General features: G+C 62.3%; 48 protein-coding genes. 21 read left to right on the top strand and 27 right to left on the bottom strand.

Translation table 11 applies throughout. From position 1 onward, the window contains the following. Window positions 1-473: 473 nt before the first annotated feature. From MPN20_RS09655 to MPN20_RS09645, 3 genes are read right to left on the bottom strand one after another with little or no spacing between them, the layout of a single operon-like run. Window positions 474-2,837: a glycosyltransferase family 4 protein gene (locus MPN20_RS09655; protein WP_242781549.1), complete on the bottom strand. Its 2,364-nt coding sequence runs from the start codon at window positions 2,835-2,837 to the stop codon at window positions 474-476. Between the two features lie 56 nt (window positions 2,838-2,893). Beyond that, window positions 2,894-5,044 (bottom strand): glycosyl transferase, encoded by a 2,151-nt coding sequence (locus MPN20_RS09650; RefSeq protein WP_242781547.1) that lies wholly within the window; start codon window positions 5,042-5,044, stop codon window positions 2,894-2,896. Then, window positions 5,041-6,036 carry a hypothetical protein gene (locus MPN20_RS09645; protein WP_242781546.1) on the bottom strand — a complete coding sequence of 332 codons (996 nt, stop codon included), beginning with the start codon at window positions 6,034-6,036 and terminating at the stop codon, window positions 5,041-5,043. The genes MPN20_RS09650 and MPN20_RS09645 overlap by 4 nt, the downstream gene beginning before the upstream one ends. A gap of 236 nt (window positions 6,037-6,272) precedes the next feature. On the opposite strand from MPN20_RS09645, the gene MPN20_RS09640 reads away from it, so the two are divergent. Further along, complete coding sequence (locus MPN20_RS09640; protein WP_242781545.1) at window positions 6,273-8,255, top strand: acetoacetate--CoA ligase; 1,983 nt, start codon at window positions 6,273-6,275, stop codon at window positions 8,253-8,255. A 283-nt stretch (window positions 8,256-8,538) separates the two neighbouring features. On the opposite strand, the gene MPN20_RS09635 is transcribed toward MPN20_RS09640, so the two are convergent. The 4 genes from MPN20_RS09635 to MPN20_RS09620 all read right to left on the bottom strand — a co-directional run bounded on the left by MPN20_RS09635 (window position 8,539) and on the right by MPN20_RS09620 (window position 12,421). After that, a complete protein-coding gene (locus tag MPN20_RS09635) occupies window positions 8,539-9,327 on the bottom strand; it encodes an ATP-binding cassette domain-containing protein (RefSeq protein WP_242781544.1) in 789 nt (262 codons plus the stop codon). Then, a complete protein-coding gene (locus MPN20_RS09630; protein WP_242781542.1) occupies window positions 9,320-10,177 on the bottom strand; it encodes an ABC transporter permease in 858 nt (285 codons plus the stop codon). Before MPN20_RS09630 ends, MPN20_RS09635 begins: the two co-directional genes overlap by 8 nt. Window positions 10,178-10,246: 69 nt before the next feature. Continuing rightward, on the bottom strand, window positions 10,247-11,542 hold the full coding sequence (locus MPN20_RS09625) for an FAD-dependent oxidoreductase (RefSeq protein WP_242781540.1): 1,296 nt from the start codon (window positions 11,540-11,542) through the stop codon (window positions 10,247-10,249). A gap of 90 nt (window positions 11,543-11,632) precedes the next feature. Continuing rightward, window positions 11,633-12,421 carry a pyridoxamine 5'-phosphate oxidase family protein gene (locus MPN20_RS09620; RefSeq protein ID WP_347566817.1) on the bottom strand — a complete coding sequence of 263 codons (789 nt, stop codon included), beginning with the start codon at window positions 12,419-12,421 and terminating at the stop codon, window positions 11,633-11,635. A 263-nt stretch (window positions 12,422-12,684) separates the two neighbouring features. On the opposite strand from MPN20_RS09620, the gene MPN20_RS09615 reads away from it, so the two are divergent. From MPN20_RS09615 to MPN20_RS09595, 5 genes are all read left to right on the top strand, one after another. Continuing rightward, window positions 12,685-13,011: a rhodanese-like domain-containing protein gene (locus tag MPN20_RS09615; protein ID WP_242781538.1), complete on the top strand. Its 327-nt coding sequence runs from the start codon at window positions 12,685-12,687 to the stop codon at window positions 13,009-13,011. A 207-nt stretch (window positions 13,012-13,218) separates the two neighbouring features. Next, window positions 13,219-13,509 (top strand): hypothetical protein, encoded by a 291-nt coding sequence (locus MPN20_RS09610; RefSeq protein WP_242781536.1) that lies wholly within the window; start codon window positions 13,219-13,221, stop codon window positions 13,507-13,509. Window positions 13,510-13,862: 353 nt separating this feature from the next. After that, window positions 13,863-14,756 (top strand): iron-containing redox enzyme family protein, encoded by an 894-nt coding sequence (locus MPN20_RS09605; protein ID WP_347566816.1) that lies wholly within the window; start codon window positions 13,863-13,865, stop codon window positions 14,754-14,756. Then, window positions 14,708-15,013 (top strand): CDGSH iron-sulfur domain-containing protein, encoded by a 306-nt coding sequence (locus MPN20_RS09600; RefSeq protein WP_347566815.1) that lies wholly within the window; start codon window positions 14,708-14,710, stop codon window positions 15,011-15,013. The genes MPN20_RS09605 and MPN20_RS09600 overlap by 49 nt, the downstream gene beginning before the upstream one ends. 193 nt (window positions 15,014-15,206) lie before the next feature. Further along, complete coding sequence (locus MPN20_RS09595; RefSeq protein ID WP_242781533.1) at window positions 15,207-16,295, top strand: YbdK family carboxylate-amine ligase; 1,089 nt, start codon at window positions 15,207-15,209, stop codon at window positions 16,293-16,295. Window positions 16,296-16,355: 60 nt separating this feature from the next. Here MPN20_RS09595 and MPN20_RS09590 read toward each other — a convergent pair whose 3' ends face one another. Further along, window positions 16,356-16,685 carry a biopolymer transporter Tol gene (locus MPN20_RS09590; protein ID WP_242781532.1) on the bottom strand — a complete coding sequence of 110 codons (330 nt, stop codon included), beginning with the start codon at window positions 16,683-16,685 and terminating at the stop codon, window positions 16,356-16,358. 184 nt (window positions 16,686-16,869) lie between these two features. On the opposite strand from MPN20_RS09590, the gene MPN20_RS09585 reads away from it, so the two are divergent. From MPN20_RS09585 to MPN20_RS09575, 3 genes are all read left to right on the top strand, one after another. Then, window positions 16,870-17,043, top strand: coding sequence for a hypothetical protein (locus MPN20_RS09585; protein ID WP_242781531.1), 174 nt, complete (start codon window positions 16,870-16,872; stop codon window positions 17,041-17,043). Window positions 17,044-17,191: 148 nt separating this feature from the next. Further along, window positions 17,192-18,832 carry a phosphoglucomutase (alpha-D-glucose-1,6-bisphosphate-dependent) gene (pgm, locus tag MPN20_RS09580; protein WP_242781530.1) on the top strand — a complete coding sequence of 547 codons (1,641 nt, stop codon included), beginning with the start codon at window positions 17,192-17,194 and terminating at the stop codon, window positions 18,830-18,832. 368 nt (window positions 18,833-19,200) lie between these two features. After that, window positions 19,201-19,653 (top strand): hypothetical protein, encoded by a 453-nt coding sequence (locus MPN20_RS09575; protein ID WP_242781528.1) that lies wholly within the window; start codon window positions 19,201-19,203, stop codon window positions 19,651-19,653. 102 nt (window positions 19,654-19,755) lie between these two features. Here MPN20_RS09575 and MPN20_RS09570 read toward each other — a convergent pair whose 3' ends face one another. Next, window positions 19,756-20,802, bottom strand: a complete 1,047-nt coding sequence (locus tag MPN20_RS09570; RefSeq protein ID WP_242781527.1) for an LCP family protein — start codon at window positions 20,800-20,802, stop codon at window positions 19,756-19,758. A 181-nt stretch (window positions 20,803-20,983) separates the two neighbouring features. Between MPN20_RS09570 and MPN20_RS09565 the strand changes: the two genes are divergently transcribed. From MPN20_RS09565 to MPN20_RS09555, 3 genes are all read left to right on the top strand, one after another. Further along, entirely contained in the window at window positions 20,984-22,222 is a 1,239-nt protein-coding gene (locus MPN20_RS09565; protein WP_242781526.1) for an MFS transporter, read from the top strand. Between the two features lie 149 nt (window positions 22,223-22,371). Further along, a complete protein-coding gene (locus MPN20_RS09560; protein WP_242781525.1) occupies window positions 22,372-22,569 on the top strand; it encodes a ferredoxin in 198 nt (65 codons plus the stop codon). Further along, the gene (locus MPN20_RS09555; protein ID WP_242781524.1) at window positions 22,566-23,834 is read left to right on the top strand and encodes an FAD/NAD(P)-binding oxidoreductase; all 1,269 of its coding nucleotides are present in this window, start codon (window positions 22,566-22,568) and stop codon (window positions 23,832-23,834) included. Before MPN20_RS09560 ends, MPN20_RS09555 begins: the two co-directional genes overlap by 4 nt. Here MPN20_RS09555 and MPN20_RS09550 read toward each other — a convergent pair. The 10 genes from MPN20_RS09550 to kdpA form a co-directional block, all read right to left on the bottom strand. Next, complete coding sequence (locus MPN20_RS09550; RefSeq protein ID WP_242781523.1) at window positions 23,831-24,946, bottom strand: epoxide hydrolase family protein; 1,116 nt, start codon at window positions 24,944-24,946, stop codon at window positions 23,831-23,833. The two genes, MPN20_RS09555 and MPN20_RS09550, sit on opposite strands and share 4 nt — an antisense overlap. A 123-nt stretch (window positions 24,947-25,069) precedes the next feature. Continuing rightward, window positions 25,070-26,779 carry a D-lactate dehydrogenase gene (gene dld / locus MPN20_RS09545; protein ID WP_242781521.1) on the bottom strand — a complete coding sequence of 570 codons (1,710 nt, stop codon included), beginning with the start codon at window positions 26,777-26,779 and terminating at the stop codon, window positions 25,070-25,072. 75 nt (window positions 26,780-26,854) lie between these two features. After that, on the bottom strand, window positions 26,855-28,186 hold the full coding sequence (locus MPN20_RS09540; RefSeq protein ID WP_242781520.1) for a replication-associated recombination protein A: 1,332 nt from the start codon (window positions 28,184-28,186) through the stop codon (window positions 26,855-26,857). 56 nt (window positions 28,187-28,242) lie between these two features. Beyond that, window positions 28,243-29,508: an MFS transporter gene (locus tag MPN20_RS09535; protein WP_242781519.1), complete on the bottom strand. Its 1,266-nt coding sequence runs from the start codon at window positions 29,506-29,508 to the stop codon at window positions 28,243-28,245. Further along, window positions 29,508-30,182 carry a GntR family transcriptional regulator gene (locus MPN20_RS09530; protein WP_242781518.1) on the bottom strand — a complete coding sequence of 225 codons (675 nt, stop codon included), beginning with the start codon at window positions 30,180-30,182 and terminating at the stop codon, window positions 29,508-29,510. Before MPN20_RS09530 ends, MPN20_RS09535 begins: the two co-directional genes overlap by 1 nt. 70 nt (window positions 30,183-30,252) lie before the next feature. Further along, window positions 30,253-30,948 (bottom strand): response regulator, encoded by a 696-nt coding sequence (locus tag MPN20_RS09525; RefSeq protein ID WP_242781517.1) that lies wholly within the window; start codon window positions 30,946-30,948, stop codon window positions 30,253-30,255. After that, entirely contained in the window at window positions 30,945-33,569 is a 2,625-nt protein-coding gene (locus tag MPN20_RS09520) for a DUF4118 domain-containing protein (protein ID WP_242781516.1), read from the bottom strand. The genes MPN20_RS09525 and MPN20_RS09520 overlap by 4 nt, the downstream gene beginning before the upstream one ends. Next, window positions 33,569-34,165: a potassium-transporting ATPase subunit C gene (locus tag MPN20_RS09515; protein WP_242781515.1), complete on the bottom strand. Its 597-nt coding sequence runs from the start codon at window positions 34,163-34,165 to the stop codon at window positions 33,569-33,571. The genes MPN20_RS09520 and MPN20_RS09515 overlap by 1 nt, the downstream gene beginning before the upstream one ends. 15 nt (window positions 34,166-34,180) lie before the next feature. Then, entirely contained in the window at window positions 34,181-36,307 is a 2,127-nt protein-coding gene (locus MPN20_RS09510; RefSeq protein ID WP_242781514.1) for an HAD-IC family P-type ATPase, read from the bottom strand. Between the two features lies 1 nt (window position 36,308). Next, the gene (gene kdpA / locus MPN20_RS09505; RefSeq protein WP_242781513.1) at window positions 36,309-37,997 is read right to left on the bottom strand and encodes a potassium-transporting ATPase subunit KdpA; all 1,689 of its coding nucleotides are present in this window, start codon (window positions 37,995-37,997) and stop codon (window positions 36,309-36,311) included. Window positions 37,998-38,286: 289 nt separating this feature from the next. On the opposite strand from kdpA, the gene MPN20_RS09500 reads away from it, so the two are divergent. Together MPN20_RS09500 and MPN20_RS09495 are read left to right on the top strand one after the other, a co-directional pair. Next, the gene (locus MPN20_RS09500; protein WP_242781512.1) at window positions 38,287-38,496 is read left to right on the top strand and encodes a helix-turn-helix transcriptional regulator; all 210 of its coding nucleotides are present in this window, start codon (window positions 38,287-38,289) and stop codon (window positions 38,494-38,496) included. Beyond that, window positions 38,493-39,056 (top strand): hypothetical protein, encoded by a 564-nt coding sequence (locus MPN20_RS09495; RefSeq protein WP_242781511.1) that lies wholly within the window; start codon window positions 38,493-38,495, stop codon window positions 39,054-39,056. Before MPN20_RS09500 ends, MPN20_RS09495 begins: the two co-directional genes overlap by 4 nt. Window positions 39,057-39,126: 70 nt before the next feature. On the opposite strand, the gene MPN20_RS09490 is transcribed toward MPN20_RS09495, so the two are convergent. Beyond that, window positions 39,127-40,884, bottom strand: coding sequence for an FAD-dependent oxidoreductase (locus MPN20_RS09490; RefSeq protein ID WP_242781510.1), 1,758 nt, complete (start codon window positions 40,882-40,884; stop codon window positions 39,127-39,129). 77 nt (window positions 40,885-40,961) lie between these two features. Here MPN20_RS09490 and MPN20_RS09485 point away from each other — a divergent pair, with 77 nt between their 5' ends. From MPN20_RS09485 to MPN20_RS09475, 3 genes are read left to right on the top strand one after another with little or no spacing between them, the layout of a single operon-like run. Continuing rightward, on the top strand, window positions 40,962-41,948 hold the full coding sequence (locus MPN20_RS09485) for a LysR family transcriptional regulator (RefSeq protein WP_242781508.1): 987 nt from the start codon (window positions 40,962-40,964) through the stop codon (window positions 41,946-41,948). Between the two features lie 43 nt (window positions 41,949-41,991). Then, a complete protein-coding gene (locus tag MPN20_RS09480; RefSeq protein WP_242781507.1) occupies window positions 41,992-42,903 on the top strand; it encodes a type IV toxin-antitoxin system AbiEi family antitoxin domain-containing protein in 912 nt (303 codons plus the stop codon). Further along, complete coding sequence (locus tag MPN20_RS09475; protein WP_242781505.1) at window positions 42,896-43,804, top strand: nucleotidyl transferase AbiEii/AbiGii toxin family protein; 909 nt, start codon at window positions 42,896-42,898, stop codon at window positions 43,802-43,804. The genes MPN20_RS09480 and MPN20_RS09475 overlap by 8 nt, the downstream gene beginning before the upstream one ends. Before the next feature lie 131 nt (window positions 43,805-43,935). On the opposite strand, the gene MPN20_RS09470 is transcribed toward MPN20_RS09475, so the two are convergent. Next, window positions 43,936-44,919 (bottom strand): LLM class flavin-dependent oxidoreductase, encoded by a 984-nt coding sequence (locus MPN20_RS09470; RefSeq protein WP_242781503.1) that lies wholly within the window; start codon window positions 44,917-44,919, stop codon window positions 43,936-43,938. Between the two features lie 156 nt (window positions 44,920-45,075). On the opposite strand from MPN20_RS09470, the gene MPN20_RS09465 reads away from it, so the two are divergent. Both MPN20_RS09465 and MPN20_RS09460 read left to right on the top strand, forming a co-directional pair. After that, window positions 45,076-45,501: a MarR family transcriptional regulator gene (locus MPN20_RS09465; protein WP_242781501.1), complete on the top strand. Its 426-nt coding sequence runs from the start codon at window positions 45,076-45,078 to the stop codon at window positions 45,499-45,501. Beyond that, window positions 45,494-46,885 carry an MFS transporter gene (locus tag MPN20_RS09460; RefSeq protein WP_242781494.1) on the top strand — a complete coding sequence of 464 codons (1,392 nt, stop codon included), beginning with the start codon at window positions 45,494-45,496 and terminating at the stop codon, window positions 46,883-46,885. Before MPN20_RS09465 ends, MPN20_RS09460 begins: the two co-directional genes overlap by 8 nt. A 171-nt stretch (window positions 46,886-47,056) precedes the next feature. Here MPN20_RS09460 and MPN20_RS09455 read toward each other — a convergent pair whose 3' ends face one another. Together MPN20_RS09455 and MPN20_RS09450 are read right to left on the bottom strand one after the other, a co-directional pair. Next, window positions 47,057-47,710 (bottom strand): copper resistance CopC family protein, encoded by a 654-nt coding sequence (locus MPN20_RS09455; protein WP_242781493.1) that lies wholly within the window; start codon window positions 47,708-47,710, stop codon window positions 47,057-47,059. Between the two features lie 32 nt (window positions 47,711-47,742). Further along, on the bottom strand, window positions 47,743-48,303 hold the full coding sequence (locus MPN20_RS09450; RefSeq protein ID WP_242781490.1) for a low molecular weight protein-tyrosine-phosphatase: 561 nt from the start codon (window positions 48,301-48,303) through the stop codon (window positions 47,743-47,745). A gap of 47 nt (window positions 48,304-48,350) precedes the next feature. Between MPN20_RS09450 and MPN20_RS09445 the strand changes: the two genes are divergently transcribed. Then, a complete protein-coding gene (locus MPN20_RS09445) occupies window positions 48,351-50,294 on the top strand; it encodes a M13-type metalloendopeptidase (RefSeq protein WP_242781488.1) in 1,944 nt (647 codons plus the stop codon). A gap of 307 nt (window positions 50,295-50,601) precedes the next feature. Here the strand turns inward: MPN20_RS09445 and MPN20_RS09440 are convergent, their stop codons facing one another. Further along, window positions 50,602-52,143 (bottom strand): DUF1684 domain-containing protein, encoded by a 1,542-nt coding sequence (locus MPN20_RS09440; protein ID WP_242781486.1) that lies wholly within the window; start codon window positions 52,141-52,143, stop codon window positions 50,602-50,604. Window positions 52,144-52,282: 139 nt separating this feature from the next. Here MPN20_RS09440 and MPN20_RS09435 point away from each other — a divergent pair, with 139 nt between their 5' ends. After that, complete coding sequence (locus MPN20_RS09435) at window positions 52,283-53,584, top strand: M18 family aminopeptidase (RefSeq protein ID WP_242781484.1); 1,302 nt, start codon at window positions 52,283-52,285, stop codon at window positions 53,582-53,584. A gap of 216 nt (window positions 53,585-53,800) precedes the next feature. Here MPN20_RS09435 and MPN20_RS09430 read toward each other — a convergent pair whose 3' ends face one another. From MPN20_RS09430 to MPN20_RS09420, 3 genes are all read right to left on the bottom strand, one after another. Further along, window positions 53,801-53,947, bottom strand: a complete 147-nt coding sequence (locus MPN20_RS09430) for a TAXI family TRAP transporter solute-binding subunit (RefSeq protein ID WP_278189793.1) — start codon at window positions 53,945-53,947, stop codon at window positions 53,801-53,803. Between the two features lie 115 nt (window positions 53,948-54,062). Next, entirely contained in the window at window positions 54,063-54,608 is a 546-nt protein-coding gene (locus tag MPN20_RS09425) for a hypothetical protein (RefSeq protein ID WP_242781480.1), read from the bottom strand. Then, a partial coding sequence (locus MPN20_RS09420; protein WP_242781478.1) for a hypothetical protein occupies window positions 54,609-55,050 on the bottom strand: 442 nt, incomplete at its 5' end.

Genomic DNA, 55,050 nt, shown 5'->3' with positions numbered 1-55,050 from the left:
ACTAGGATTCCGCAACCTCACCCATTACATCGCCAGATGCCTACTCGAATCCGGCGGATTCAGGACAGTCCTACACTCTTATTTACGATGAGCCGGGAAAGCCCGGGGAGCTTAATTCGTCTATGGCAACGTTCGTACCGCCGTGCTGTTGGGATCTGTCACTGGCCACCAGCGGGAAGGACAAGTTGGCACAGGCCCAACTAGGTTGTTCTCGACGCACAATCCGCGCGCCCTGCGATGTAGATGGCTCCAAGGTACCTAGCGATCCACATGTTTGTACGCAAAGGGTCCGTCTTACGTCGTTGAGGAGGTCTACGGAGCAGATTTGCCATGTTTGAGAAGAGCTGCTTGGCCGCTTGAGTCGAATGGCTGACAAACAACTTGCTAGTAGTGTCTCCTATCGGTGGATCAAGTCCATTGAGGCGACCCCGCCAAATCACCTTGCGCCAGCTCATTCACTAGTGGCGAATATTTCATTTGAGGATCAGCGCCGCTAATCGTGTCGCGACAGCCGTTGCTGACAAGAATTCGCGCGCGAACTGGTAACTGTGACTCTTCCAGACGTTCAGTTCATCCGGGACATAGACCAGTTTTGAAATACGCGCATGAATTTCGTTTGGCGTTGTATGAATAAGGGGAGTTTCTACTGGAAGTGTCGAGTTTATCTCTAACTCACTACCGTCGCGGACCGCCATGCCTCTTCCGACGACCACGGCGCTACCTGCGCCCAGCGCCAGCAAACCATGTCGAGTCGGCATTTCAGTCGACAATGAGTCAATGAAGATATCCAACCGTTGCGCCAACATATCCTTCTCTGACCGTGGAATCCTAACCACAGTCGCAGACGTCGATAGCTCTGCTTGAAGCTGTTCAATTGATGCCCGCTCATCAACCGATCTCTGGATATTTTCGATCCATCCAATCCGAATTGGTCCCGAGTTCCCCTCTGGACTTCCTCCCAACTCAACTGGAGACGCGATATAACTAGACTGGTTCCCCAATGACCAATTTGTGACCAGGCAATCTGTCACGATCCTTCTATCTTGAGCCCTGGATTTCTCTCGAAAATCTAAAAACTCTCTCCTGTACCGATTAGCCTCAGATTCTGAAACCTCGTTTAGCCAATGATGTGGGTAGCGAGATTTCAGGTTATCAACGTCGTACAGACTCCTGCCAGGCAACATTCTTATCGCAGGCTTTCCTGACATGGAAAGAATCCCTGTTGTTAGAGCAGGATTCCAACCTTCAACTAGGCTGACCGAGTCTTCGTATAACACGCCGAGCAACTGAGCCGCTTCAAGTCTCCAAAATTCTAGGAAACGTTGGCCATCTTCAGTGAGCATGAATCGCCCGTCGGTGAGATCTCCACGTATTCCTCTCAAGCATGCTAATTCAGATCTAACCTCTATTTCTGGCAGCAGATTTAATGCTGGACCCCAGGCTTCATTCAGCCCGTCGTCGACTTGCAAGATTGGTAGGTATGAATCATAAGTCGTATGCGGTTGTGCCACACGGTCGCTGGGTCGTAGCGTATTCCAGGCAGACTCCAAGTTCGAAGCGTCCGCTTCCCACGAGTTATCGAGAATGACCTCTTCGGTAATCTGCGCTTTGAACTCGGAAGCACGGGAGAGCACATGCTGTATAACTTGCGCCATTGCGTGGGCATCACCGCTGGGGTAGACAGCACCGAAGCCTAGTCGTCGTACTCGCTCGGCTTGAGCACGCATGTCGCTAACTACAACCGGCAGATGAGCGTGCAGATATTCAGAAACTTTGGTCGGTGCGGCCTCCTCGTGGGCCGGGCTCGGCAATAGCGCGCTGATGCCCAGGTTCGCCGTCGAGATGAATCTACTGACGTGAGACGCCGGAACGTAGTCCAAGAAGTGAAGTCGGTCTGCTGTCCCCAGCTTCTTCGCCTGGTCGCGAAGCGCGTTCCGCCGTTCTGCGCCGTTCTTGCAGATGATCGCTACGTGAAGTCCCGGCACCATCGGTTGCGCATCCAACAAGGTTCCCAGACCCCGCTGAGGAGTGATTCCGCCCGCGTAGACAGCAATCGGGACACCAGGTGCCAACCCCAGTTCGCTGCGGACGTCTGAGCGCAGATCATTCTGCTCGGCTTGCTTCAGACTGGGTAGGTTCCTCACTACCGCCGGCGTGGTGTCCAGGCGATGGCGCTGTTGGATGAGATCAGCGATCTTGTCAGTAACAGTCACAACGGCATCTGCTTGCTGGATACATTCGCGTTCAACGGCAATCCATGCCTGCTGATGCTCGACGGGCGGCGGCAGATGTTGAGTCGGCACAAACTCGTGAGCGTCGTAAAGCCACTTCACGGGCCGGACTCCTGGAGTACGTTCGGCCCAACTGGAATACTTGGCGGCCCCGGGCAGAGGGTGTCTGTCATGAACATGAATGAGATCGGGTTCCAGGGCCCGGAACGCATCGAAGAACGTCGCCTCGTAGTCGACTAGATGTGGCCAGAGCGTCCTCCACGACCGGCCGAATTTCGCGCTTGCTTTCACCCCTGCGTCTCGGCTGCGAACTCCAATCCGATGAGCGATATATGCCGGCCGTTTCAGCCGTTGTGGGAGACGATTGATCTGTCGGCGGCGCTTTTCAAGGAACGCTTCACGCCGCGTAATTGAATCGGCAACGCGAAGGTGATGCTCATTGCCGACCGGGGGCCGAATGACAGGAACGTCACCATCGATGAATGACACCTGCTGAACAGTGCGGCGGCGAATTCCGACCACAGTGACCTTGTATCCGAGATCCCTGGCAGTGATTGCTGCCTTTTCGACTCGTGAGTCCCCGACCACCAAGTTCCCCACCGCCATGACAAGGTGGGGTCTGCGATCTTGGTACGCCTCGTCAGTACCGCTTGCCGTCGACATTAGCCTTCTCCCAGAATTTCGAACCACTGCTGCAGAACTCGGTCTCGGTCCCATCGCAGCGATTGCTCGCGTGCGCGGGAGGATGCAGCCGAAAATTCAAACGATCTATTAAGGCCGAGAATCTTCTCAGCAGCTTCGTGTGTATCGCCGACGATCCAGTCCTTGCCGAAGATCTCCTCGGCACCTTCTCTTTGCCAAACAATCGGCACAGCCCCACTCGCCATTCCTTCGACTGGCGCAAGGTGAAAACTCTCGTTGTGGCTCGGTGAGAGAACGAATCCGACTCCTCTCAGCCACGAAGCAATGTCCGGAGAGAAAGCCTCGAATGCGATATGACTTTTCAGAAGCTCGCTATTACGGATTCTTGTGTAGAAATCGAGGTACAGTTGCCGCTGAAGTGGGTTCTGCCATTCGTGGGCGTAGTCCCAAGGTGGCCTGCTCTTGAAACGCAACATATACCGATCGTCGTGTTCCAACAACGTTTCCAATAGGTCAAGCGCTCGGTCCGGTCGTTTTCCGAAACCGACGATGCCGACCATTCCCAGTTGGAATTCGCTACCTGCCAACTTCGGACGGTTGAGATCGTCGGCATCGACCATGTTAGGTATGATTGAAGTTTTGCCCTCGTCGAGTTGCAGTTGATCGATCGCCATTCTTCGGTAGCGGTCCGACACGAACACCCATTGATCGACGGCGTCAACTAGCAGATCGTCGAGCCAGGCTCCTCGAAGTTCGAATCCATGGAGGCGGGCAATAAGTTTCGTGCTGGGGCTCTTATTCGCCGCGTGCCATACCAATGAAGGTCCCGCCCACTCGCAGAAGACAACATCGGCGTCAGATTTGATCTCGATGCTCGATGCTTCGTCGTGATTGTGCAAGCTAGTCCATCCGTCGAACGCCAGCTCGAAGTCCGGCTGCTGTTTCAATCCGTCGACCAGCTCACCCAGGAACTTGAAATCGTGAGAACTGATCACAATCTTCGTTGGAGCGCACCCCGAAGGTGTCTTTCGCGCGCTGCGGACTAGTTGACGATCTAGACGAGTTGCGGCCGCATCCATCGAGAATTCGAAAGCTGTGGACCGCGCTGAAGCAACTGCGTCTGCAAGCTTGGGCATAGCCTCCACGATGCAGTCGGCAACATCATCCACAGAATCCTCACTGCTAACCAGAAGCGGGTATTCCTCACCCCACAACGACAGATGGTCTGCAGAAAGGTTGAGCAGCGGCAATGTCGAACTGGCTGCGTACTCCAGTGCTTTTGTGGAGACTTCGAGACTTGAGTCAAGGACAGAGCTTCTCCACCCGATACCGATGTGTGCCCGGCTGAGCTGTTTCAGGACTTCATTCCGAGCGAGCCCGCCCAACCACGTCACACGGCTGTTCTCATCCTCTTCGGCCGCAATCAGTGCCGTGCGCATGTCGTCTACCCACGCCGGGGCATCAACGTCATGCTGGAACTTATCCCCTACAACAACAAGTTCCGCATCTACCCCGCGATCGCGGAGAGCGTCAGGAAGTGCAAGCATCTCTCGTGTGTGCCACTGCTTGGCCAATTTTCCGGCATAGATCAGGCGCAGCGGCGTTCCGGATCCGATAGTCGAGAAATCGGACTCATAGGCTTCGTCCGGGACCATCGGGGGAAGCAGGAGTGTCCTGCCCGACGCGGAAGGTGCAACCGCTTCGAGATACGACCGTGCCGCCTCAGTCTGAGCAAACATTCGACGGCTTCTGCTGGCGACCTGTTCAAGGCGCTCGGACTGATATTTTGACAGTTCGTCGACGGGAAACGGCAGATCAGTGATGTAAGACCACAGGTTCGGCGACAGATCTTCGTGCTTGCTGAATGCGACGCAGGCGTTGAAACCACGCACGATGATTAGGTCGAAATCGTGCTGCTCCTGAAGTTGTGAGGCGCGTGCTGCTGCACCATTCGGGTCGAGCGGCGAATTCTCTTCTTCCGGAATGTCGAGGCCGATGTCAGGATAGCGGCCGAGGAGCCGATCCAGTACTCGGCTTTCAGAGAAACGAACTTTGGAGAGCAGCTGCACTTGATGCCCGCCAGCTGACAGGACTTCAGCGAGAGACGCCAACCACGTTGAGGATCCATCGATCAGCCGTAGATCAAGGTCAGCGTAGATCAGGATCTTCATCGTTGTGGGGTCACCTCATCGTTGGATTTCTGCTGTTCGAAGTCGCCCATCGCGGCGATCACTTCGGAATGGATGTCGCTTCCCCAATGTGCCGGTTCCATTCTGTTGTTATTCAGCCGAACGTGAGCCAGTTTGTCTACAGATGCCGTGAAATGAGTGGGTACGGTATCGCCATGCACAATGACTACGGTGCCGCGCTTGCGTGCAACTTTCACCGCCGTGTGCAGTTCTTGATAGAGGCGGGTACCGCTTGCATCCAGCACTCCGCGCCACGGTGATTCCGACAAAGTGTCCAGGTCGATGATGAGAAATGCTGTTGAGGATCCGACCGCAGTCACTGCCGTGCCGGGATACACCAAACTGACCTTGCCGACTGATTCGAGCTTGGCGACAAGAGCGTCTCCTCCCACCAAGGCGATTTCACGTTCTAGTGCGGCGTCAGGGGCCTGAAACAAGTACCCGAGGTTTCTTTCGCTCGGCACTTTCATCTCCTGCTGCGCCGCGTTTCGTCCAGGCACGTGCATCTTCGGGCGTGTTTGAACGGGGCTGACCGGAATCGTGCCCGGCCCGAACACGGAGGGGAGGCTCGACGCAGTACCGTCCCCCGACTGCGCCTGTGGCAAGAATGCGGAATGCCGGTCGTCATCGACCAAAGTCTTGAGGTGGTGAAGCGCTTCACGCATACCGCCTGAAGTCTTCGCGACCGAGCCGCGAATGTCGTGTACAGGTTCAGTCCTGTACTCCACCCGGCTGACGCGATCGTCGACTCTGCTGATTTCACGCAGCAACGCGCGATGTTGCCTCCGGGACGACAGCAGACTGAATCCGAGGAGTCCGGCAAGGCTCGCCACCGCAACTGCGATCCCGAACGACTGAAGTCCCAGAGCAGGAACCGCGATCAAGACTATCGCCGCTACAATCCCGATCGTTCCCAAAACTGCGACGAGCGTCCCAAATTTCATAGCACTTCCCGGTGGTAAATATTCGACCATTCTCACTTCATCATGGCTCTCAACATGATAGTCGAATTGATTTATCCCTGATCTCTTGGAGAAGGGTCACGAGGATTCAGGCAGGAGCCATCTAAACCAGTCAGTTCGGCCATCCGATCTGCCGCTCGACGACGGCGTAAAGTGGATTCAAAGTCTCCACTGCAGAACGAGTGTGCCTCGTTTCGGCTGGTGGAGACCGCTATCGTTGCCGTGCACCGAAGTGCTGAGGAGAAGAATTGACCGCTGAACCGATCTGGCTTCCCGACCCTGACCAGACCCCACGTCCGCAGATTGCCGACTTCATCGACTTCGCCAATCAGCGCACCGGACAGACTTTGGCTGGTTACGACGATCTGTGGAAATGGTCGGTGAGCGACCTCGACGGATTCTGGGGTGCGGTCTGGGACTTCTTCGGCGTCATCGCCGATGACCCCTACACCGAGGTCCTCGCCGACCGCTCCATGCCCGGCGCCACCTGGTTCCCCGGCACCCGCCTCAACTACGCCGAACACGCTCTGCGAGCCGGCCTCGACGACACACTCGCCGACGAACCGGCGATCATCACCATCAGAGAATCCGGTGAGCGCACCGAGACCACCTGGCGCGAACTGCGCCGCCAGGTCGGGTCCGTCGCCGCGTGGCTGCGTGAGCAAGGAGTCGAACAAGGCGACCGCGTCGTCGGCTACCTGCCGAACACCCACCACACCCTCATCGCGTTCCTCGCGACCGCTTCCGTCGGAGCCATCTGGTCCGCCTGCGCCCAGGACTACGCGGCCGAAGGTGCCGGGACGAAACTCGGCCAGCTCGAACCGAAGGTGCTCTTCGCCGCCGACGGATACCTGTGGAACGGGCAGGCTTTCGACCGCCGCGACCAGGTCGCGCATCTGGCCAACCGGATGCCGAGCCTGCGGGCCGTGGTCGGGGTGGGCAACCTCGGCGAGGAATTCATCGATGAACACGGGCAGATCACGAACCTCGCCACCTGGGACGATGTCGCTTCCGGGGATGTCGAACCCGAGTTCGCGCGCGTCGATTTCGATACCCCGCTGTGGGTGCTGTATTCCTCGGGCACGACGGGGATTCCCAAGGGGATCGTGCACAGCCACGGCGGGGTCGTCATCGATCATCTGCGTCTGCTGGGTCTCCACCTCGACATTCGCCCCGGTGACCGGTTCTTCTGGTACACGAATACGAACTGGATGATGTGGAACCTCGTCGCCTCGGCGCTGGTGGGCGGTGCGACCACGGTGTGCTTCGACGGCAGCCCCCTCTATCCGGGGCCGGGCCGGCTGTGGGAGATCGCCGCGGACACAAAGGCGAACGTGCTCGGTGTCAGTCCTGGGATCTTCCTGGCCGGGATGAAGGCCGGGATCGAACCCGGCAAGGAGTTCGACCTGACCGCGCTGCGGACGATCGGTGCCACCGGTGCCCCGGTGCCTGCCAACTGCTTCCCATGGGTGCGCGATGCTATCGGCGAGCGCGTGCAGCTGGCCTCGACGAGCGGCGGCACGGACGTCGTCAGCGGCTTCGCCGGATCCGCGCCGAACTGCCCAGTCTGGGCCGGGGAACTCTCACGGCCGGTGCTCGGTGTGGCGTTGGAGTCCTGGGATGACTCGGGGCAGCCTTTGGTCGGCGAGGTCGGGGAGATGGTCATCACCGCCCCGATGCCGTCGATGCCGGTGAAGTTCTGGAACGATCCCGACGGTGAGCGCTACCGCGACACGTACTTCTCGATGTTCCCTGGAGTCTGGCGCCACGGCGACTGGATCACCATCACCGACCACGGCAGCGTCATCATCTCCGGCCGCTCGGACGCCACCCTCAACCGGCAAGGGGTGCGCCTGGGCAGCGCCGACATCTACGACGTCGTCGACGGCATCCCCGAGGTGGCCGAGTCCCTGGTCATCGGTGCCGAGCAGCCCGACGGCGGGTACTGGATGCCGCTGTTCGTTGTGTTGGCGTCTGGGGTTTCGCTTGATTCTTCCTTGCAGGAGCGGATTGCTACGGAACTTCGGTCGAAGGCCTCGCCGCGGCATGTGCCCGATGACATCATCGCGGTGCCCGCGATCCCGCACACCCGCACGGGCAAGAAGCTCGAAGTCCCGGTGAAACGGCTGATTCAGGGGCATGTGCTGGATCGTGTGGCAAATCCGGATGCTGTGGATTCGTTCGAGGCGCTGACGTACTTCGCCCAATTCGCGAAGTACGACGGGAGCTGAACGACTGCCGGTGGTCCAAACGACTTCGCAGATTGCCGGCGGCCGCCTCGGCGAGGGTCAGCGCTGCCTGTACGCCTTCCGACCGACTAAGACACCGACGATAGGCATCGGACCCACGCGGTCGGCCTACCATCCGGCGAGCCTACCATCCGGCGAGCCTAGCAAGCGGCGTGTGGAGCTGACAGCACTCATTCAGCTGCTGTGTACGACGATGGCCGCCCGGATTGCACCGGGCGGCCATCGTCGTACAGGGCAGAATCAGCGTGAGCTGATCAGCTGTCGTCTATTTGCTGTTGAATTCTTCGTATTCCTTGACGACATCCTCGGTGGGGCCGTCGGCCGTGAGAACACCCTTTTCGATCCAGATCGTGCGGTTGCACGTGTCCTTAATCGACTTCATCGAGTGGGAGACGTGGAAGACCGTGCCGGCATTCTCTCGGATCTCCCTGATACGGCCTTCACTGCGTTGGCGGAACCTCTTATCACCCACCGCCAGCGCCTCATCGACGATGAGGATCTCATGCTGAACGGATGTGGCAATGCCGAACTTCAGACGCTGCGACATTCCCGATGAGTACGTCCGCATCGGCATGTCGATGAAGTCCCGCAGACCGGTGAAGTCGACGATGTCGTCGAATTTCTCTTCGATCTCCGGCCGGTTCATTCCCAGGGCCAGACTTCCCAGGATGATGTTCCGAGCCCCAGAGAGATCAGGGATGAGTGCGGCACCGACACCGAGGAGGTTGGGCCGCGCGCTGGCATAGACGCTTCCTGAAGTGGTTGGAGTCAACCCTGTGATCGCTCGCATCAACGTCGATTTGCCCGAACCGTTGGTGCCGATGATCCCGATCGACTCATTCTCATGGGCGACGAAGCTGATTCCCTTGAGCGCGTGAACTTCTTGGATTCCGCGCTGGCGTTTGAGGGCTCCGCCTGCACCGCCGAGTTTGAGCTTCTTACCAGTGGCCAGGGTCTTGTACTTCACGTGCACGTCATCGCAGATGACAACGGGCGGGTTGTCCTTCGTCACCTCCGGCAGGCTGCCGGTCTCAGTCGGTTCGGTCTCATTCATCGCGACCATACCTTTCCTCGGCCTGCCAGAAGAATACGAAGCCGATGATGAAGATTCCGACGGCCCAGATGGCCAGGTGCCAGAAATAGTCATAGGGGACGACACCCTCCTTCATGAGGATGCCACGGGCGATGGCGAGGACGTTATTGAGCGGCTGCCAGTCAGCGAACGGCTGCCAGGCGGGATTGAGCTTGTCGACCATGACCTTGAGGTCGAAGAAGACGCCTGAGGTGTAGAAGATCATCCGAGAGATAAAGGGGATGACCTGGCTGAGATCTCTGAAGTGCACGGTGACGCGGGCGAAGATGAACGCCACACCCTGGTTGAAGATCCAGAACAGGAGGACCAGAGGGATGAAGAGGAACCAGTCCCACCCAGGTCGGGCGCCCCAGAGCATCACAAGAACGCCCATGAAAAGCAGGGTCGGGATGAAGTTGAGGAGGTTCTGAAACACCGTGGCAATGGGCAGCACGATGCGTGGGAACGGCAACGATTGAACCAGAGAGGCATTCGTGATGATCGACTTCGCGCCGCCGTTCATCGAGGAATTGAAGAACTCAAGAACGAAGACGCCGATGATGACGAAAGGTGCGAAATCGTCCGGGCGCGCCGAGGCGCCCTTCATGATGACACCGAAGACCGTGCCGTAGATGAGCGCGGAGAAGGCTGGTCGAAGCAACACCCAGAGCATGCCGAGCCGGTTGCGTTCGTTCTCGCTCTGCATCCGGTACCGGGCGAGCGTGAAGATGAAGTCGCTGCGATTGATCAGCTGCTTGACGTACTGGGGCAGAGACGGCCGTCCACCTACTCTTTCGAGTCCGTGCTCGGCAGCAAGCTTGGCCATATCCATGTACAGAAATTTCTCTCGACGATGACTGGGGTAAACATTGGAAGTCTACGTGATGCGGGTAGCCGATTCTCACAATCGGCTATGAACCTTGAAGTCGAATTCCGGGTCGTCGAAATGTGCTCTGGTCGGAATGTCTTTACCGCCGAGTACACGGCGGGCGGCAGCCTGCATCGGCGGCCAATTGAGCGTTTCGACGCCGATGAGCTTCGCGCTGAGATCGCCGCCGTCGAAATGGAACACCTGGAATTTCTTCCCGCTCGGGTCATATTGGATGATCGTGTCGTCGGCGTCGGGGCTGGTGAGGCCGACGGTGAAGACCTTCTCCGGGCCTTGAAAACTCCAGTGCCAGGGAACGTCGGACCATGATCGTGTCGAGTTCCCGGTACTGCTTGCCTCTGCGCTGGGCTCGCCGAGGATGAGCTCCGCGAGGTGCTTGCCATGGCTTTCGGCCACGGGTTCGCAGGCCCAGGGGTGGTCAAGGGCGAACGGTCCGTCGGTGACGTGAGCACAATCACCCGCCGCCCAGATGCCCGGGTGCGCCGTGGCCAGGGTGGCATCGACTTCCCAGGCGGCAGAGAAATCGTTGTCATCCGAAGGACTCGGCATCTCCCCGTCGATGGGGATGCGCACGGGCCTGGCACCGACGCTCGTGACGAACAGATCGTGCACAGCGGCGGGGATCTCGTCCGGGCTGCTCACTCCGGTCACGAAGTTCACGCCGGCCGCCTGATGGGCCTCGACGAGTGCCTGGCGAACAGGGGCAGAGAGCTGCTTGCGCAGGGGTTCGCTCCCCCGCAGGTACACCGTGGCCTCGTGACCGGCAGCGACTGCCGAGGTTGCGACTTCCATGCCCAGGTAGCCCGAGCCGAGGACACCGACATTGAGCTGACTCGTTGCCGCAGCGACTTTGTCGCGGATCCATTCGGCCTCGCTGAGGTCATAGACCGGAAGGGCGTCCGGGTAGGCAGGGATGCCTGAACGATTGGCCCTCATGCCGGTAGCGAGGATGCAGTGCGTGAAGTCGAGCGCTTCGCCTGAGGCGAGCGCGACAGTGCCGACGATCGCGTCGTTCGGCTGTTCCTCGGCCGTCGCGGACGGATGCGTCTGCTGGGAGCCGGGGGCCGCCTCGGCGAGGGTGATGGACGTGGCCCGGTCACGGACGAAGGTGATGAGCTCCGTGGACTCGAGGTGATAGGGCAGGTGGTAGCGGGAGTCGTCGAAGAGGTGCTTCGACAGGGGCGGGCGCTCACAGGTCTCGCCTGCCTCGGGGTCGATGACGGTCACGGCCTGACCGTGCTCGCTCAGCTCCCGGGCCGCAGTGGTTCCGGCCAGTCCTGCCCCGATGATGACGATCTGCTTTGCCATGTCTCCATGCTAGACCGGGCGAGAGGTGACAGAGATATGGGCGGCCCGGGAATGACCCGGGCCGCCCACATCGGAGAAGAACCCTGCTGCTCAGAGCTCCGTGGTGTCGCTGCCTCCACCGGTGCGCTGGCCGGTGACCTTGGCCTTGACGATCTGGGCCAGAGCGGAGACCTTACCGCCCTTGAGGCCCCAGTGCTGCGCGGAATCGCTCGTCACCTTGATGAGGCCGAGGTTCGGATCATTGCGGCCGCCATCGAACCAGGCGGCGACTTCGTCGTTCCAGAGCTCGTCGATCTTGGCCTGGTCATCGACGAAGTCGACCCGACCTGACACCGAGAGCCAATTGCCCGCCTCAGAGACGGTGATGTTGACCTGCGGACTGCGCAGCAATGCCGTGGCCTGATCGCCCTGCAGGCCGATGAAGAACCACGCATCGGCATCGTCGGTGACCTCCTGGGGCACCATCGGGTGGGCGAGCAGCTTGCCGTCGTCGAGTGCGGTCGTGAGCATGACGAAGCCGCTGTCGCGGAGGATCTTCACGACGTCCTTCTGACCAAGATCATCGTTGGCTGCTGTGGAGCGCTTCGTCTGCGAACCTGCGGCTCCACCGGTGGCCAGATCAGGGTCCTGACTTCCGACGACCGACGCGGATTCGTCGATTGCGGTGTGGGACCCATCTGGGTTGCGGTACAGAGTCGCGCCCTGGGTGCCCGCTGCCTCCGCGGCACGCGCTTCGACGTTCTTCTCGGTGTAGCCGACTTCAGCACCTGAGTCGATGTTGGAGGTTCCTCCAAGTTTCTCTGCGGTCTCATCGAGCGCAGCGGCGGCGTCACGCGCCTTGGTCTCAACCTGTGTTTCGTTGCTCTTGTCTCTGCTCATCTTCGACTCCTCAACAATCGGTTCGTGGGCATTTCCTATTCATCTTCGCACGAATGCCGAGCTCACAACGCTTACACCGTAAGCATCTCGATTGTTGCCAGGTGCCGCTCAGAAAAGAGCCAACCATCGTCATCGGCGCAAAAAACCACGGGACCGCCTGGCGACCCAAAGAGGCACAGGCGCAGCAGCAAGACTGCCTCGGCGAGGATCTGCACCACTAATGGCACGTGCATGAGGAAAACGTGCGTGTCTAGACTGAGGGCATGAATGAAGAATCAGTCTCTGTGAACCAAATCCCCGAGGGAGCCGCCATCATCGATGTCCGTGAGGACGACGAGTGGGAGGCCGGGCACATCGAAGGCGCCATCCACGTGCCGCTGGGAGAACTTCCCGCCCGACTCGACGACCTGCCCCTCGATGACGACATGTACGTCATCTGCCGCACCGGCGGCCGCTCTCACCGGGCAGTAGCCTGGCTGACGAACAACGGCTTCGACGCGGTCAATGTCGAAGGCGGTATGGGGTCATGGAACCTCGACAACGGGAAGCCGATCGTCTCGGAGACCGGGCAGGAACCCTGGGTGAAGTGAGACTGCTTCGCCGCATCCGGGACCTCCTCGGCCCGGCGCTTTGAAAGGCGTGAGGCCTGTCCGGCTTACAGTGTCTTGATCTCACACCACAGTGGGGCTAGCGTCGAGCGCACAGATCACAATGCCCCAGCAACCGCCCCAACAGCGGATAGCCGTTTACCCACCGATCGGCGTGACTGCGTTGAACGCAGAGAGGACCAGAGGTTCATGACCAACGAAAAGAAGATCTTGCCTGACGGTTCAGCAGACAGCGAGCAAAGCGCCGAACACGAGATCGAGACCTCGCGCGTCGGAGTCAGCGCTCAAACAGAATCGGAAGGCAGCTCGCCGACTCCTGCAGAGAAACTCGAGCAGATCGCCGCAGAGCACGACGTTCCGATCGAGAAGGACCCGAAAGCCACCCAGACTGAAGCCGAAACCTCCACCGACAAGGAGCGCAACCTGCACGGTGAGGACTCGAAGGAGGACGATGACACCTCCGCAGAGCCGCCGGACTGAGCGCACCGACGGACACTGAGCGCACAGACTGAGTGCGCGCGTGGGCGAGGGAGTTCCGACTGTTGCAACGAGGCTTGGGAACACTACAACCGCAGAAGTCACCCGAATTCAAACTAACTCCGGTTTTCAACATTCTGGTGTTTACACCCTAAACTGAGAATCTGACGACTCAGGAGCGCATCAGCATGACAACACAATCGGCCAGCTATCTCCCGCCAACGGCTCCGGGGGCACGCGGTCCCGCTAGTGCCACCTTGCTCAGAATTCTCACGTCTTCAGCTGACGCACCGGAGAGTGAACTGAATGGTCTGACGAACACGATCACCAACGCTCTTCGGACGACGGAAGACCTCTTGTCCGATGATGACCTGCAACTGACGCTCTATCTGCTTTACCTTCTGCATTATGGTCCCGCGGACTTCGTCGACGGCGACTGGGAATGGGACCCTCAGCTGATCGGCGCGCGTCATCTCCTCGAGGAACGGCTCGAAGAGGTACTGCGATTGCATAACCCGCCGCCCGCAGCTCTGCCTTCCACCGGCGAAGAAGTGGCCGAGACCCTGTTTTCCATGACCGCCGACGCGGCCCGCCCGACGTTGGCGACATGGATGGCGCATCATGCCACGGTTGACCAGTTGCGCGAATTCCTCATCCTCCGGTCGATCTACACTCTCCGCGAGGCCGACCCCCACACCTGGGCGATCCCTCGCCTGAGAGGTCGCCCTAAGGCAGCACTTGTCGAAATCCAGGCAGACGAGTACGGCGGAGGCTGTCCGGACCGCATCCACGCCGAGATCTTCGCGCGAACGATGCGCAATTTCGGGTTGGACGACCGACCTGATGCATATCTTGACGTCGTCCCAGCAACGATACTGGCCTCGGTCAACACAATGAGCTTCTTCGGACTCAACAGACGGCTGCGCGGCGCGACCATCGGCCATCTGGCGGCCTTCGAAATGACGTCGTCGATCCCGAATAGATACTATTCGCGAGCTTTCTCGCGACTCGGGTACGACGGTGCCGTCACCTGGTACTTCGATGAACATGTCGAAGCCGACGCAGTGCACGAACAGATCGCTGCACGAGATCTCGCCGGAGGTGCCGCCGACGACGACCCGAAACTCATCGGCGACATCGTCTTCGGAGCCTCAGCCTGCCTGTTCGTCGACGACCTCAGCGGTCAGTATATGCACAGCAGATGGACCACCGGAGAGACCGTGCTGAGAACCAGTGCGGAACCCGAATGACATCGGCCCATGAAAAGAGGCACTCCTCCATGAATGACCGCACTGACCGAGTGACCATCACGGCTTGTCCGGACGGGCCGCTACTTGTACGAGGCGATTTCTCTCTTGTGGCAGCGCCTGGTCGTAGTCCGCAGGAGCCGGAGCGGAAGGTCGTAGCACTGTGCAGGTGTGGGAAGACAGGGATTCCGCCGCTCTGTGATGGCTCGCATAAGCTGACCGGATTCCGTGCACCGGCGCCTGCAGACGATCCGTCCTGACCCATCCACACCGTGAGAGACCCGAAATGCCAGGGAGCTCGAGAGCTCCATGACTCTGGAAGCACCAGTTTCCTCTGACACCAGCATCTACGTGCATTACCCCGGTGATCTCATGTCCTCGTGACGGCTGGGTGAGATGTCAGTGGCGAGTCAGCCCGGTACCGGCGAAATGTGAAAGACACCAGGAGGCATGTTGACTACTTTCGGCATTGAGGAAGAGTTCATTCTCACCGATGCGGCAACACTCTTACCAGCTTCGCCCACCGCACTGCAGAAGAATGCAGTGATGGCGCTGGCGCCTCACGGTGGGTGGGTGACGACTGAATGGCTTGACTGCCAAATCGAGTTTGCCACGCCCGTGCTGTCGACTGCCGTGGAAGCGTTCGAAGCATTGCTGACTTTCCGCAGAAGTCTCTCCGCGAAAGCCGAGAAACTGGGTCTGATCGCAACCGCGCTGGGAACCGCGCCACAGATCTCCCACGAGCCGCCCACCATCAGCGTTGGCGATCACTACCGCAAGATGGCTGCGTTGGCCCCGGCGATTGCGACTGAGCAGTTCGTCAACGGCATGCACGTCCATGTTGGTGTCCCTGACAGGCAGACCGGCGTACTTGCGCTCAATGGCATGCGCAGATGGCTGCCAGTGCTCACAGCCCTGGGCGCTAATTCACCTCTGTGGCGCGGCGTCGACAGCGGTTTCGCAAGCTGGCGTTCGGTGCAGTACCGCCGGTGGGTGGTCAACGGTACCCCTCCTCACTTTCACAACGCCGATGACTACGATTCTCAGGTCGCAGCGCTCCAACGTTCTGAGGTAGTCGACGACGAGGCGGTACTGGGCTGGTTGGTTCGATTGTCGCCCCAGCACGAGACCGTGGAAATCAGAGCCTGCGACGCTCAGCTGCACACCGCTGACGCCCTGACGCTCGCGCTGCTCGTCCGGGCCCTGGTCAACGTCGAGGTTGAGAGCCCAAAGACCACCGTCGTCCCAACTGAACACATCAACCTCGCCCATTGGCAAGCTGCAAGGTTCGGGTTGAGCGGCAATTTGATGGATGAGAATGCTCAGGCGAGTGCGCCAGCGGCCGCGGCGGTCTGGGCTGTGTTCGATCGGGCGCAGCCAGACCTGCTGCGAAGCGGAGATGACGAACGCGTGCGGGCCGGGCTTGAACGACTGCTGCGTCTTGGCTCCGGCGCCGCTCGACAGCGTGAAGTCTTCATCGATCACGGGGTACCTGGGGTGCTGAGGTATGCCAGTGCTGAGATGACGGCCCGATACACATGAGGCGCCGAAGATGAACCTACCTGTCAGGGGTCTCCAAGACCTCGCCGCCTGGTGGGCCACTCACGGTTCTTCTGGCGACCGCAGCTTCTGCAGAGCCGACTCAGCGCGCTCTCGCCGTTGAACGTGGTCCATCTCCCACCAGTAGTCACCGCGCTCCCCCAGACCATGTTTCGCCAAGTCCACGCTGCGGCGAGCATCCTCAAGGTCTGTGCGTGACCCCGACTTCTTTGCCCTGCGCACCGCATTTCTGGCCGCGCCGAGATGACTCTTGAGTTCATCGACGACCTCCGGCTCCAGTTTCGGATCGGTTCGACGCCACCGTCGGCCTTTGACGATGAGCCACCGGTCGTCGGATTCGGGGTCGTTCGAGCAGTCGGGATCAGGCGCCATCTGCCCAGAATAGTCGGCTTCGCGTCGATGGACCCTGCGATTGTGAACGGCAGCCACGTACGCGCCGGGGCTTTCGAGAGAATACGGACCGCTGACGGCTGGCTCACTCGGGTATAGCGTGGGCTACCAGTGCGGATTCACCCGGGACCTGAGATCCACAGCTAAGTACCGAATGGCGAAGACTATGACAGAGACGAAAGTCAGCGCGTCCAGAGTCATCGATGCGGCACATGAGACGATCTGCAACGTTGTGGCGTGGACCACTGCTCCCAGCGGCGAAGAGCCGCCCGGCTTCCCCGCTGTTGGCCAGGAGGCGCTCAAGGAATCGCTGGCCAATCTCGCCGCCGCAGTCGCTTGATGCCGAGCCGACGTGGCAGTCCTCAGCTTCGCTGAGGTTGACACACCCTGCACGAGGATACTCGTTCAGGTGAGCAGGCCTCGTCCACGATGCGGGAACTCGGTGGACACAACTGTGCGCATCGGCCTGTGTTTGGCAAGGTAGAGATATGACTACTCGCGCCGGCCAGCTGGCCCAGGATCGGGATCTCGTTGACATCCCCGCATTGCTTGACTCGTATCATGACCTCGTCCCCGACGTCTCCGTCCCAGGTCAGGCCGTGAGTTTTGGAACCTCGGGGCACCGCGGATCGAGCTTTAATCGTGCGTTCAACGAAGCCCACATCGCAGCGATCACCGCCGCCATCGTCGACTACCGCAAGGACAAGGGCATCCGCGGGCCAATTTTCTTGGGCCGCGACACCCATGCACTGAGCGAACCGGCATTCCTCACAGTCCTCGAGGTCCTCGCCGCCGCCGAGGTGCCAGTTCTCATCGACGAACGCGACGGCTTTACGCCGACACCAGCTGTCTCCCACGCGATCCTCGGATTCAACGCGGGCAAATCGAAGACCGATGCCCAGGCCGACGGCATCATCATCACCCCCAGCCACAACCCCCCGTCCGACGGCGGCATCAAGTACAACCCGCCTCACGGCGGACCGGCCGGCACCGAGACCACTTCGTGGATCGCCGACCGTGCCAACGCCTACCTCGAGGCCGGGTGGAAGAAGATTCCGCGCACCGCCTTCCAGCGGGCCTTCCACCTGGAGAACACCGAGAACTTCGACTTCGTCGCGAACTACACCGAAGACCTCGAGTCGATCATCGACCTCGACGTTATCCGCAGCTCCGGCATCTCGATCGGCGCGGACCCCCTGGGTGGGGCCAGCGTCGACTACTGGGCTGCGATCGCCGAAGACTTCGACCTCAACCTCACCGTCGTCCACCCCGATGTCGATCCCGCCTGGTCATTCATGACCCTCGACTGGGACGAGAACATCCGCATGGACTGCTCATCGCCGTACGCGATGGCCGGCCTCATCGCCTCCCGCAACGACTTCGACATCGCCACGGGCAACGACGCCGACGCCGACCGCCACGGAATCGTCACCCCCGACGCCGGGCTGATGAACCCCAATCACTTCCTAGCCACCGCCATCGACTACCTGCTCGACAACCGTCCCGAATGGCCGGTCACCGCGGGCATCGGCAAGACGCTGGTCACCTCGTCGATCGTCGACCGCATCGTCGCGGCTCACGGCCGCACGCTCTTCGAAGTCCCCGTCGGCTTCAAGTGGTTCGTGCCCGGCCTCCTCGACTCCACGTTTGCCTTCGGCGGTGAGGAATCGGCAGGTGCCTCATTCCTGCGCACGAACGGCAAGGTGTGGTCGACAGACAAGGACGGCATCATCATGGCCCTCCTCGCCGCGGAGATGACCGCGAAGACCGGCCAGACCCCCTCCCAGCGCTACGCAGGACTGGCCGCGAACTTCGGCTCGAGCGCCTACGCCCGCCAAGACGCTCCGGCCACCCGCGAACAGAAGGCCCGCCTGGGTTCGCTCCAGGCCACCGAGGTGAAGGCCACGTCCGTCGGGGGCGAAGCGGTCACCTCGGTGCTCACCACTGCGCCGGGCAACAATGCTCCCATCGGCGGGCTCAAGGTCACGACCGACAACGCCTGGTTCGCCGTGCGCCCTTCAGGCACCGAAGACGTCTACAAGATCTACGCCGAATCCCTGCGCGACGAGGACCACCTGCGCCAGGTCCAGCACGATGCGCGGACACTGGTCGACGGGGTGCTTGAGTAGGCTTCTGTCCGAACACCCGGCGGCAGAGTCCCCGCGGGAAGACGACGATTACGATCGAGCATCACTGTTCAGTCGACAACGTTGCATTCGGCGTTTGCGGACCTCTGCCCTGTGCTGTGTGCTCGAAGCCTTCTGAGCCTCGGCCTCCCCGGAATAACAGGCAAGGATTGTTGCCGCTGGCAGCTCGCTGTCGCGCACGATGACAGTCGCCGCCGCAGTCCTGCAAAGACCACGTCTTCAAGCTGTGACACTCTCTGAAGCCTCCTCCCAGCCGCTGTTGTCCTGGTCTCATGGACGAGGGCAATACTGGACGGCGTCGATGATCTGCCGCCATCAGGGTGGCAGCGTACAGGGAGAAGGATCTCGCCATGAAGACCACCATTCGCAATCGCACAGCAGCCCTGGCCATCGCCGGGATCGCAGGCCTCGCCGGAGTCGGACTCGCCAGCGGTCCAGCCCTGGCGACCTCGCCGCCAGCATCGGCAGCGAGTGCGGACGTCGAGCCTCAGTCGGTCTATTTTCCGACCGACGCCACCCGCTATGCTGACGAACTCGTCATCGCGTGGGGCGAGGGCAACACAGACCGGGTCGAAGCATTCGCCACACAGGACGTCGCCGACACCTTGGCCGACCATGGTGATGAGGACGGGACCCATTGGGATCGCACGGGCGTCGAAGGTGCCGCGGGAACGATCTATGTTGACTACGAGAACACCGTCACCGGCGAGGAGATGAGCGTCGGTGTCGACGCCGCTGCCGTCGCGAACGGCGGAGAATGGGGTGCACCCAACGCGGCAGACCAGGTTAAGTTCACCGGCTGAGCCCCATCGGCACCTGAGGTGAAGCCACCCGATGCGAGTACAACGAAGCCCCGCACCAGACTGATCTGGCGCGGGGCTTCGTCGACCGCGTTGGGCGAATAGTTACAGGTGTGACTCCGGAGCGTTCTGGACGTACTCGTCGAGTGTGTCGTCCTTAAACGCCTTCTGGACCTTCTTCAGCTCGTCCTCATCGACGTTGACGATCGACTGACCGCTGCCCGAGGTGCCGACGCCGGCTGTGGGCGAAGTGAAGAATTCGAGGTCGCCGGGGCGCACGTCGCGCATGTTGAAGGCTGTGGCGGAGATGTACTGGGCGTCGAGTCCGGAGTCAACGTACATGTATGGGGCGAAGTCGCTGACCATGTCCTTGATCTTCTTCGGATTCGACAACGTGTCAGCGGAGATGATCTCGCTGGTCAGACCCTTGACGAAGGCCTGCTGGTTTCGCGCACGCTGGAAGTCGCCGTCCTTGAAGGACTTGCGTTCGCGCACGAAGGTCAGCGCTTCGTCACCGTCGAGGACGTTCTCGCCCTTCGTGAAGGTGTACCCGTTCTTCTCGAACGACTGCTCCGAGTTGACCGTGACCCCGCCGAGGCTGTCGGTCAGTGCCTTGAAGCCCTCGAAGTCGATGATCGCCACGTGATCGATGTCGGTACCGATGAAGTTCGAGACCGTCGAGACCGCCAGCGGAAGACCACCGTAGGAGAGCGCGGCGTTGATCTTGTCCTTGCCGTGGCCTTCGATGTCGACATAGCTGTCACGCGGAATCGACATGATCTGGACATTCGACCCGTCCTTGGGCAGGTGCATGACCATGATCGTGTCCGAGCGCAAGCCACGCGAGTCGTTGACGTCGACCTCCTCCATGGGCTCATCGGAGCCGAGCAGCAGGATGTTCGTCCCGCCGTCATTCTTCTGATCATCGGGGCGCTGAGTGCCGAAGATCTGCTCGTCAGTGAGCTGGTTGGAGTTCTTGTCGAACGACCGGCCCACACTCCACACGTAGAGGCCGATGCCGAGCACGCCGAGGATGACGACGATGAGCACGATGACCAGGACCTTGCGCCACACCTTCTTCTTGCGACGAGGGCGCTGCGGTCGATCTTCCTGGCTGTCGAACAGATCGTCGAAACTGCTGTTGTCCGTCATCGGCACTCCGGGTTTCAGTCAATGCGGCACGAGCGCCGGCGGGGAAATAGAAGCAATCTCGTCAATTATATAGCTTTTGTTACATTCCCCCGGTCGCCACACTCGCCGAGGTGACTCGACTCACCAGTGTCAATGCGGGCTTGGCCTGGTGGTCGGCCCGGAGGCTGGGTAGACTTTCCTGGTGTTCAACAACTATCGGGAGATCCTTTCGCTTCCCGGTGCTCTCAAGTTCTCCTTGGCCGGTCTTGTTGCACGTATGCCCATTGCCGTTCTGGGCCTCGGAATCGTCCTTTTCATTCAAGGCGTCAGTGGCTCGTATGGTCTGGCAGGCATCGTCGCCGCCGTATACATGATCGTCCAAGCACTTGCCGGCCCGGTCATCGCGCGCCTCGTCGACCGTCGCGGCCAAGCCGCGGTCATGGTCCCCATCGTCATCGTCCACCTCGCGGCGCTGCTGATGCTCATCCTCGCCGTCTACCTCGACTGGTGGGTCGGCTTCATCTTCGTCTTCGCGGGCATCGGCGGAGCCACGGTCGGCTCGGTCGGCTCGCTCGTGCGTTCGCGCTGGTCGCACATCGTCGATTCGCCCAAGAAGCTGCAGACCGCGTTCTCCTGGGAGTCCGTAGCCGATGAGCTCCTCTTCGTCACCGGACCTGTTGTCGCCACTGTGCTCGCCACGGCTGTGTGGCCCCCGGCGGGCATCATCCTCTCGATGATCTCGGCAGGAGTGGGCTCGGCGCTGCTCTACGTCCAGAAGTCCACCGAGCCGCCCCCGATCGAACGCACCACCGAAGCCAAAGGCCACGTCTTCTCCAACCCCGGCATCTTCACGATCATCCTCGTCAACGTGTTCCTCGGCGTGAACTTCGGGGCCATCGATGTCATCGCCGTGGCCTTCGCCGACGAGCAGGGAGTGAAGTCCCTGGCCGGCATCCTGCTCAGCGCCTTCGCTCTGGGATCACTCATCGCCGGTGCGCTCTACGGGTCGCGGAACTGGAACTCGGCAACACACCACCGCTTCGGATTCACCGTGTCGCTGCTGGCCATCGGCGCCTGCACGATGCTGCTGGCCCAGGGCATGGTCTCCTACACGATCATTTTGTTCCTCGTCGGATTCACGATCGCACCGAGCCTCATCGGAGCGAACTCGGTCATCGAACAGCTCGCCCCGCCTCGGCGCCTGACCGAGGCCTTCGCATGGCTGGGCACCTCGCTGGGCTTCGGAGTGGCCTTCGGCTCGGCCATCGCCGGCAACATCATCGACGCGGCGAACGCGAAGACCGCCATGCTGCTGCCCGCGAGCTGCGCGGTCATCGGCGCCCTGCTGGCACTGTCACTGCTCAAGCTGCTCAACCCCTCGCGGTCGAGTCACGCAGTGCGTCTGCAGCGGGACCGGCGACGGGTGAACGTCGAGGAGTAGCCGGAGCTGGTTCACACGATTCGCATCCGAAGCAGAACCACACCATCGTTTCCGTCGCCACCCAGTTTGCGACATCTATAATGTGAGTGATGTTCTACCCGTCTGTCAGTCAATTGGCGAATGGGTGACGGTCAACCTAGGAGAGCCTGTTGAAAATCGAACTGGACCAAGATGTCTGCGTCGGCTCCGGAAATTGTGTCGTCGCAGCCCCGGACGTATTCGACCAGCGAGATGACGACGGAATTGCGTTCCTCATCGAGGAGAACCCCTCCGCTGAGCGGGAGAGCGCCGTCAAAGAGGCAGAAGCTATGTGCCCTGCCCTCGCAATCCGCGTTCACAAGAAGTGACAGGGGAAGTCTCAGCAGGCGAGGCTTCGGCAGGCGACGCTGCAGCGAAGAAGGTCGTGATCGTCGGCGCCGGTCCAGCAGGAATCGCAGCCGCCGATGCACTCCGAGCTGCAGGCCATGCCGGAGAGATCCTGATCTTCGGCGAAGAGCGCCATACGCCCTACGACAGACCGCCACTGTCCAAACAGATCTTGGCTGGCACGTGGCTGCCCGAAAAGGCACAGCTGCGCACCAGTGAAGAGCTCGCAGCCGCTGATGTGACGTTGCACCTCAGCGCCAGAGTCGCCTCGGTGGACGTCGATGCCCATCAGGTCACCCTCGAATCCGGCGAGCAGGTCGCGTATGACGCCTTGATCCTCGCCTCTGGAGTCACCGCCCGCCAGCTGCCGTTCGGACACCATCTCGACGGTGTCCATGTGATGCGCACTCTGGACGATGCCCTGGCTCTGCAGACCAACTTGGAGACAGCTCAACACCTCGCAGTCATCGGCGCCGGATTCCTCGGCGCAGAAGTTGCCGCTGTGGCCCGTTCGCTGGGCAAAGAGGTCACTATGATCGATCCTCTCGAACTGCCGATGCAGAATGTCGTCGGCGACGAGGTCGGGTCCATGATCGCCGACCTGCATCGACACCATGGCGTCAATCTTGAACTCGGCCACGGCGTCACCTCCATCGAGGACAACCTGGGGCGGGCCACCGGAGTCACACTCGACGACGGAAGAACAGTGTCTGCTGATGCGATTCTCGTCGCCGTGGGAGCCCGACCGGCCGTAGATTGGCTGCAGTCGAGTTCGGTTCCCCTGACAGTGCCGAAAGAGCCAGGCGCCGGTGGTGTGCGCTGTGATTCGAGTGGACGCGCCACCGATGACGTCTGGGCCATCGGCGACGTCGCCGCCTGGTGGGATCCCACGCAGAAACGCTACGTCCGCGTGGAACATCGGCAGACTGCGAATGAGCACGCCCGCTCCTGCGCCCGCGACATTCTGGGACTCACCCCCACCCCGACAATGACTGTCCCGTACTTCTGGTCCGACCAGTACGACATCAAGCTGCGCAGCTTCGGCTTCCCTTCCCGTCACGCCGGATTTCATGTGGTCGAGGGAGCTCTTGGAGACCGAAAATTCGTGGCCGTCTATACAGACGAATCGGATCGCATCGTCGGCATCATCGGAGCCGGCATGTTCAAGGCAATGAACTGGTGGCGGCAGCAGGTGCTTGACCGCCAGGTCCTCGGCGAGGCGCTCCTGGAGAAACAGGGAAGCTAGCGCAGAGGACGCAGGAAGTCGCGGATATCTGCTGCCAGCAGCTCAGGTTCTTCGTGAGGCGCAAAATGACCGCCCCTTGGCATCGTGGAATAACGGACAACGTTGTACGTGCGTTCGGCCCAACTGCGTGGTGGCTGAGCGAGGTCGTATGGGAACACTGCCACAGCGGTGGGAACGGGGACTGCGTCGACTCGTTTAGTCCGTCCAGTGGCAAACTCCCAGTAGGGCCGGAATGAGCTCGCGATTGAATTGGTGAACCAATACAGCGAGGCCTGAGTGAGCAGAAAGTCATCGGTGAACCTCGAGGACAGATCGCCATCGCAGTCGCTCCACGACCGGTACTTCTCCAGAATCCAGGCGAGCAGTCCGATGGGAGAATCGGCCAAGCCTGGAGCCAGTGTGAGCGGTCGCGTCTGCTGCTGATGCTGATAAGCGCCCTCGTCAGCCTCCCACGCACGGCCCGCCTCCAAATATTCTTGTTCGGCCGAAGACAGTGTCTTCGGATCAAGATCTGCTGGAGAGGAAACGGCAAGCAGATGGATGCCCACAAGCGCTTCCGGGTGTGTCTGGGCGATCCTCGATGTGATGCCGGCTCCGAGGTCTCCAGCATGGGCAGCGTAGCGTTCGAACCCGAGTTCTTCGTGCATCAGCGTGTGCCAGAGCTCGTGGTTCTGTTCTACGTGCTGCGGAGAGAAGGGAAACCCGGGGAGCGCGGGAATGATCACGGTGAACGCGTCCGCAGCGTCCCCGCCATAGCGTGTGGGCTCCGCTAAGCGTCTGGCGCACTCGACAAGCTCGAGCGCAGTGCTCGGCCAGCCATTCGTGAGGATGAGCGGCAGCGCATCGGGAATCTCTGCATCAAATCGCAGATAGCGCATCGCTGTCCCGGAGATCGTTGCGACCTCCCACGGCAGATCGTTGATGGTTCCCTGTTGGGCGCGCCAGTCGAATCCATCAGCCCAGTAGTCGCACAGCCGCTGAAGTTCGGCAGCATCCGTTCCAGCGCTCCACCCGCTGGTGGGCCAAGCGGGAGACCAGCGGGTGTGGTGGAGACGATGTCGCAGATCATCGATTTCTCGCTGGGGCACTTCGATCACTGGTGCGCGTGTCATCTTCAAACAGTACTCCGGTGACGGGCCCCTCCAGAGTCAGCTGGATACCAGAGTCAGCCGGGCACCAGAGTCAGCTGAGTATCGAAGAGGCCGGCCATGCGAAGCAAGGTCAGAACCGGCGGGTCATTCCCAGTTCTTGTGCGGTGAGGTCTCTCCGACTCCTGGGTTGAAGACGTTGCAGGGATCGAGCTCTTTGAAGTGGGCTTCCATCTCCGGCGGCACATGGTAGAGGCGACCATAGTTGTGCTCTGCAGGGACTGCAGCCCCACGCTCCTCGAGCAGAGCCATCATCTTTTTCTTCAACGCGACCGGGTCGACGCCCTTCTTGGCCACGTGGTCCTGGTGGAGGACGTGGCAGAAGAAGTGACCGTAGTAGGAGCTGATGTGCAGCTGGTCGGAGATCTCCTTCGGCAGCACTTCGAGCCACTCCTCGTCATCGCGTTTGAGCGCGACGTCGAAGGTGATCATCTCCGAGGATTCTTCGCGGTTCAGATTGAAATAGCGGGTCGCGGCACTGGCGGCACCGAAGCGGTGGAGCATGGCGGACTGGGCCTCATCGGCAGTGCAGATGAAGAAGTCACCGTCATGGCCCGCCTCGGCGAAGAAGGTCGTGAGGAACTCCTCGGTCCTCGCCTTCTCATCGCCGCTGACGACGAGCAGCAGATGGTGCTCGAAACGGTCGCGGTACTTCAGCATTCGGTCCGGCAGCTGCTGCGGCAACAGGCTGAAGGCACCCTGGGCGATGGAGTCGGCGACAGTCTGGCCGAAGAACGGCAGCTTCGCGAACATCCCGTTCGCCCAGTTCTTCAACGCGAAGAGTTTGATCTGTTCGCGGCTGCCGGCGTGCTTGACCGAGACGAACGTGTCCTTGCCGTACTTCTCGGAGAGGTCGAAGGAGGGCCGTCCCATGTACTCACCGGAGATCGGCAGCGGCATGTCCGAGGTGAGGATCGCCCGGCGCAGGGCCTCGAGCTCGGCAGGGCTGTTGGTTCCCACGTAGAAGGTCGTCGAGTCCTTCTGTTTGGGGAAGGTGCGGGTGCGCACGGCGAAGACCATGAGCTTGCCGGCCGACCCTGATGCCTCGTAAAGGAACTTCGGGTTGGCGTTGTAGCGTGCGGGCGAGTCCGTGATCTCGCGGACGTGCTCGCTGTATTCGGTGTCGAGGGTGTCTTCCGGGGGCGGCGTGACATCGGCGTCGTCCCATTGTCCGCGCTGGAGTTTGTCGAGGATATGGGCCGGATCATCGCCGAGGCTGATGCCCAGGTGATTGACGAGCTCGACCTTGCCCTGGTCATTGACCCGGGCGAAGATGGCGTACTTCGTGAACGCCGGGCCCTTGCGAATCTGGCTGCCGCCGGAGTTGTTCGCGATGCCGCCGACGACCGAGGCTCCGATCGAGGACGACCCGATCACCGAGTGGGGTTCGCGCCCGTGGGGTGCCAGCTTGTCGTCGAGTTCGTAAAGCGTGGATCCGGCCAGGCAGACGGCTTCGCGGGCGTCGTTGATGAGGTGGATCTGGTTGATGCGCAGCGTCGAGATGATGACGATCTCACGGTCATAGTCCTGATCTCCTGGACCCGAGCCCCCGGTCAGTCCGGTATTCGCCGACTGCGGGATGACGATGAGGTCGTTGTCGACGCAGACCTGCAGGGCCCGCCACATATCGACGAGACTGCCCGGCCTGAGGACGGCCAACACATTGCCGCCGCCGAAACGGTTGCCCTTGGCATACGGTTCAGTCGCACGCGCTGAGGTGAGTACATGATGGGCGCCCATGATGCCGATGAAGGCGCTGACTGCTGGTGATGAATTCTGGCGTGAGCTTCCGAGCATGGTGTCGTTCCCTATCCGGTCGTTGCGAACTGTTGTTTTCCTAGACCTGTGTCGATATGCGCGCCGAGGTGGCGCTCAGGGCGCATCTCCTCCGCCCTCCTGCTCTTCCTGCCTCCGTTTCTGCGCCCGCATCTGGTGCCATTCGGACAGTTTTTCGGCGATGAGGCCTTCGTAGCCGTTGGTGGTGGGCCGGTACAGCCTCTCCGGCTCCATCTCCTCAGGGAAGTAGTTGGCCCCGGAGAAACCATCTGGCCGGTCGGGATCATACTCATAGCCTTCCCCGTAGCCGAGATTCTTCATCAACTTCGTCGGAGCATTGAGGATATTCGCGGGTGGCATGAGAGAGCCTGTCTTTTTCGCAAGCTTCTTTGCCGCGTTGAACCCACGGTAGACGGCGATGGACTTCGGGGCGGTTGCCAGGTAGACAACGGCTTGGGCGATCGCGAGTTCCCCCTCTGGGGAGCCGAGCCTCTCGAAGACGTCCCATGCTGCGAGCGCCTGTTGGACGGCCTGCGGATCAGCAATCGCAATGTCTTCGTTGGCAAATCTGACCAGTCGTCGCGCGATGTAGAGGGGATCCTCCCCGCCCTCTAGCATTCGCGCCAACCAGTACAGTGATGCGTCGGGGTCTGAGCCGCGCATTGACTTGTGCAGCGCGGAGATGAGGTTGTAATGCCCCTCTTGGGCTTTGTCGTAGATCGGTGCGCGCTGTTGAACCAGCTCGACCAGGCCAGTGGTATCGAGTCTCCCGTTGACAGTTTGGAGTTGTTCGATGAGGTTGAGCAGGTAACGGCCATCGCCATCAGCCATCGCCACCAGGGCATGCCGTGCCTGCGCATCAAGCGGCAACGCTCTGTCAGTGGTGTCCTCGGCCCGTGCGATGAGCGTGGTCAGTGCCTCCTCGTCGAGGCGTTTGAGGACGAAGACCTGGCAGCGGGAGAGCAATGCGGAATTGAGTTCGAAGCTGGGGTTCTCCGTGGTCGCGCCGACGAGCACGATAGTGCCATCCTCCACGTAAGGGAGGAAAGAGTCCTGCTGGGCGCGGTTGAATCGGTGGATCTCGTCGACGAACAGCATCGTGCCCTGACCGATCTCACGCCGTTTGGTAGCTGATTGGAAGACTTTGCGGAGTTCGGCGACACCGGAGAAGGTGGCTGAAACCGATTCGAAGACGAGGTTGGTGCGCTCGGCCAGCAGTCGCGCGATAGTTGTCTTCCCACAACCCGGCGGCCCCCACAGCACCATCGAGACCAGCCTGCGCTCGGCAACCATCCGCCCGATGGGCGCGTCATCACCAAGTAGGTGATCCTGCCCGATGACATCCCCGAGGGACTCCGGGCGCAGACGATCGGCGAGCGGACGCCCGACGTCGCCGGGTTCGAACAATGACGGTGGTTCCTGGTTCACGGTGTCACCTCCATGGTCTCAGCCTAGATGTAAGCGTGCCGTTCATGTGCAGGCTCTCAAGTGCGGCTTCGGATGTGGGCGCCCTTCGATGCCAGCGATACGCAGCCGAGGCTGAGCAGGCAGATCACGGCAACCGCGCTCAGTGAGACGCTGTAGGCCATGATGGGCAGCAGGGCTGCGAGCACGGTGGGCAGCAGGAACCCGGAGTAGGCCAGCGAATAGTAGACGCCGGTGATCCCCGCGAGGTCCTTCGGCTCTGCGATCGCCTGGACGATGACGAGTCCGGACACGACGCAGATGCCGTAGGCGATGCCGAGAACGCCGGCGACGACGAAGGCAATGATCGGGTTGGCGGCAAGCGCCGCGACGACCGCCAACCCCATCCCGACTGTCATCAGCGAGAGGCCCACGACGAGTGCGTGGCCTCCCGTCCACCGGTTGATGCGCGGGACGAGGTTCTGCACGAGCGCTCCTGCGCCGAGGGCGGCGACGGTGAGCACGGTCGCGTACATGGTCGTCCACTCCCCCAGCTCACTCTGAACCAGCGCTGGCATGACCGCGTAAGCGACACCTGCTGCGGCGAAGACCCACGGGGCGGCGGGGATGATGAGCCTGATGAAGGTGCGGTGTCCTACGAGCGGAATCCGCAGGCCGCGCCACCAGTGCTGGTTCGACCGGCGGTCTCTCGTCAGAGTCTCTGGCGCAGTGAACACGATGAGCAATGCCACGATGGACAGCAGTCCGTGGACGGCGTAGGGAATCGTTTCGGGCCGCGGCCCCCACTGTGCCAGGCAGCCTGTGACTCCGGCACCGATGGCGAACCCCAACGTCAGCGTCAATGCGGGGCGGCGAGCGCCGGCGGTGATGTCGGCCCGGTAGTCGAATGGTGGGCCAGAGAGTTCCTTGATCCAGCTCGTGCCCACCGACATCGCCACACCCACGCCGATTCCGGCGAGCACGCGGCCTACGCACAGCAGCCAGAAGAGGTCGAAGCCGGTGCCCAGCAGGACACTGCCGATGATCGCGGCGATCGTGCCAGCGACGAGGACCGGTTTGCGTCCGCGCCGATCAGACAGCGCCGAGGCGACCAGAAGTCCCGGTACCAGTCCCCCGACGTACATGCCGAGCAGGAGGTTGGCCTGCCAGATGGCGTAGCCGCCCTCGGCTTCATACATGTGCACGAGTGGGGTGAAGTGGTTTCCTCCCCACGCGAGCAGGAACATTGCGGGGACGACGCGAAGCCAAGCACCGCCTCGGCGAGGGAGAGGTTCTTGGTCAGCGACTGTCGGTGCTTGCGCGGTCAGTGCGGGATTGGATCTCATCACTTGCTGTTCTGGGGAAAGTGGGAGGCCTTGATGTGCAGGTGGACGAGCTTGCCGAACTCTGTGGCGTCACCGCGCTCGGCGAGGTCGGTGAGTTCGGCGTGCTCGTCGAAGAGTGTGTCGAGTGGGTTCGGGTTGTCGATGACCACTTGGTAGGTCAGGCGGGCCAGGCGCGGTCCCATTGTTGACAGCATTTCATCGACGACCCCGTTGCCGCCGCTTCGGATGATGCGCGCGTGGAAGGCATAGTCGGAACTGGCGAAGTCGAGCGAATGCCCGACTTCCAGTGCCTTCTGCTGCCGGTCGAGGAGGGTGCGCAGGTCGGTCGCCAGGGGTGCGAAGTCGCTGTCGGCAGTGAACGTTTGGACGGCGTCGATCTCGAACATCGCACGCACGGCGAGCAGATCTCGGCGTTCGTGGCGCGTGACGGTCGTGACGATGGCCCCCTTCTTCGGCACGAGGCGAACGAGTCGCCAGCGTTCGAGTTGAAGCATCGCTTCGCGCGCCGGGGTTCGGCTGGCCTTCTGTGCCTCGGCGAGGTCGGCCTCGGTGAGGAGCTGGCCCGGCTCGTAGCGCTGCTCGATGATCTCGCGGGCGGCCCACGCGGCCATCCGAGCAGCGATCGGAGAGGAATCGTCGGTGCTTTCCCACGGGAGCGTCAGCAGATCGTTCATGTCTCCACGATAACAGATGCATACATTGATAGATTCATCAATGTGTGCCGGTGCTTGAGCCGCGGAACGCCTAAGGGGTGAAGCGGTAACCCATTCCCATCTGGGTGTGCAGATACTGCGGTTGGGCGGGATCAACCTCGAGCTTCTGCCGCAGCTGCGACATGTAGACACGCAGATACCCTCGCTCGCCGACGTATTCGGGGCCCCACACCTCGGTCAGCAGGGTCCGCGCATCGACGAGAGCCCCCTTGTGCTTGGCGAAGACCGCGAGCATGTTCCACTCGATGGGCGTCAGGTGCACCTGAGTGCCCTCGACGTGAAGGACATGCGCCGCAAGGTCGATGACCACGCGTCCGTCGGCGGTTCTCAGCACGCTTGATTCGCTGCCGGACCCGGCTCGCCTCTCGATCGCCCGGAGCCGGGCGAGCACCTCCCCCAGCGAGAAGGGCTTCGTCACATAGTCGTCGGCACCGGCGTCGAGCGCGGCGATCTTCCCCTGCGAATCGTGACGGGCGGAGATGACGACGATGGGCACTGCGCTCCACTGGCGCACCTGGGTGATGAGTTCGAGTCCGTCGACGTCGGGAAGCCCGAGGTCGAGGAAGATGACATCGACCTCCGTCTCGGCGAGCACTTCGTTCATCTGCCGCCCGCTCGTCGCGACGGCAACCTCGTGGCCCTTACCGCGCAGTCCGATGCTCACCGCCGTGGCGATGTCGGTGTCATCTTCGACGATGAGCACACGTTTGAGCTGTTCGCCGATCATTGATCCTCCTCAGGAGTGCTGACTGCTCGTGGGATCGTGAGGACCGCGGTGAACCCGCCACCGGGGGTCTGTTCCGCACTGAGCTCAATTCCCATGGCCCTGCACAGCCCCGAAGCAACAGCCATGCCCAGCCCCAGTCCCACGGTGTTGCTTTCGTTGAGCCTGGTGAACGGGGTGAAGATGGACTCGAGGGCATCCTGGGACACCCCGGGGCCTGAGTCCGCAATCCTCAGGTGGACCGCCTCGGCGCCGGTGGAGGCATCGATCATGATGGGCGAGCCCTCACCGTATTTCGCGGAATTCTCAACGATGTTGACCAGCACTCGTTCGAAGAGCCCGAAGTCGACGCTGATCAAGCTCTCCGGTTCGATGTCGACCGTGACCTGCGGGAGCCGCGGCTCGCTGGCACTCCCGCCTCCACCCTCGCCGCGCACCTCGTTCAGCGCCGAGGCGACAACGTCCTCGACGAGGACCGGGCTGGTAGAAATCGTGAGGGCTCCGGATTGGATCCGGCTCATATCGAGGAGATTGTCGATGAGCTTCTCGAGTCTCTGCGCGCCGTGTTCGATGGTGCGCAGCATGATCGCCTCATCGGCGGCGGAGAGACTGATCTCCTCAAGCAGAAGCGTCGACGTCGCCGTCTTGATAGCGCCGAGAGGCGTGCGCAGATCGTGGGAGACCGCGGTCAGCAGGGCCGTGCGCACGGCATTTCCGGCGGAGAGTTCTCGCGCTTGGGAACGGCTGGTCTCAAGGGCTGATTCGGTCAGCACCCGCAGGAGACGGCCCGCATAGGCGTCGAGGATTCTCTGTTCTCCGGCGCTCAACGGGCCGCCGGTGAGTGCCAGGTACGCCGAGTCATCGAGGTCGATCGTCTCGCTGGCCTCTGCCCGGGACCGGATCGGTTCACCCGCCGCGGCCAGCGCCCGCCACTGCCCGGCAGCATCGTCACCACGCACAAAGAGAGTCACCCCGTCGAGGAAGAAGGTCGTGCGGATGCTCGAGACCATGGCCTCGGGGCTGTCACCCTCGGCGATCATCGATCCGGCGAGTTCGCTGAGCACGGCACCCTCATGCTCGGCGATCTGAGCCTGCCGGGACCGGCGGGCAGCGAGGTCGACGACGGTTGCCACGGCAACGGCGACGGCGATGAAGATGAGCAGTGCGAGGATGTTCTCGAGCTGTCCGATCGAGAACGATTCCACGGGATGGGTGAAGAACCAGTTGATGAGGATCGTCCCGAGGACGGCCGTCATCACCGCCGGCCACAGACCGCCGATGAGAGCGACGACGACCACGACGGTGATATAGGCCAGGAAGTTCATGCTCAGCGAGGTTGCCCCATCACCGAGTGCGATGAACAGAGCGGTCAGGGCCAGTGGGGCAAGGGCGCCGATGACCCACCCGAGGATACGGCGGATTCTCGAGAGCGGATTTGAGCGCCTCGGTTCGAGACCGGGCCGCCAGAGCGTTGCAGCCTGAGCATGAGTGACCATGTGCACGTCGATATCGGCGGCGGCGCTGATGACTCGGCCGCCCACTCCCGGGCCGAATACCCTCCTGTACCAGGGGGTGCGTGAGACTCCGAGGACGATCTGCGAGGCGTTGAGCGTACGAGCGAACTCGACGAGGGCTTTGGCGACATCGTCTCCGACGACGGTGTGCCAGGTAGCCTGATTCGATTCGGCGAGCTCACGGGCCTTGAGCAGGTCGGGCGCTCCGGATCGCCGGGTGCCGTCGGGTTCGATGACGTGGACGACATGGAGTTCGCGTCCGGCGACTCTGCCTGCGATGCGCAGCCCCCGGCGGATGAGCGTGGTCGATTCCGGCCCGCCTGTGATCGCCACGAGGATGCGATCGCGAGCCGCCCACGTCTCACGGATGCCCTTCTCATCGCGGTAGCTCTCGAGTCCCTCGTCGACACGATCTGCCAACCAGAGCAGCGCGAGTTCTCGCAGTGCGGTGAGATTGCCGAGGCGGAAGTAGTTCGACATCGCGGCGTCGACCTTGGAGGCGGCGTAGATGCTTCCCTCGACGAGGCGGGCACGCAGCGCGATGGGGCTGATGTCGACGAGTTCGATCTCATCAGCCGAGCGCAGGAACGGGTCCGGGACGCGTTCGGCCTGGGCACGGCCGATGATCGATCCGACGACGTCGCCGAGGGATTCGAGGTGCTGGATGTTGATCGTCGTGAAGACATCGATGCCGGCGGCCAGGATCGCGTCGACGTCCTGCCAGCGCTTCGCACGCCCTGTCTGGGAAGACGGGGCGGTGGGCACGGCGGGCCCTGCCGCCGATCTTGGGTCGGTGCCGGACTGCGGCACAACATTGGTGTGGGCCAGCTCATCGATGACGGCGAGTTCCGGCGCCCGGGCCAGGACTGCCTCGGCGTCCAATTCTCCGAAGGAGCGCCCGCAATAGTCCACACTCTTGCGCGCAATGATCTCGAAGTCAGTCGTCAGTCTCCGCGTATAGGCCCGCCCGTGGTCCTCGACGATGCCGAGGACCGTGTCGCGGCCGTTGTCTCGCGCGGTGGCGGCAGCCTCGAGCATGGCCACAGTCTTCCCGACTCCCGGGGCGTACCCGAGGAAGACCGTGAGCTTCCCTCGCCGAGGTGGTGCCATCAGTGCTCGCCGCTCGAGCGGTCCGCTGCGCCTGAGTTGGCGAGGTCGTTGTTGAGCGTGACGACGTTGACGCGTGGTTCGCCGATGAAGCCGAGCAGCGGCTGGTGCGTGTTCGCCTCGACCATGGACTCGACCTCCTTCTGGCTCAGCCCCGTCTCCCGCGCGACGCGGATGACCTGCAGTCGAGCATACTCAGGGCTGATGTCCGGATCGAGGCCTGAAGCCGAAGATGTCAGAGCATCCGCAGGAATGCTGGCCGGATCTGCGTTCTCTCTCACTGCGATCTTGGCACGCCGGTTCTCGATCATAGCGACGAGTTCGGGGTTCGTCGTCGCCAGGTTCGAGGCTCCCGAGGCCAGCCCGTCGTAGTCTCCAGCCGAAGGGCGGGGGAAGAACCAGCGATCTCCCGACATGGGCTGGGCGATATGGGAGGAGCCGACGACTTCTCCGGCGGAATTGCGGATCGAGGAATCCTGGGCAGGCATGGCCTTGGCGAAGAGAACCATGGCCAGTGGGTAGGCGAGTCCGAGGAGCAGGGTGAAAACGAGGAGGACTTTGGCGCCGGTGAGGACCTGTCGTCCGAAGATGGTGAGCATGATGGTGTCGTTCTTTCAGAGCAGACCGGAGATGACGAGGTCGATGAGTTTGATCCCGATGAAGGGCACGATGAGCCCTCCGAGGCCGAAGATCAGGAGGTTCTTGCGCAGCAGCGCCGAGGCGCTCGACGTCGCGAACCTCACCCCGCGCAGGGCGACGGGGATGAGAGCGATGATGATGAGGGCGTTGAAGATCACCGCCGAGAGGATCGCCGATTGAGGGCTGTGCAGGCCCATGATGTTGAGCGCCCCGAGGCCGGGGAATGCGATGAGGAACATGGCTGGGACGATCGCGAAGTATTTGGCGACGTCGTTGGCGATTGAGAACGTCGTCAATGCACCCCTGGTGATGAGCAGCTGTTTGCCGATGGCGACGATGTCGATGAGCTTCGTCGGATCCGAATCGAGGTCGACGAGGTTACCGGCCTCCTTGGCAGCCGTCGTGCCCGTGTTCATGGCGACCCCGACATCGGCTTGAGCCAATGCGGGAGCGTCATTCGTCCCGTCCCCGGTCATCGCGACCATTCGCCCGCCCGACTGCTCGGATCTGATGAGAGCGAGTTTGTCCTCGGGGGTGGCCTCGGCGAGGAAGTCGTCGACCCCGGCTTCGCGGGCGATCGACCGCGCCGTGAGCTCGTTGTCGCCGGTGATCATCACGGTCCGAATCCCCATGTCCCGCAAGTGCGCGAAGCGATCGGCCATGCCCGGCTTGACGATGTCACGCAGGTCGATGACACCGAGCACCGTCGCCGAGGTGGCGGCTGGGGCTGTCGGGGAGGTGGCTGGGGTTGTCGAGGTGGCGGCTGAGGTTGCCGGGGAGGTGGCAGCCTCAGCGACGAGCAGGGCTGTGCCTCCGCCGGTGTTGATGCGCTCGACTTCGGCCATGGCCCCGGCCGGGACCTCCGCGCCGCGGTCTGCTGCCCAGGCGATGACCTCCTTCGCGGCGCCCTTGACGATCGTGCGGGCAGCATTCTCCTGACCGGCCACGGGCAGGATGATTCCCGAGAGTCGGGTGGTCGCGGAGAAGGGGATGAATTCGGCATCGGGATGGTCGTCGATGCTCGTGCCCTCGATGCGGTACTCGCCCTCGGCGAGAACCACGATGGACCGCCCCTCCGGGGTGGTGTCGGCGAGCGAGGACAGCCGCGCCGCCTCGGCGATCTGATCATTTGTCACAGACCCCAGGGGCACGAAGTCGGTCGCCTGACGATCGCCGATAGTGATCGTTCCCGTCTTGTCGAGCAGCAGGGTCGAGACGTCACCGGCGGCTTCGACGGCCCGACCGGACTTCGCGAGGACGTTTGCCGTAACGAGTCGGTCCATGCCGGCGATGCCGATGGCAGAGAGCAGAGCACCGATCGTGGTGGGCACGAGGCAGACGAGGAGGGCGATGAGCACGGTCAGGGTCTGCGGGGCGCCGGAGAATGAGGCGATCGGCGCGAGGGTGATGACGACGAGGACGAAGATGATGGTGAGCACTCCGAGGAAGATTCCCAGTGCGATCTCATTGGGGGTCTTCTGCCGGTTCGCACCTTCGACCATCGAGATCATCGTGTCGAGGAAGCTTTCGCCGGGGCTCGCGGTGATGACGACCGTGATCGAGTCCGAAAGCACCCTGGTGCCTCCTGTCACGGCGCACCGATCTCCACCGGCCTCGCGGATGACGGGGGCGGATTCGCCGGTGATCGCCGATTCGTCGACGGTTGCCGCGCCCTCGACGACATCTCCGTCTCCGGGGATGACCTCGCCGGCGGTCACAAGGACTCGGTCACCGGCGCGCAGGCCGGAGGCGGGAACGGATTCCGTGGTTCCGTCGGGCAGAATTCGCTTGGCATCTGCGGTGACACGGGAGGCTCGCAGTGAGGCTGCCTGAGCCTTCCCCCGCCCCTCAGCCAGTGCCTCGGCGGTGTTGGCGAAGACCACCGTGAGGAAGAGCCAGATGCTGATCGCCCAGGTGAAACGGTTGGGGTCGGCGATTGCCAGGACGAGGGTGATGGCCGCGCCGATCTCGACGAGGAACATCACCGGGTTGCGCCAGGCGGTGCGTGGGTCGAGCTTTCTGAGCCCGAGGACGAGTGCCGAGGCAAGCGCCGGGGCACTGACAGTGCGAGTGGTGCTCTTCGGGTTTGAGGTGATGGCCATATCAGAGGAGTCCTTCATTGATGGGCCCGAGGGCGAGGACGGGGAGGAATGTCAGTGCGCTGACGACGAGGCCGACGCCCACGGTCACCCCGACGAACAGGGGTCGGTGGGTGGGCAGTGTGCCAGGAGTCGCCTCGGCGGTGGGCTGGGCTGCGAATGATCCGGCCAGGGCGAGCACCGCCCCGATCGGGACGAGACGGCCGAGGAGCATCACCACGGCGAGCGCGATGTTGAAGAAGGGAGTGTTCGCGTCGAGGCCGGCGAAGGCGGATCCGTTGTTGTTGGCTGCGGAGGTGAAGGCATAGAGGACCTCGGACAGTGCGTGTGGGTTGGGCTGGTTTCCGGGCGCGGCCGAGTTGAGGATCGAGTCCGCGGTGCCCGGCAAGAGGGTGGCCACGGCAGTACCGGCCAGCGTCAGTGTCGGGGAGACGAGGAGGACGAGGCTGGCCAGAGTGATCTGGGTACGTCCGATCCTCTTGCCGAGGAATTCCGGGGTTCGCCCGACCATGAGCCCGCAGACGAATACGGCGATGATCGCGATGATGAGCATGCCGTAGAGGCCCGAGCCGACGCCTCCGGGGGCGATTTCGCCGAGCATCATATTGAGCATGAGCACTCCCCCGCCCAGTCCCGAGTAGCTCGAGTGTGCGGAGTCGACGGCCCCGGTTGAGGTCATCGTGGTGGCGACGGCGAAGAAGGCAGAGGGGATGATGCCGAAACGAAGCTCCCGTCCTTCCATGGCACCGCCTGCCGCTTGGACGGCCGGGGTGGTCGCCGAGGTTTCGGTGGCGATGACTGCGGCGAGTGAAAGGACGAAGAGGGTGGCCATGGCCGCGAGGATCGCCCATCCGTGTTTGCGGCTGCCGACCATGACACCGAAGGTGCGCGGCAGTGCGGAGGGGATGAGAAGGATGAGGAAGACGTTGGCGAGGTTGATCAGGGCGTTCGGCGCCGAGAGCGGGTGAGCGGAGTTGGCGTTGAAGAACCCTCCGCCGTTTGTGCCGAGGTGCTTGATGACTTCTTGGCTGGCGTCCGGCCCGCCGGGAATTGTCTGGGTCGCCCCGTTCGCACCTGTCACCGTGTGAACGACCAGGTCAGGGCTGAGGTTGTCGACGACACCCAGGGCGATGTAGACGACCGCGGCGATGATCGAGATGGGCAGCAGGACGCGCAGCGTGGCTCGGGTGAGGTCAACCCAGAAGTTGCCGATGAACAGTGAGCGCTGCCGCATGAAGCCGCGGATGAGAGCGACTGCCACGGCGATGCCGACTGCGGCGGAGACGAAGTTCTGGACCGCGAGTCCGGCCATCTGGGCGAGGAAACCCATGGTCGTCTCACCGCTGTATGACTGCCAGTTCGTGTTCGTCACGAAGGAGACTGCGGTGTTGAGGGCCTGATCGACGGCCACTCCGGGCTTGCCGTTGCTCAGCGGCAGAACGTGCTGAAGGCGGAGAAGGCCGAAGAGGACGACGAGCGAGACCACCGAGAAGCCGAGCACCGCGAGGAAGTAGGTTCGCCACCGCTGCTCGGACGCTGAGTCGATGCCCGTGATGCGGTAGATGACGGCCTCGAGCTTCGTGTCCTTCGAGGAGAGGAAGACTCGAGCCATGTAGTTGCCCAGCGGGACGTGAGCGGCGGCGAGGAGCGCGATGACCAGGAGGACCTGCGTGATGCCGGTGAGCCAGTTCATGAGTCTGCGCCTCCGCTGAAGGGCTGAGATGGAGTTGATGTCATGAGTCCATCTCACGCCTGGCTGAGGGGGCGGATGCGCAATCTTAATGCGGTCTTAACGCGTCATCATGACTTCTTCACATTCGAGCCCGGGCAACACTGCTCTCATCCCTCCAACACTGCGAATCGCTGGAGCGACAATCAACACGACTCCACGTAAATGTTAACTATCCTTGACTCCATCGCGTCAACGATGCTTTACTTTTAACGTAAAGCATCATTGACATTTTGACAGAGGCGGAGACGAAGTGGAAGTGCAGACATCGAGGCTCAAGTCGGTTCGCAAGATAGCAGGCCTCACTCAAGCTCAGCTGGCTCAACTGACGGGCGTATCGCGTCAGACCATCATCTCGACCGAACGCGGCGACTATGCGCCGAGCGTGTATCTGGCACTGCGGATCGCGAAAGCTCTGGCAACCACCGTGGAAGAGATCTTCTCATTGCAGGAGGAAACATGACCAACACGAACAAGGCACACAAGCCCAACGAACTCGCCGACAGGATCGCCGGGTTCAACGACCCATCGATGGGTGACGAACGCGAACGTGATGTCATCCTCCGGGCCTACACGTTCGGATCGGTCGTCTCGATCTATGTGTTCTACATTCTCGGACTGCTCTTCGCGGTGATCGGAGCAGGACTCTGGACCGTGCCTCTCATTCTGGGAACGGGAGTCATCGGCATCGCGGTCTCGAGCTACTGCAAACGCGAAGGCATCGACTTCGCACTCGCCACAGCCCGCGTCGCACCCAAGCGCCGCGCTCTCTCGCAGATCATCTCCGCGGCCTTTGCCATCCTCTGGCTGCTCGCCATCGTCTATCACCAGACTGCCGGGCACCCACTCATCGACGCAGGGCTAGGCTCAAACATCGCAAACTCGGACAGCACCTCGCTCATCGTCGGCGGCGCAACCGGTGCCCTCATTGCGATCATCTTCATCACGGTCGCCCGCCAATACAAGCTCAAGCAGGCTCGACACGAGGCCGCCCGCGCGGCTGACATCGAGGATGAGGACTGAGCGGATACGAAAACTGAGCGAGAGCCGCCGAGGTGCACGACCACCTCGGCGGCTCCCTTCGGGGCGAGCGCTACTCCACGAGCTTGCCGACCTGGCTGATCTCCTCGTGGCGCATGAGTTCGGCGACCTCGGGGTCGACAGCCGGAATGTCCTCGCGGACTACTCCGGTTGACGGCGACCACACGAGGTTGACCTGCAGGTTCTCATCCTGCTCGGGGTAGTCGCTGCGGTTGTGGCAGCCGCGGGTCTCCCTGCGTTCGAGCGCGCACTCCAGGGTTGCCCTGGCCGCAAGCGCCGAGGATTTGAGGTCGAAAGCGTGTGAGAGATCCGCGAATCCGGCGATGTCCGGGTGGATTCCGACAACGCCCATCCGTGCCTCGATGTCGGCGAGCTTCGCGAGTCCGGCCAGCAGCCCGGCTTCGTCGCGGACGACTCCGGCGTGCTCGGTCATGAGGTTGCGGATCTCGCGCTGCAGCGCCCGGACATTCTCCGTGCCCTCGGAGGCAAGCAGATCATCGATCTCAGCCCGCGCCTCGGCGATGGCGGACTGCGACCGCACCTGCGCACCCAGATCACCCGAGTACGCGACGGCGGACCGGCCGACGATGCGACCGAAGACGAGGAGTTCGATGAGCGAATTCCCGCCGAGGCGGTTGGCCCCGTGGAGCCCGGACGATGCCTCGCCGATGGCCCAGAGTCCCTCGACGTCGGTGCTGTGCTCGACGGGATCGACCCACACCCCGCCCATCGAATAGTGCGCGGTCGGGGCGATCTCGATGGGGCTGACCGTGATGTCGAGCATCTGCGTCTCCATCATCGTCTGGAACACGCGCGGCAGGCGGTTCATGATGGTCTCGCGCGGCAGGTGGGAGACGTCGAGCCAGACTCCGCCGTTCTCCGTGCCACGGCCCTCGGCAATCTCCGTGTAGGCGGCCAGGGCCACACGGTCACGAGTGGAGAGTTCCATGCGCTCGGGATCGTAGCGTTCCATGAACCGCTCCCCCAGCCCGTTGCGCAGGATTCCGCCTTCGCCGCGGGCGGCTTCGGAGACCAGGGTGCCGGCCGCGTTCTCGGGTTCGATGATGCCCGAGGGGTGGAACTGAACCAGCTCGGCATCGCGCAGACGAGCGCCGGCTTCGACGGCCAGACGGAAGGAGTCGCCGGTGTTCTCGTCGCGGCGGGAGGAGGTGCGGCGCCAGATCCGATTGTGGCCACCGGCGGCGAGGATGACAGCGTCGGCATGGATCCGGTAGCGGGAGCCGTCGACGATGTCGAAGCCGAAGGCACCGAAGATGCGGCCGTCGGCGACGAGGAGCTTCGTGATGTAGACGCGGTCGAGAATGGGAACTTTCAGGGCCTCGGCACGATGAATGAGGGTGCGCTGGATTTCCAGGCCCGTGTAGTCGCCGGCGAAAGCGGTGCGACGCCAGGTGTGGGCGCCGAAGAAGCGCTGCGAGATCCGACCGTCGTCCTCCTTCGCGAAGTCCATTCCGTATCGCTCCAGGTCAGCGATTCCCTGCTCGGCTCCCTGGGTGACGATTTCGACGGTGCGGGGGTTGGCGAGGTCATAGGATTCCTTGATCGTGTCGGCCGCGTGCTGCTGCCAGCTGTCCTCGGGGTCCATGGTGGCCAGGGCCGCGTTGATGCCGCCGGCCGCCAGCGAGGTGTGGGCGTCACCCTTCGGGCGCTTGCCCACGGCGAGGACGTCCGTGCCGGCCTCGGCGACCTCGATCGCGGCGCGCAAGCCGGATCCGCCGGTGCCGATGACCAGCACCGAGGTGGAGATCGTATGTTCTTTGGTGCGGGCATTTGCCTGTGTGGTGTTCATGTCTTCCACGCTAGATTCGGCCGCTCTATGCGTCCAATGCATTGTTTGGCTGGAGCTGATAGCGATAGGCTATTGGCATGAATCTGGAACAGCTCTCAAGCTTCGTCGAGGTCGCCAACACAGGACATTTCACGAAGGCCGCCGCCGCACTTCACCTGGCGCAACCCTCGTTGAGTCGGCAGATTTCGACGCTGGAGAAGGAGCTCGGTTCCGAACTCTTCCATCGCACCCATGGACACATCGGTCTCACCGCAGCAGGTGAAACTCTGCTGCCGACGGCCCGGCGGATGCTCGCCGACGCCGAGGCTGTCCGCCGTGACATGGATGAGCTCGCCGGCCTGCGGCAGGGTCGCATCCGCCTGGGTGCGACGCCGACGTTGTGCGTCAGCCTCGTCGCCGAGGCGATCAGTCGCTTCCACCGCGAGCATCCTGGGGTCGAGCTCGAGCTGGTGGAGAAAGGATCGCGGGCGCTCATTGAGGCGTTGGGTGCTGGTGAGCTCGATCTTGCGCTCATCACCAGGACGCTGGGTCCCAGCGCGCAGATGCCGAGGCTGCGGATGCAGGGGGTGCTAAGTGAGGACCTGGTCGTGATCGCGGCGGCGGACCGCCGTTCGGGCGGGAGCACCCCGTGGTCAGGCGCCAGCAACAGCGGTACCCCACTTCTGCCCGGTGACACGGTGACTCTGGCGGAAGTCGCGGCACTCCCCCAGGTGCTGTTCCACCACGGGTACGATCTGCGCGAAGCTACCTCGGCGGCCTTCGATGCGGCGGGGCTGGCTCCGAACATCGTCGTCGAGGGTGCGGAGATGGATGCGGTGCTGCGGTTCGTCGAACGCGGCCTCGGCATCGCAGTCGTCCCGGCCATGGTCCTCGTCGACCGGCCGCGACTGACCTCGGCACAATTGGTGGAACCGAGCCTGTCGCGAACGGTCAGCCTCGCCACCCGAGCGGACGTACGGCCGACCAGAGCCGCCTCGGCGATGGAGAAGACAATCCTCGACACCGCACGAGCATTGGCCTCGGAGGACACAGGACTGGCGGCGTATGTGCGGTTGGCGGAGTAATCACACATGCCCCGAAAGTATCACTATGAGATACAATTGGTGTATGTCCAGAATAGTCACTGAAGTGCTAGATCTCGCTTCTGAGCAAGGTGGCCTGCTGACAACGCAGCAGGCCCAGCGCCGCGGAATTTCCCGGCTGGCACTCAGTCGCCTAGCCGATCAGAACGTGATTGAGCGCCTCGCACATGGTGTGTACGCCACTGCCGAGGGGGCAACAGGGCAGCATTCTGCACTCAGAGCGGCCTGGCTGAGCCTCGATCCTCAACGCTTCGCGTTCGAACGTATAGAGGAAGATCCGGCAGGGTTCGCGGTCACTCACCGATCTGCCGCAGAGCTGTGGGGCATCGGTCAACTCATTCCCGACAAGCTTGAGTTCGTGTCGACTACGAGAAAGCGAACGAGGCGAGAGGATGTTCGTCTTCGGCGACGCGCGATCACTGGCGACGACATCACCGTCGTTGAGGGCCTACCGTGCACGACGATTGAGAGAACAACCGCAGATCTCATTGACTCTCACGAAGATCTCTCGCTGGTTACCGACGCGTTCGGGGACATCGAATTCGGCAAGGTCAACTTTGACCGTCTGCGTGCTCTCCTCGATCCTCTTGCACACCGGAATAGCTTCGCGGACGGATCAGATTTCGTGCGTTTCCTCATGTCAGGCTCCAACGAATTCGAGCGCGGCGCTATTGCTTCCCTGCTCTCCGGACCCCTCAAGCCACTGATGGATTCACTTCGTCCACAACTGCCCCACCTCGTTCTCGATTCCCCCTCATCGCCAGCCTTCCAAAGGGCGATGGCGGACATCGCTAAGAAAGTGACTCCGGATCTGAAGATCGGTAATGTCGAGGCACTCCACAACTCGGCATGGTCGGCTCTTGGCATGTCGGCTGCATCTCGACCGCACAAGTCAGACGGTCGCATGAAGCCCAATGAGGGGATCGCTGATGACTGACTATACGAGCCCTAACGCTGTCTTAAGAGCAATATCTGACGTGGCAAAGAGGCAATCGAAAGTAGTCGGCGGAAACGCCAACACCATCGTTGAGATGGAGTATCGCAACAGGCTGCTCGCCCGTGTGTTTACTGCGTCCGATCCCGGCTGGGTCCTCAAAGGAGGAACGAGCACCCTCGTGAGACTCCCCGACGCCAGAGCAACAAAAGACATTGACCTCCTTCGCGAGAATCGCACACTCCAGACTGCGATTCAGGAGCTGAAAGAACTTGCCAGCGTGAACCTGGGCTACTTCTTTCGATTCACTCTGCTCACCACAGCCTCAACTCTCGAGGGGAACGGTCAAGGCGCTCGAGAGGGCGCAGTGCTCACCTTTGGTACCTACTGCGGGCAGACGAAGCTGAACAACGTCAGCGTCGATCTCGTCGTTTCGCCCACTTCTCTGGTTGGAGCAGTAGAGGAAAGGAAGTCTCCTTCGGCTCAGCTGTTGCCACGGCTGCCGCAGGGGACCTACCGACTCTACCCACTTGTCGACCAGATCGCCGACAAAGCATGCGCCATGGTCGAAATTCGTCCCAATGGTCAGCGTTCGACACGGACGAAGGATCTAGTTGACATCGTCACCTATGCCTCGACCCAGGAGATCGAGAGTCACCTCCTGAGGCAGGCTATCGTCACCGAAGCCCACCATCGGGGGCTGTCGAGCGTCGACTTCGCCGATCGCGTGCCTGCGGAGGAATGGAAGAGCCGATATAGGACCGCAGCCAGTCGAATTTCGTACTGCAACCGGCATGCCACTGTCTTTGACGCAGTGGATCTTGTTCGAGACTTCATCGACGGGGCTGTGTCGAACTTGAGTGACCCCCGGATCTGGAGTCCACAGTCTCTAATCTGGGAGTGATCAACACATAGACGGACCAAAGAAAGCTCGGCGTCTCGTATCCCAAACGCCGAAGTCGAGAACGGATCACAAGTTTTGAGACACGTTGAGTCGAACCATCACGCCGCAGACTGATGTGGTGAGGCGCGGCCTCAGAACCAGGCGTCGGCAAGCAGCTTCAGGGAACGCTCCGCCGTTGCGGGGTCATAGGCGTAGGTGACGGTGATGAGCTCATCGGCACCGGTGCGCTCGACGAACTCCGACATCTGACGGGTTGCCGTCTCCGGCGAACCCACGGCGCTGATCCGGAGCATCGGGCTCTCGCCGCCTCCGGCCAGCTCGCTCGGGTCGACCGGCGGCTGCAGGTGACGACGGCGACCGCGGCCGATGTCGGCGAACATCTGCTTCACCGTCGTGAACTCACGCTCGGCCTCTTCGTCTGTCTCGGCAACCAGCACATTGATCCCAGCCATGACGTAGGGCTCGTCGATCTGTGCGGTAGGAGCCTCGGTGGTGAAGGAATCTCGGTAGACGCGGATTGCCTCATCGATCTGATCGGGCGCAAAGTGCGAAGCCAACGAGAACGGCAGCCCCAGCTGACCGGCGATCGACGCGCCGTTCATCGTCGAACCCAACACCCAGATGGGAACGTCGGTGCCGACCGAGACAGCAGACTCGATCGGAGTCGTGTGAGCCTTGCCTTCTGGCCCGAACCAGCCCTGCATGTCATAGATGTTCTGCGCAAAGGACTGCGGCTCGGCCGACGAACGGGCCAGCGCCTGCGCCGTCATCCCATCGGTGCCAGGCGCGCGACCCAACCCCAGATCAATGCGATCGCCGTGGATGTTGGCCAGAGTTCCGTACTGCTCGGCGACCATGAGCGGAGCGTGGTTCGGCAGCATCACTCCGCCCGAGCCCACACGGATCTTCTCAGTCACCGAGGCGGCCTGGGAGATGAGCAGCGCCGTCGCACTCGCAGCCAATCCCATGGTGTTGTGATGCTCAGCGAACCAGAGACGCCGGTAGCCGAGTTCATCGGCCAGACGTGCGGCGTGCATCGAGGTGGCGATGGCCTCGCGAGCGGTGGATCCTTCACGGATCGGGACGAGGTCGAGAATATTCAGTGGCACGGACAAAGCGATGCGGTCCTTCAGTCGAGAAAGTTCAAAGATCAGTTATCTGGAACAACAGCGGCTCAGCACGGTTCTATTCCGCCCAAGCGGTCACGTTCGCTTCATCTTTCACTCTGGACTCGACAACTAGATTGATCAATCTGTTTGTATAGTGAGGCAATGCCTGATCCGAACCTTGCTGCGGAATTCCGCAGCGCACTCCGACCGCTCATCCGCCGTTTCAATAAGGAGCGGACGATCTCACTCGGGAAGTCCGGAATCCTCGGCCGTCTGAATGAGCAGGGTCCGGCCACAGCATCCGAACTCGCCGCGTCAGAACGAATCACTCCGCAGGCAGTCGCAGTGGCACTGCGCGAATTGGAAGAACTCTCCTTCGTCACCCGAGCACGCGACGACATCGACCGCCGCAAGGTCCGCGTCCAGATCACCGAGACCGGACGCGTCGCACTCGAAAGCGAACACGCTGCCGGCACTCGCTGGCTCGCCGAAGCGCTGGTCGAACGTCTTGACAACTCAGAGCGCGCGACGCTGTCAGCGGCAGTGCCCGTACTGCGCAAGCTGATGCAGGAGACCGGGAATGAGTGAGCGGGGATCAGGTGGAAATCTGCTCCCCGCTCTCATCTACGCGGCACTGTCGACGGCGATCGTCAGCTCGCTGGGAATGCTGCTCGTACCGACGATCTCGGCCGAATTCCATGTCTCGATCAGCACCGCCCAATGGATGCTCACGATCAACCTGCTCGTCGGAGCGATCGTGACCCCGGTGATGGGACGGCTCAGCGATGGCCCACACAAGAAGAGACTCCTCGTCGGCGCCCTCACCATCATCTTGCTGGGCTCGATCACCGCCGCCCTTGCCACTAACTTCGCCGTCTTCCTGATCGGGCGTGCACTGCAGGGACTGAGCTACGGCATCGTGCCGATGACGATCGCTCTTGCCCGCCGGTATCTGCCTGCGGAGAAGAGCACTCGCGGCATCGCCAGCCTGTCGGTGACCGTGTCGACGGGAATGGGCATCGGGTATCCCTTGACGGGACTCATCGCGGGATCGCTCGACTATCAGTTCGCGTTCTGGTTCGCAGCGCTCTTCGTCGCCACAGCCATGATTGTCGTGATCATTGCTGTCCCCTCGGGACCGGACACGCAGGCACCGCGAGTCCGCTTCGACGTGCCGGGTGCGACAGTGCTTGCCTTCGGTCTCGCGGCTCTGCTCCTCGGAGTCAGTGAAGGAGAGACCTGGGGATGGGCCGCGCTGCCGACGCTGGGGTGTTTCGCGGTTGCGGCCATACTGCTGACGATCTGGGTTCTCCTGGAACTGAGCGTGAGGCATCCGCTGATCAATCTTCGGGTCCTCCGCAGCCCGGACGCCCTCGTCGCGAACTTGACGGCCATCACCCTCGGCACGGTGATGTATATGGTGCTGTCGATCGGCAGCATCATCGCGCAGGCGCCGAGCGAAACCGGATATGGCGTTGCCCTGCCGGTATTCTGGGCGGGCTTTGTGATGCTTCCGTTCTCGGTCGGCAGCTTCCTCGCCAACCGCCTCGTGCGACATCTGACGAAGCGGATTCGGATGGCCACCCTGTTGCCGTTGGGCGCAACGCTGGTCACCGCGTCATCGATTCTGCTGCTCTTCGCTCATACCCAACTCTGGGAGATCCTGGTCGGCATGTTCGTCGTCGGCATGGGTGTCGGCACCACGTATGCGGCGATGCCCGCACTCATCGCCCGCACCGTCGCGGCAGAAGAGTTGGGCAGCGCGGTCAGTTTCAATCAGGTGCTGCGAACCGTCGGCGGCTCCTTCGGCAGCGCGATCTCCGGCGCTGTGCTCGCAGCGCATCTGGGCGCCGACGGCCATCCCACGGCGAGTGGCATCTTCGTTGCCCTCGCGATATCAGCGATCGGATGCGCTGCAGTGCTGATCGGCCTGTTCATCGACCGTGCCCGCGGGGCTCGCGTGGGCGGCTGAGGCCTCTCACACAGATGCAGCAGGGCCCCGGGAGCATCTGCTTCCGGGGCCCTGCTGTCGGTTCATCTGCTCACCGCGTCCACCGCGTGCGGCAGCCGGTCAGTCGTGCTGAGCGACGTCAGCCGTGCTGACCTCAGTCGTGCTGACCTCAATCAGCTGCACCAATCAGGCTCAGTCGTCCTTCGGTCCGTCTCCCGAGTCGTCGCTATTGGTGGTGCCGGGCAGGCCCTGGGCCTTGCGACGCATGAGCAGGATGACGATGACGATGATCGCCAAACCGCCGACGCTGAGCAGCACGATCATCGGCGTCGACATACCGGAGTCACTGTCAGCGGATTCGCCGATCTGACCGCGATCCTCGGTGTTCTTGCCCGGTTCGTCGACGACACCGCCGCCGAGTCCGGCCTGCGAGGACTCCTCAACCGCTCCGCCCGCACCTTCGGCGTCGTTGAGCGTGAAGTCGAAGTCACCGGAGATCGGGTGACCGTCGGCCGACACAACCCGCCAGGTCACCTTGTAGTCGCCCGGCTTGAGGTTGTCCGGCAGAGCCACCGTGAGCTTCTTGCCGTCGACGGCGAGTTCACCGGCAGAGACATCCTTACCGTCGGTGACGACCTTGACCTCGGAGCCGACTTCCTGCACATCACCGGAGAACATCATCTCGATCCATTCCGGCTGCTTGTCGAGCTTGGATCCGTCCTCGGGGTTCGATGACACGAGCTGGTCATGGGCACTGGCCGGAGCAGCAAAGGCAAAGACACTCAGGGCAGCCACCAGCAGAGCCGCGAAGCCCAACTTGAGAGTGGACCACTGTGTTCGAGTCATGTGAGTTTCTCCTTCAGAAATTACCTTCAGTATCACCGAGTCTGCTCGGCCAACGAATTCAGATAGTCCGTGAGTCCCGGCACGGACACCTCTATTGTCTCAAGAGTTTCTTCGAAATCCTGCAATTCGCCGCCCCACGGGTCGTCAACGTCGGGGGCCGGCGCTCCGTCGGCCCACCTCGGCGACATTCCGTCTCCTGCTGCTGACGACTCCGTCGTCGATCCTGACCCGACCCGGGGATCGAACTCGCGCAGCATGCGCAGCTGCGGAGCCGCCTCGGCGGGAAGGTCTGCGATCAGTTCCTGCAGCGCACGATAGTGACGGTAGGTCATCGCGATCGCGACATCGCGCTCAGCCAGCCATTCGGGCGTGATCTGGCGGGCAACGTGATCATCCGTGCGGTAGCCGGCGGCGGCGAGCACCCGAGCCTGCCGCCGATCGATAGGGTTGCCGGCCTCTTCGTCGCTGATGCCGGCGGAGTCGACGACCGCCTCGACGCCGTTGACCTCGAGATGATGCTGGAGCACGCGTTCGGCCGTGACCGACCGACAGATGTTGCCCGTGCACACGAACACCACGGATGCCATACTCATGCATTCCTCCTCATCGTTCTGCCTACCGATCACGATACTGTTGCACCATGACTTCTGAAACATCGAACGCTTCGGCGCGCCCTCAGGACGATCTCTACCGCCACGTCAACGGCGAGTGGATCGACACGTTCACCATTCCCGATGACCGCGCGGGCGACGGCGCGATGCGCGAGCTCTTCGACACCGCAGAGACCAAGGTCCGCGACATCATCCGCACCGTCACCGACACCCCGCAGGAACCCGGCAGCGAGGGCCAGAAGGTCGCCGACCTCTTCACCTCCTTCATGGATCTCCAGCGCATCAACGAACTCGGCGTGCACCCCCTCGATTCCTCGTTCGCCGCCATCGACGCGGCCGAGGACAAGTCCGAACTCGCCGCCCTCCTCGCTCGCCTCGAGACCGAAGGCATCGGCGGAGTGCTCGGCGGCTACGTCACCGCCGACGCGAAGGACTCCGACGTCTACGCCCTCTACCTCGACCAGGCCGGCCTGTCCCTGCCCGACGAGGACTACTACTTCAACGACGACCACGCCGAGGTGCGCGTGAAGTTCGTCGACCATGTGAAGAAGATGTCCGCCCTGGCTGGGATCGGTGCGATGAGCGACATCTCCGACGCCGAGGTGGCCGCCAAGGTGATGGCGTTCGAGACCGCCCTGGCACGCCACCATTGGGACCGCGTCGCCTGCCGCGACGCCGAGAAGACCTACAACAAGTTCTCGATCTCCGAACTGCGCGAGCTGGGCCCCGAGTTCGACTTCGACTCCTGGTTCGGCGTCCTCACCGCCGACGCCGAGGACCTCAAGTACCTCGTCGTCGGCCAGCCGTCGTACGTGACCGGCATGGCCAAGGTGTGGGCCGAGGCCGACATCTCCACCATCAAGGTGTGGCTGCGCTTCTCCATCGTCTCGGCCACCGCGTCGCTGCTCTCCGACGAGTTCGTCGAGGAGAACTTCGACTTCAACTCCCGCACCCTCTCCGGCACGCCAGCACTGCGCGAGCGTTGGAAGCGCGGCGTCGGCCTCGTCGAAGGCCTCCTGGGCGAAGCCGTCGGCAAGCTCTACGTGGCCGCCGAGTTCCCACCCGCAGCCAAGGACGCCATCGACCATCTCGTGTCGATGCTCATCAAGGCCTATGACAAGTCGATCACCGACCTTGACTGGATGAGCGAGGAGACCAAGCAGAAGGCGCTGGTCAAGCTCTCGAAGTTCACCCCGAAGGTCGGATACCCCGATGTGTGGCGCGAGTACCCCGCCGCGATCGATTCCTCCGACCTGGTGGGCAATGTGCGCCGCTGCGCCCGCGCCGAGCACGTGCGCCAGATCAAGCGCATCGGCGGACCCATCGACCGCACCGAATGGCTCATGACCCCGCAGACCGTCAACGCCTATTACCACCCGGTGATGAACGAGATCGTCTTCCCCGCCGCCATCCTCCAGCCGCCGTTCTTCGACGTCACCGGCGATGTGGCCGCAAACTTCGGGGCCATCGGCGCGGTCATCGGCCACGAGATCGGCCACGGCTTCGACGATCAGGGTTCACGCTATGACGGCGACGGCAACCTCGTCGACTGGTGGACGGCCGAGGATCGGGAGCGCTTCGAGGAGCGCACCAACGCCCTCATCGCCCAGTACGATGCCCTGGTCCCGGCCGGGCTCGACGCCGCACAGCACGTCAACGGCGCAATGACCGTGGGCGAGAACATCGGCGACCTAGGCGGACTGTCCATCGGCTGGAAGGCCCTCGAGCTGGAGCTCGGTCGGACGCCGTCGGCAGATGAGGCTGCGACGTTCTTCGAAGCCTGGGCCAAGGCCTGGCGGGCGAAGATGCGCACCGAAGAGCGCGTGCGCCGCCTGAGCATCGACCCGCACTCCCCCGAGGAGTTCCGCTGCAACCAGGTCGTGAAGAATATGAGCGCCTTCCACGAGACCTACGGTGTTGAGGCCTCCGACGGCATGTACCTTGCCCCGGAGCAGCGCGTCACCATCTGGTAGCGACTGCGCGGTCAGGCTGCCCGGCTGCGGGCGACGGGCGGCGGGCGACGCGGCTGCGGACAACCCGGCGGCGAGCAACGATTCAGCTACCCTTCGGTCATTGCGCAACCCTTACACGGGTTGCGCTGCGACCGAAGGGTAGCTGGGTTAGCGAATACTGGTCAGCGCGACCACCCGCCGGGCGGACCGGGCGCACCGAGCGGACCCGGCGAGCACCGGAGCTGCTTGGCGCCTGCCGCTCAGCGGTGCCACAGGCTCAGCGTCGCCTGCTGCTCAGCGTCGCCACGGGCTCAGCGTCGCCACGGGCTCAGCGGTGCTGGCGGATGAGGGCTGCGGTGCGGTAGTCGAACTCCTGCCAGCTGGCGATCGGCTTGCCAGCCCGCATCGACGCTTCGAACTCGTCGACCTCCGAGAGTTCAGATTCGAGCGGGATGTCGTAGGGCATCTCGACGTAGAGGAGGCCGCTCGCATCGGTGTGCACGACATCGAACCCGACCGACTTCGGCCTCAGCTCGTTGTTCATGACGATGAGCAGATTCCCCTCGGTGACCTCGTACTCCGACTCGATGCCGTCGACGTACCCCTCCTGGTCACGCAGTTCGCGCTGCGCCCGGATCAGGAATTCGGCGTAGGCTCCGATCCCGATCACCGGGATGCGCGAAGTCAGTGCCTCTGTCGCGACCTTGACCAGGCGTGACCTGCCCTTGCGGTTGAGCGGAGTGAGGTCACCGCCGGACATTGCGACTCCGTCGTAGCCGACGAGCGACTGCTCCCCGTTGTCCAGATTCGGGTTGAGAACCGTGATGTCGAGGCCGAAGGGAGAGTACCAGGGGCGAGTCACCTCGGCGCTCTCATCGTCCCACCACACATAGAAGAGGAACGGCACGTTGATGCCCGCCTCGGAGTAGAAGAACGGCGGCTTCCGCTCGCCGGCGTTGACATCGAACGGGACGACGTTGCCCTCGATCGGCGCGGGGCAGGTGGCGAAGGCAGTGAACGCGAACGGGTAGTTGACCGCGCGGTTGAAGTCGATGACGAGCGAGCCGTCCTGGTTCGCGACCCCCAGGTCGAGGGTCCTCCACGCTGAGGTGGTCCTGCCGTTCGTCGAATCGTGGAAGTCCAGCTGCAGTCCGGTGCGCGGGCACCCGGTGGCCAACAGCTTCACCTCGCCGGCCTCGGTCTCGAAGCTGACGATGCCGACGGCCGTAGCCTCAAGGTTGAGGTCATCCTGGGCAGTTGCGATCCCGTGAACCTGCGGTGTCTCGAAGGGGGTGAACTTCCCGAGGAACACGAAGGACGGGTTCGGGTCGAACGCGGGAACTTCGAAGAACTTGCCCAGCAGCGGTGACTTCGAATCCCGGACTCTGATGCCGATGCGTCCGCCGCGATCGATGAGTTCGTAGAGCACGTGACCGACGGTGAACCACTCGAGGGAGCCGCCGGCAGGCAGCTTCGCGCTGAAGCCGCGCTCCTCCACCCGCACCTCGGCGCTGGGCGTGAGCGGCACCTCGTCGATTTCGGTGGCGAGTTCGATGGTGGACGGGTTGGCCCCAGCCGCAGCGTCGACGGTCTTTTCGCTGGGAACGGGAGCAGCCTCGGCGGACTTGCCGAACTTGCCCGACTTGCCCATGAGATCGAAGGTGGCCGCTGCGGGCCCGGCCTTCGCGCCGGGTTCCAGGGCGACGTTCACCCAGCCGTCGTCAACGGTGAAGGTGCCGGGGGCGTCGGCCCAGGTCGATTCCTCGTCGAGCCAATGCAGTCCGACAACGCTGAGCCATCCGAAGGGTGTTGCCAGCGCAGAGTTGCGAGAATCCCGCCACGTGTTCCATTCGGCAACGAACTGGTTCACTTCGAACACTCCTTGTACTTTCGGCGGACGGTACTCAGCTGACCATACTCAGCTTACGGGTCCTCGGCGTGCAAGGGACAGTGTCTTTCACGACTGATGTCCTTGTGGCCAAAGCTACCGCAAACGATAGGCTGGGGAAATGAGTACATCGTCCATGGGACCCCGCTCGGCGGCAGAGATCACAGCCGATCTGACGGAATTCGTCAGCTCCTCCCCCAGTTCCTATCATGCCACCGCCACTGCGGCCGCGCGCTTCGACGCCGCTGGTTTTCAGCGACTCGACGAACGGTCGACATGGACGCTCGAGTCCGGCGCCGGCCACTACGTCGTCCGCGACGGTGCGATCATCGCCTGGCGAGTGCCGGCCGGTGCAAACACGGTTCCCGGCTTCCGCGTATTCGGTTCGCACACGGACTCCCCCGCGTTCAAACTCAAGCCGGGCGAGGAATTCTCCGCCGAGGGCGTCCGCCAGGTCGGCGTCGAGATCTACGGTGGGCCGCTGCTGAACTCGTGGCTCGACCGTGAGCTCGCGTTCGCCGGTCAGCTCAGCCTCGCCGACGGGTCCGTCGTGCTCGCCCAGACCCCGCCGATCGCGCGCATCCCGCAGCTGGCCATCCACCTCGACCGCCAGGTCAACGAGGGACTGACGCTGGACAAACAGCGCCACACCACCCCGGTCATCGGACTGGCGAACCTCGCCGAGGCTGACGTCATCGAGCTCCTGGCCGCCTCCGCCGAGGTGGATCCTGAGTTGGTCGTCGGACACGACGTGTACACGATCCCCGTTCAGACCCCCGCGGTCTTCGGCGCCGCGGAGGAGTTCTTCGCCTCGCCGAGGTTGGACAACCTGCTCTCCGTCCACGCCGGAGTGTGCGCATTGGCTGAAGTCGACGCTTCTGGCCTCGATGCGATTGCGCTCTTCGCCGGCTTCGACCATGAGGAGATCGGGTCGAACTCGCGTTCCGGCGCATGCGGACCGTTCCTCGCCGACGTCACTGAGCGCATCATCGCCTCGCTCTACCCGGAGTCGACTCGCAGCGACTACCTCGTCGCACTCGCGAACTCCGTGTGCGTGTCCTCCGACGCGGGCCATGCGGCCCACCCGAACTATCCGGAACGCCATGACCCGCATGTGCGCCCCCGCCTCGGCGGTGGTCCGCTGCTCAAGCTCAACGCGCAGCAGCGTTACGCCACGGATGCTGTGGGCACGGCCGTCTGGTCACGGGCATGCGCGGCCGCCGGCGTAGAGTATCAGGACTTCGTGTCGAACAATGCGATGCCATGTGGATCGACGATCGGCCCGCTGACCGCCACCCGCTTGGGCATGACCACGGTGGATGTGGGCCCGGCGCTGTACTCGATGCACTCGGCGCGCGAGATGGTCGCCGTCGACGACGTCGTCGCCCTGGCAGCCGCAGCACGCGCATTCCTCCAAGGGTGAGCGCGGTGGAACCAAGGGTGAGCCAGGGGTGAGCGCCTGACGAAATCCGCGCCGTAGAGCTCCTCGAACGTTTTTGGGCACAAAGTACGGTTTGCGTCACGATAGCGCGATTGCAATTGCACTATCGTGACGCAAACCGTACTTTGCGGGCCGCTCCGCATGGAGCATCAGCTTTCCCGTGCGCGTCCGCCGGTTCCGCCTCCGTACCGCGTCGACTTACTTATTCAGCTCGTCGAGCGCCTTCTGCGATCCCGGGTGCAGCTTGATCGGCTCCGGCGGGTCAGCCTTGTCGAGCTCGATCTCCTTCGCCGCAGCGTGGACCTTCTCCAATTCGGACTTCTTGTCGTAGATCAGCTTCGTCAGCGCACACGCGGTGCCCGGCCACCATCATGCAGGCCCAAACCTCAGCGGTGGCGAAAAACTGGGTGCCCTACCGTCAGCGGTAGGGCACCCAGCCGATGCAGCAGGCAGGAAGCATTCAGCCTGAATCGGCCGCACTATTGACGGCAGCAGAGCGCTTCAGCATGGTTCGAATAAGCAAGCCCGCGGCGATCCCAAGAGTGATCCCAATCCAGCCAATCACAACAGTGGCTGAGTTAAACTGCGGCCTCGCGAGCGGCAATACCAGGTACTGGATCAATTCCACTATGACCGAGGTCGCGTAGGCCACCGTCGCAAACACAGCGATGCTCTTCCTCCGGGCGAAGAGCGCGCTGGTGATTCCAATCGGCATGAACATCAGCAGGTTCATCGACTGCCAGTTCACCGAGAAAAACGCACTCATGTCTGGCAGGTCCCATACCCAGTTCCGCGACATCAGCACACCGGGTTCCATGCTCAATGCATAGCTTGAAGGCGTCAATGTCAACGCGAGGATGAACACCAAGCTTGCCATCCAGCACACCAATACGATCCGACGTTCTTCAACTCGCTGAGCAAGTGGGCGCGACACGAAGAACACGATCACAGCGCCCAGGATGAAGGCTGGAGGGGCGAACGGAAAAGCGTTGAGATACTGCGTCACTCAGCGCCCCGTGCACGAAGTCGTTTTAGTGTAGTAAATCTTCCCGGAAATCGTGTCCTTCATCAGTGCACGAGCACACGGGCGCTTACTGCTCAGAGCTGCATGACCACTGAAGGTGGCAGTCTTCTTCTGCTTCGCTTTCATCTTATAAGTGCCCGACCACGACACTGGCCCCTGTGCGCCGCCCTTCTTGTTCACAGCTTGGAACCCGAACTTCACCGAGACGCCTGATCCCTTCTTCTTGTTATAGGTGACCTTTGCCTTCGTGACAGCGCTGCTACTCATGTAGAGGCTCGAGCTGAGGTTTCCGTTCTGCACGTCATTCCCGCCGCCCGCGACCCAACTCGCACTAGGGCATGTCTCCTTTATTGGCGGAGCCATGTCAGGATCGCGCTGATCACGACGGCCGCTCGATAGGTGATGGCGAGCTTGTCGTATCTCG

The organism is Brevibacterium sp. ZH18, assembly GCF_022748595.1.
In the GTDB taxonomy this organism is placed as follows: Bacteria; Actinomycetota; Actinomycetes; order Actinomycetales; family Brevibacteriaceae; genus Brevibacterium.
Note: the sequence above shows the minus strand (reverse complement) of the source record. Positions and strands in the feature narration are given on the sequence as shown.

Excerpts from the sequence above, each read along its gene's own strand:
- MPN20_RS09655 (WP_242781549.1), bottom strand. The coding sequence starts at position 2,837 with ATGGCGGTGGGGAACTTGGTGGTCGGGGACTCACGAGTCGAAAAGGCA.
- MPN20_RS09650 (WP_242781547.1), bottom strand. The coding sequence starts at position 5,044 with ATGAAGATCCTGATCTACGCTGACCTTGATCTACGGCTGATCGATGGA.
- MPN20_RS09645 (WP_242781546.1), bottom strand. The coding sequence starts at position 6,036 with ATGGTCGAATATTTACCACCGGGAAGTGCTATGAAATTTGGGACGCTC.
- MPN20_RS09635 (WP_242781544.1), bottom strand. The coding sequence starts at position 9,327 with ATGAATGAGACCGAACCGACTGAGACCGGCAGCCTGCCGGAGGTGACG.
- MPN20_RS09630 (WP_242781542.1), bottom strand. The coding sequence starts at position 10,177 with ATGGATATGGCCAAGCTTGCTGCCGAGCACGGACTCGAAAGAGTAGGT.
- MPN20_RS09625 (WP_242781540.1), bottom strand. The coding sequence starts at position 11,542 with ATGGCAAAGCAGATCGTCATCATCGGGGCAGGACTGGCCGGAACCACT.
- MPN20_RS09620 (WP_347566817.1), bottom strand. The coding sequence starts at position 12,421 with ATGAGCAGAGACAAGAGCAACGAAACACAGGTTGAGACCAAGGCGCGT.
- MPN20_RS09615 (WP_242781538.1), top strand. The coding sequence starts at position 12,685 with ATGAATGAAGAATCAGTCTCTGTGAACCAAATCCCCGAGGGAGCCGCC.
- MPN20_RS09610 (WP_242781536.1), top strand. The coding sequence starts at position 13,219 with ATGACCAACGAAAAGAAGATCTTGCCTGACGGTTCAGCAGACAGCGAG.
- MPN20_RS09600 (WP_347566815.1), top strand. The coding sequence starts at position 14,708 with ATGGACCACCGGAGAGACCGTGCTGAGAACCAGTGCGGAACCCGAATG.
- MPN20_RS09590 (WP_242781532.1), bottom strand. The coding sequence starts at position 16,685 with ATGGCGCCTGATCCCGACTGCTCGAACGACCCCGAATCCGACGACCGG.
- MPN20_RS09585 (WP_242781531.1), top strand. The coding sequence starts at position 16,870 with ATGACAGAGACGAAAGTCAGCGCGTCCAGAGTCATCGATGCGGCACAT.
- pgm (WP_242781530.1), top strand. The coding sequence starts at position 17,192 with ATGACTACTCGCGCCGGCCAGCTGGCCCAGGATCGGGATCTCGTTGAC.
- MPN20_RS09575 (WP_242781528.1), top strand. The coding sequence starts at position 19,201 with ATGAAGACCACCATTCGCAATCGCACAGCAGCCCTGGCCATCGCCGGG.
- MPN20_RS09570 (WP_242781527.1), bottom strand. The coding sequence starts at position 20,802 with ATGACGGACAACAGCAGTTTCGACGATCTGTTCGACAGCCAGGAAGAT.
- MPN20_RS09550 (WP_242781523.1), bottom strand. The coding sequence starts at position 24,946 with ATGACACGCGCACCAGTGATCGAAGTGCCCCAGCGAGAAATCGATGAT.
- dld (WP_242781521.1), bottom strand. The coding sequence starts at position 26,779 with ATGCTCGGAAGCTCACGCCAGAATTCATCACCAGCAGTCAGCGCCTTC.
- MPN20_RS09535 (WP_242781519.1), bottom strand. The coding sequence starts at position 29,508 with ATGAGATCCAATCCCGCACTGACCGCGCAAGCACCGACAGTCGCTGAC.
- MPN20_RS09530 (WP_242781518.1), bottom strand. The coding sequence starts at position 30,182 with ATGAACGATCTGCTGACGCTCCCGTGGGAAAGCACCGACGATTCCTCT.
- MPN20_RS09525 (WP_242781517.1), bottom strand. The coding sequence starts at position 30,948 with ATGATCGGCGAACAGCTCAAACGTGTGCTCATCGTCGAAGATGACACC.
- MPN20_RS09520 (WP_242781516.1), bottom strand. The coding sequence starts at position 33,569 with ATGGCACCACCTCGGCGAGGGAAGCTCACGGTCTTCCTCGGGTACGCC.
- MPN20_RS09515 (WP_242781515.1), bottom strand. The coding sequence starts at position 34,165 with ATGCTCACCATCTTCGGACGACAGGTCCTCACCGGCGCCAAAGTCCTC.
- MPN20_RS09510 (WP_242781514.1), bottom strand. The coding sequence starts at position 36,307 with ATGGCCATCACCTCAAACCCGAAGAGCACCACTCGCACTGTCAGTGCC.
- kdpA (WP_242781513.1), bottom strand. The coding sequence starts at position 37,997 with ATGAACTGGCTCACCGGCATCACGCAGGTCCTCCTGGTCATCGCGCTC.
- MPN20_RS09495 (WP_242781511.1), top strand. The coding sequence starts at position 38,493 with ATGACCAACACGAACAAGGCACACAAGCCCAACGAACTCGCCGACAGG.
- MPN20_RS09490 (WP_242781510.1), bottom strand. The coding sequence starts at position 40,884 with ATGAACACCACACAGGCAAATGCCCGCACCAAAGAACATACGATCTCC.
- MPN20_RS09485 (WP_242781508.1), top strand. The coding sequence starts at position 40,962 with ATGAATCTGGAACAGCTCTCAAGCTTCGTCGAGGTCGCCAACACAGGA.
- MPN20_RS09480 (WP_242781507.1), top strand. The coding sequence starts at position 41,992 with ATGTCCAGAATAGTCACTGAAGTGCTAGATCTCGCTTCTGAGCAAGGT.
- MPN20_RS09475 (WP_242781505.1), top strand. The coding sequence starts at position 42,896 with ATGACTGACTATACGAGCCCTAACGCTGTCTTAAGAGCAATATCTGAC.
- MPN20_RS09465 (WP_242781501.1), top strand. The coding sequence starts at position 45,076 with ATGCCTGATCCGAACCTTGCTGCGGAATTCCGCAGCGCACTCCGACCG.
- MPN20_RS09460 (WP_242781494.1), top strand. The coding sequence starts at position 45,494 with ATGAGTGAGCGGGGATCAGGTGGAAATCTGCTCCCCGCTCTCATCTAC.
- MPN20_RS09455 (WP_242781493.1), bottom strand. The coding sequence starts at position 47,710 with ATGACTCGAACACAGTGGTCCACTCTCAAGTTGGGCTTCGCGGCTCTG.
- MPN20_RS09450 (WP_242781490.1), bottom strand. The coding sequence starts at position 48,303 with ATGAGTATGGCATCCGTGGTGTTCGTGTGCACGGGCAACATCTGTCGG.
- MPN20_RS09445 (WP_242781488.1), top strand. The coding sequence starts at position 48,351 with ATGACTTCTGAAACATCGAACGCTTCGGCGCGCCCTCAGGACGATCTC.
- MPN20_RS09435 (WP_242781484.1), top strand. The coding sequence starts at position 52,283 with ATGAGTACATCGTCCATGGGACCCCGCTCGGCGGCAGAGATCACAGCC.